This is a genomic window from Streptomyces sp. NPDC048584, assembly GCF_043199595.1.
GTDB lineage: Bacteria > Actinomycetota > Actinomycetes > Streptomycetales > Streptomycetaceae > Streptomyces > Streptomyces edwardsiae.
On record NZ_JBICWF010000014.1, the window covers coordinates 163,062 to 218,226 of the forward strand.

The window sequence follows — 55,165 nt, forward strand, 5'->3', positions numbered from 1 at the left end:
CGCGTTCACGGCGAGGAACGCGGCCACGATGCCCGCCGCGCACATCAGACCCGCGCCGATCTGGAAGGCGAGGACCGCGTCGGGCACCTTGCCGGAGCCGGTGAGCTCGGCGAAGATCAGCGGTCCGCTGATACCGCCCGCGGCGGTGCCGATGGCATAGAAGAAGGCGATGGCCATGGCCCGGGTCTCCATCGGGAAGATCTCCGAGACCGTGAGGTAGGCGCTGGACGCGCCGGCCGACGCGAAGAACAGGACCGCGCACCAGCAGGCCGTCATGGTGGTCGCGCTCAGCGAGCCCTGGTCGAACAGCCAGGCCGTGGCGAACAGCAGCACTCCCGAGACCAGATAGGTCCCGGAGATCATGATCCGCCGCCCCACCGTGTCGAACAGGTGGCCGAGCAGCAGGGGGCCGAGGAGATTGCCGATCGCGATGACGGCGAAGTAGTACCCGGTGCTCCCGGACGGGACGTCGAAGAACTGGGTGAGGATCGCGCCGTAGCCGAAGGTGATGGCGTTGTACAGGAACGCCTGGCCGACGAAGAGGGAGAAGCCGAGGACGGCCCGCTTGCGGTACTTGGCGAAGACGGTGTGGGCGATCTCGGTGAAGGTGGTGCGCGTGCGCTGGTGGATGACCATCTCCCCCTCGGCGGGGGGCAGCGGTTCGCCCTTCTCCGCCTCGATCGTCTTCTCGGCGTCACGGACGATCCGTTCGGCCTCCTCCTCCCGGCCGTGGATCAGCAGCCACCGTGGACTCTCCGGGACGTGCCGTCGTACGAGGAGGATCACCAGGGCGAGGACGGCGCCCAGGGCGAAGGTGAGCCGCCAGCCGACGTCCCTCGGGAAGATCGACGTGTTCAGCGCGACGATCGACAGCAGCGCACCGCCGACGGCGCCCAGCCAGTAGCTGCCGTTGACGACCAGGTCGACGCGTCCCCGGTAGTACGCCGGGATCAGCTCGTCGATGGCGGAGTTGATGGCCGCGTACTCACCACCGATACCGAAGCCCGTGAGGAAGCGGAAGAGGAAGAACCACCAGGTGTCGAAGGCCAGCGCGGTCAGCGCGGTGGCGGCGAGATAGACGGCGAGGGTGATCAGGAAAAGCTTCTTGCGGCCGTAGATGTCGGTCAGGCGCCCCCAGAACAGCGCGCCCGTGCAGGCACCCGTCACATACAACGCGGCGGCGATGCCGGTGATCTGACCGGAGGTGATGTCCAGACCGCTGCCGGGTTCCGCCAGCCGGCCGGCGATGTTGCCGACGATCGTGACTTCCATGCCGTCGAGGATCCAGACGGTGCCCAGACCGATGACGATGGACCAGTGCCAGCGCGACCACGGCAGCCGGTCGAGACGTGCGGAGAGGTCAGTGGTGATCGTGCGTCCGGCCGCGGACCGAGCGGTGCTCATAAGCCGTCCTCCCGCGGGAGCGAACCCCCGCTGGGTTTGCCCCGCGCATCCGTCCTGCGCTCACCAGGGTTCACCCGAACTTCCCGGGTTCCCCGTGCCCGTGACGGCATGTGGACTCACCTGACCGGTCGGCCCACTGTCGTCGTCGCGTGACGACGGGAGCCATGGACGCCGGTGGCGCCGGCCACGTCCCGGCCGTTCCGGGTCAGGTCGACGCGGTGGACGGTGCCGTCGGACGGTGGAGCGGATCCCGCTCTCGTCAGCTTCGCCACCCGAGATCTATCTCCGGACGAGAAGTGAGGTGATCACCGCGGACGCGGCACCGGTGAGACTCACGACGACCGTGACAAGGCATCTGCTCCGAAGGAGTCGATAGCGGTCTTCGTACTCGGTGCGCAACTCGGCGATCCTGCCGCAGATCCGCCTGATGGTCTCCTGTGAGAGTCGGAGCCGGTCGGCCGCGTAGACGCGTTCCACGTCTTCGCGTTGGGCGGTCGTCAGCCATGGAAGCTGCTCGGTGAAACGCCTGGCCTGCCGCCGAGCGTTCTCGACCTCAGCGGCCCACAGCAGGTGGCCCTCGAGCCGGGCGAGCCCGCGGGCGTTGTCCTCGCTGGAGTGCACGGCATCCCCCGAGTTCATTCGCGGCGTCACTGCCGTTCGTCCTTGGAGAGGGCCTTCTCACCGTGGCCGGTGTTCTGGAGTTCGTCGAGTGCGGTGATGTCCGGGTGATGCAGGTCGAACGCCGGGGATTCACTGCGGATCCGCGGCAGGGTGGTGAAGTTGTGCCGCGGCGGCGGGCAGGAGGTCGCCCACTCGAGGGAGCGGCCGTAGCCCCACGGGTCGTCCACCTCGATCTTCTTGCCGTACTTGGCCGTCTTCCAGATGTTGTAGAAGAACGGCAGGATCGACAGACCGAGCAGGAACGAGGCGATCGTGGAGACGGTGTTCAGCGCGGTGAACCCGTCGACGGCGAGGTAGTCGGCGTACCGGCGCGGCATGCCCTCGGCGCCCAGCCAGTGCTGGACGAGAAAGGTGCCGTGGAAGCCGGTGAACAGCGTCCAGAAGGTGATCTTGCCGAGGCGTTCGTCGAGCATCCTGCCGGTCATCTTGGGCCACCAGAAGTGGAATCCGGCGAACATCGCGAAGACCACCGTGCCGAAGACGACGTAGTGGAAGTGCGCCACCACGAAGTACGAGTCCGTGACGTGGAAGTCGAGTGGGGGCGAGGCGAGGATGACACCGGTGAGGCCGCCGAAGAGGAAGGTCACCAGGAAGCCCGCCGACCACAGCATCGGGGTCTCGAAGGAGAGACTGCCCTTCCACATGGTGCCGGTCCAGTTGAAGAACTTCACGCCGGTAGGGATGGCGATCAGGAAGGTCATGAAGGAGAAGAACGGCAGCAGCACACCGCCGGTGGCGTACATGTGGTGAGCCCACACGGTCACCGACAGACCCGCGATCGCGATGGTGGCGCCGATCAGGCCCATGTAGCCGAAGATCGGCTTGCGGGAGAAGACCGGGATGACCTCGGAGACGATGCCGAAGAACGGCAGCGCGATGATGTACACCTCGGGATGGCCGAAGAACCAGAACAGGTGCTGCCACAGCAGTGACCCACCGTTGGCCGCGTCGAAGACGTGCGCGCCGAACTTGCGGTCGGCCGCCAGCGCGAGCAGCGCGGCGGCCAGGACCGGGAAGGCGAGCAGGACCAGCACACCGGTCAGCAGCACGTTCCAGGTGAAGATCGGCATACGGAACATCGTCATGCCCGGAGCGCGCATACAGATGATCGTGGTGATGAAGTTGACCGAGCCGAGGATGGTGCCGAAGCCGGAGAGTGCCAGACCCAAGATCCACAGATCGCCGCCGGGGCCGGGTGAGCGGACCGCGTCCGACAACGGAGAGTAGGCGAACCAGCCGAAGTCCGCCGCCCCGTTGGGCGTGAGGAAGCCGGAGATCGCGATCAGCGAGCCGAACAGGAACAGCCAGTAGGAGAACATGTTCAGCCGCGGGAAGGCGACGTCGGGCGCGCCGATCTGCAGCGGCATGATCCAGTTGGCGAAGCCCACGAACAGCGGTGTCGCGAACATCAGCAGCATGATCGTGCCGTGCATCGTGAACGCCTGGTTGAACTGCTCGTTCGACACGATCTGCAGGCCCGGACGGGCCAGCTCGGCGCGCATCACCAGCGCCAGGATGCCGCCCAGCACGAAGAACGCGAACGAGGTGGCGAGATACAGGGTCCCGATCGTCTTGTGGTCCGTGGTCGTGATCCACTTCACCACGACGTTGCCGGGACGCCTGCGCCTCACCGGCAGCTCGTCCTCGTAGACCTCCTCGTCGAGCGAGCCCACCGCGCTCTCGTTCGCCATCGTCTCGCTCCTCCTGCGCTGGAACAACCCTCCACGGGCACCGCGCCGCAATCTATCCGAACTGGGACAATGTCGGACACTACGACGTGATGTGTCGGCTCGTACGCGAGCAGACACGTTCGGTGAGGGCGAGCGGCGACCCCTTGCCGGCGCAGGGCCGGTCCTGGGCATCGGCACCGCGCCGGACCGGGATTCCCCGGCCTCGCCGGACGCCGCCTCACGTGACCTTCGCGGTCGCAAGGTCGATACTGCCCATGTAGGGCTCCTGCCGGCACGCAGTCGACACGCCGAAGGAACCTGACGACGCGTTACCGAAGTCGGCGTCGAGTCGGCGGCAGTACCGCCGGAACCCGCTCACGACGGCCACGGACCACCAAGATCAAGAACGATCCATACCCGCTCTGAACAGCAAGAAAGCAGGCTGGTACCCCGCCTGCCACGCCCTCTAGGAGGCACCCATGAAGATGCTCATCAACGTCCCGGAGACCGTGGTCGCCGACGCGTTGCGCGGGATGGCCGCGGCCCATCCCGAGCTGGCGGTGGACGTGGAGAACCGGGTGATCGTACGCAAGGACGCGCCCGTCGCCGGGAAGGTGGGGCTGGTGTCCGGCGGGGGGTCCGGGCACGAACCGTTGCACGGCGGGTTCGTGGGGCCGGGGATGCTGTCGGCGGCCTGTCCCGGGGAGGTGTTCACCTCCCCGGTGCCCGACCAGATGGTGCGGGCGGCGGCGGCCGTGGACAGCGGGGCCGGGGTGCTGTTCATCGTGAAGAACTACACCGGTGACGTGCTCAACTTCGACATGGCCGCCGAGCTGGCCGAGGACGAGGGCATCCAGGTCGCGAAGGTGCTGGTGAACGACGATGTGGCGGTGACCGACAGTCTGTACACGGCCGGCCGGCGCGGCACCGGGGCGACGCTGTTCGTGGAGAAGATCGCGGGCGCGGCGGCGGACGAGGGACAGCCGCTGGAGCGGGTGGAGGCCGTCGCCCGGCAGGTCAACGAGAACTCCCGCAGTTTCGGTGTGGCGCTGAGCGCCTGCACCACGCCGGCCAAGGGCAGCCCCACCTTCGACCTTCCCGACGGGGAGCTGGAGCTGGGCGTCGGCATCCACGGCGAGCCGGGCCGGGAGCGGCGGCCGATGATGACGTCCGGTGAGATCGCCGAGGCCGCCCTCGACGCGATCCTGGACGACCTCAGCCCGCGCAGTCCCGTCCTGGTCCTGGTCAACGGCATGGGCGCGACGCCCCTGCTGGAGCTGTACGGCTTCAACGCCGAGGTGCAGCGGGTGCTCGGCGAGCGCGGGGTGCCGGTGGCCCGGGTCCTGGTCGGCAACTACGTCACCTCCCTCGACATGGCGGGCGCCTCGGTCACCCTCTGCCAGGTCGACGAGGAGCTGCTGCGGCTGTGGGACGCGCCGGTGCGGACTCCGGGGCTGCGCTGGGGTATGTGAGAAACGCCGAGGCCATGACCACACGAGGAGTTTCCTTGCTCGACGCCGACTTCTTCCACCGTTGGATGACGGTCACCGCCGCCTCCGTGGACCGTGAGGCGGAGCGGCTCACCGCGCTCGACTCACCGATCGGGGACGCCGATCACGGCAGTAACCTGCAGCGCGGGTTCCGGGCGGTGCGCGACGCGCTGGACAAGGAGCCGCCCGCCACTCCCGGGGCCGTGCTGGTCCAGGCCGGGCGGCTGCTCATCTCGACCGTGGGCGGTGCCTCAGGACCGCTCTACGGCACCCTGCTGCGCCGTACCGGCAAGGCGCTCGGGGACGCCGCCGAGGTGGACGAGGGGCAGCTGGCTCAGGCGCTGCGCGCCGGGGTGGACGCGGTACGGCAGCTCGGAGGTGCGGCGCCGGGCGACAAGACGATGATCGACGCGCTGGTGCCGGCGGTGGACGCGCTCGGCGACTCGTTCGCCGCCGCGCGGGACGCCGCCGAGGAGGGTGCCGTGGCGACGACGCCGCTGCGGGCGCGCAAGGGCAGGGCCAGCTATCTGGGCGAGCGCAGTGTCGGTCACCAGGATCCGGGGGCCACCTCGGCGGCGCTGCTGATCGCCGCGCTCATGGACGCGGAGGCCGACGGTGAGTGACGGGAAGACGGTCGGGATCGTGCTGGTGTCGCACAGCGCCGCGGTGGCCGCGTCGGTGGCGGAGCTCGCGCAGGGTCTGGCGGGCGCGGGCGGGACGGTCCCCGTGGCTCCGGCGGGCGGTACCGAAGGCGGTGGTCTCGGCACGAGCGCCGAGCTGATCGCCGCGGCGGCCGCGTCCGTGGACCGGGGGGCGGGGGTGGCCGTGCTGACCGATCTGGGCAGCGCCGTGCTCACCGTGAAGGCGCTGCTCGCCGAGGGTGACGAACTGCCCGAGCCCACCAGGCTGGTGGACGCGCCGTTCGTGGAGGGCGCGGTGGCCGCGGTGGTCACGGCCTCCACGGGCGCGGATCTGGCGGCGGTGGAGGCGGCGGCCGTGGAGGCGTACACGTACCGGAAGGTGTGAGGGGCGGGAGCTCGCGAGGCGGGACCGGCCCGGTTCCGCCTGCTTCCGCCGGCCGCCTCAGCCCGCGTCGTTCACGAACCGCCGGGCGAGGCGCTTGCCTTCCTTGACCACGGCAGCGTGGTCCTCGATGGGCGTCACCCTGCTGTTCTCGAACACGATGTAGGTGACACCCGACGGGGTGCCTCCGGCGCGCGGATCGGGGTCGACACCGAGCGAGGCGGCCAGGGCGTAGGAGCCTTCGCCGATGATGCCGGCGGGGCCGGTGTCGCCGACGACCGCGTACCGCACCCGGTCGCGGTACACGACCGCCGCGACCGATCCGCCGCGTACGCCGTGGGCCCAGTAGTTCCACCGCTCGCTGGGGGCGGGCACCACGACATAGGGCGTCCTCTCGGAACTCAGCGGACGGCCGTCGGACTGTGCGAAGGCCGTGGAGCCGGAGAAGTACGGGTCGGTGCGGGCGTTGCAGTGGCGGCCGGGACGGCCGTCGCAGTCGATGTCCATGTCGGCCTTCCAGAACACGGCGCCGCGCGTGCCGCACACCGGGACGGTGGCCCTGGCGCCCTGGTCCTTGCGGTAGCGGCCGTGGGAGACGGGGGTGCAGCCGCGCACCCCGGCCAGCAGGTCGGCGGCGGTGACGGGGGCGGCGCGCCGGGCCACCGGTGCGGTGCGGGGCGGGGGCTCGGGGACGGGGACGGGGAGCGCGGAGGGGGCCAGCAGGGCGGCTCCGGCCACGGCCAGGGTGAGCGAGGGGACTGGGGACACGGTCGAGGGGGCCTCTCGTCGGGGACGGGGACGCGCACCCACGGCACTTTGCACCATTTAGTACCGATTTCGTAACACTGCGGCCTCGACTTGGGCCGGACGGCGCACGCTCGCACCAGCGGTCGCCACAGGGGCCGGGGACCCGGGCTCCTGTCGGCCCGGGCCGTCCGGCCACCCGCACCGGCGCGGGATCTGCGACGACAGCGGTCCGCGCCACGACCCCGAACTCGCGTGTCCTGAAGGGCGGTTCGGGCCGTTCACGGCTTCAGCATACGTAACGCGGGCAAGCGCTCCGCCGGCACCCACCTCTTGATGTGGCCGCGTCAGCCGGTCATATTGGTACGGACCATCGTCGGGTGTTCTGGGCCGAGCCGGGAGGCAGAGTCGTGCGTGGCGTTCCCTCCGCCGTGTTCCCGCGTCGCCTTCTCGCGACCGCCGGGGCCCTGCTGCTGCTCGCCTCCTGCCGCTGGGGCGGCGCGGACGACGCCGGGGCCGGTGAACGCGTGCCCGGGGCGCCCACCGGTGTCACGGCCGAGGCGGGCAGCGCCACCAGCGTGCATGTCATGTGGAACACGGTCGCCGCCGAGGTGAGTCATTACGAGGTCCATCGGGGCACCACCAAAATCAGGGAAGTGCCCGGTTCCGAGCACATGGTGGATATCCCCAGGCTCCGGCCCGCGACCAGCTATGTGTTCACCATCCGGGCCCGGGACGCGGACGGGCGGCTCGGGCCGCGCAGCGAGGAGGTCCGGGCGACCACACCCGAGGCCGCCCCGGCGGACACCACCGCCCCCACTCCGCCCGGCACGCTGCGCGGCCGGGCGGCGGGGAGCCGGGCGGCCCAGTTGACCTGGTCCGCCGCGCGGGACGACCAGGGTGTGGTGTCGTACAACATCTTCCAGGGCGGAACGAAGATCCACAGTGTGGGCGGCGGCCAGACCGCCACGGTGGTGACGGGACTGCGGCCGGGCACCCGCTACTCCTTCACCGTCCGGGCCCGGGACGCGGCCGGCAACCTCTCCCCCGCCGGCGCCGCGGTCCGTCTCACCACCGGCGGCGACGCGCACGGCCGGGCCGCCGCGCCCACCGGCTTCCGGGCCACGGCCGAACGCTCCGACGGCGCCCACTACCTCGTGCTCACCTGGGTGCCGCCGCGCGTCGACGGCGTCGTCACCGAGTACGAGGTGCGGCTGGACGGCAAGGCCGCCACCTCGCTCGTCTACGGCGGTGACGCCCCGCGCGACCGGGCGACGTACCGCTTCTACGCCGGCCGGGAGAACGGGATCACCCACCGGGTGCGGATCCGGGCGAAGCTGCCGGACGGGACCTGGGGCGGCCTCTCCACGGAACGCACGGTGACGACGGGCCGCTGACGCGGTCCCACGAGGTCGACCACCAGGGGGAACGCGTCACCTGCCCGGCGGCGACCGGAGTGCGCGCCGGTGCGGCGGCCCGTTGGCTTGGCTCGTGGCAGCACGGGCGCTCCCCGACTCGGCGGCGCAAGGGATGTACCGCCGGCCGTGCCGCCGGAAGGCAGTCGACATGCGCATCTCGAAGCCACTGCTTCGCTCCGCTCCGGCCGCGGCTGCCGCCGCCGCCCTCGCACTGACCCTGGCCGGACCCGCCGTCGCGGCCGGGATCTCCGTCAGCACCACCGGGTCGACCGTCTCGGTCATCACCAGTGCGTGCACCCAGGTCAACGGCCAATGGGGCACCGCCTCACTGCTCGGCGGCGGCCAGGGAAGCTTCTCGCAGGGCCGTCAGGTGGCACTGTCGGGGAGTGCTTCGGGGCAGTCCGCCGCCTGGTCGAACGTCAGTCCGGGCACGTACACGGTGGTCGTGTTGTGCGCCAACGGCAGCACGGCGGGAACGCAGTCCGTCGTCGTCTCCACGACGCCCAGTCCCACGGTGACCCCCACGGCCTCGCCGACCCTCGGGGTGATGGGCGGCCTCGGCGGCGGTGCGACGGACTACGGCACGGTCACGCTGGTGGCGGGCGGCGCGCTGGTCGGCACGGGAATCGCCGCCACGGCCTGGTATCTGCTGCGCCGCCGCGACCGGCCGCAGCACCTGTAGGGGCGCGGGGCCCGACCTGATCCACATGGCACCCCAGACCGGCGCCGGCCGCCCTCGTATCCGACGCGCTCCGGGCGGGCGGCCGGCGTCGACTCCCCCGCCGGGGGTCACTCCCGCGCGGTGTCCGGCAGCCGGGCGAACTCGGACAGGGCGTGGTCGAGCCACTGGGTCCAGAAGGTCTCCAGGTCGATTCCGGCCCGCAGCACCAGATGCCGCAGCCGGTCCTCCGGTCCGTCCTTGCCGGGCGGGAAGTCACGCCGCTCGATCTCCCGGTACTCCGCCAACTGGCGTGCGTGCAGCTCCCGGTGGCGGCGCAGATCCTCCTCAAGGCCCTCGGTGCCGACCACGGCCGCCGCCCGCAGCCGCAGCAGCATCGCGTCGCGGTGCGGCTTGGGGTCCTGGGGAGCGGAGGTCCAGCGGGCCAGTTCCGCATTCCCGGCCGGCAGTACCTCGTACGCCTTCTTCTGCCCCCGGGCCGGCTGCTCGGAGGGGAGGGCCCGGATCAGGCCCTCCGCCTCGAGTCTGCCCAGTTCGCGATAGATCTGCTGGTGCGTCGCGGACCAGAAGTAGCCGATCGACCGGTCGAACCGGCGGGTCAGCTCCAGCCCCGACGACGGCCTTTCGAGCAGGGCGGTGAGGATCGCGTGCGGGAGTGACATGCCGTTCATCCTAGGGACGGGTGCTACAGGGCCGCCGCCAGCTCCGTGCCCTGCTTGACGGCCCGCTTGGCGTCCAGTTCGGCGGCCACGTCGGCGCCGCCGATCAGGTGGACGGAGCGTCCGGCGGCGACCAGTTCGTCGTACAGGTCGCGGCGTGGCTCCTGCCCGGTGCACAGGACGATCGTGTCGACCTCGAGGACGCTGCTCTCGCCGTCGACGGTGACATGCAGTCCGGCGTCGTCGATCCGGTCGTAGCGCACGCCCGGGACCATGGTGACGCCGCGGTGCTTGAGTTCGGTGCGGTGGATCCAGCCGGTGGTTCTGCCGAGACCGGCGCCGACCTTGGACGTCTTGCGCTGGAGCAGGTGGACGGTGCGCGGCGGGGCGGGACGCTCGGGTGCGGCGAGGCCGCCGGGCGCGCGGTAGTCGAGGTCGACGCCCCACTGGCGGAAGTAGGTCTCGGGGTTCTCGTGCGCCTTGTCGCCGCCGTCGGTGAGGTACTCGGCGACGTCGAAGCCGATGCCGCCCGCGCCGAGGATCGCCACCCGGTCGCCGACGGGGGCGCCGTCGCGGAGCACGTCGAGGTAGCCGAGGACGCTGCCGTGGTCGGCGCCGGGGATGTCGGGGACGCGCGGGGTGACGCCGGTGGCGACGACGACCTCGTCGTGTCCGGTCACGTCGTCGGCGGTGACGCGCGTGTCGAGGCGTATGTCGACGGCGAGTTCGGCGAGGCGGGTGCGGAAGTAGCGCAGGGTCTCGTCGAACTCCTGCTTGCCGGGGACCTTGCGGGCGACGTTGAGCTGGCCGCCGATCTCGCTCGCGGCGTCGAACAGGGTGACGTCGTGGCCGCGTTCGGCGGCGCTGACGGCGCAGGCGAGGCCGGCCGGGCCCGCGCCGACGACGGCTACGCGTTTGCGGTGGCGGGTCGGGGAGAGGACCAGCTCGGTCTCGTGGCAGGCGCGCGGGTTGACCAGGCAGGAGGTGATCTGCCCGCTGAAGGTGTGGTCGAGGCAGGCCTGGTTGCAGCCGATGCAGGTGTTGATCGCCTCCGGGCGGCCGTCGGCGGCCTTGGCGACGAAGTCGGGGTCGGCGAGCATGGGGCGGGCCATCGACACCATGTCCGCCGTGCCGTCGGCGAGCAGTTGCTCGGCGAGGTCGGGGGTGTTGATGCGGTTCGTCGTGACGAGCGGGACCGACACCTCGCCCATGAGGCGCTTGGTCACCCAGCTGTACGCGCCCCGGGGCACGGAGGTGGCGATGGTGGGGATGCGGGCCTCGTGCCACCCGATACCGGTGTTGATGATCGTCGCTCCGGCGGCCTCGACGGCCTTGGCGAGGGTGATCACCTCGTCCAGGGTGGAGCCGCCGGGCACCAGGTCGAGCATGGAGAGGCGGTAGACGACGATGAAGTCGTCGCCGACGGCCTCGCGCACCCGGCGGACGATCTCGACGGGGAAGCGCGTGCGGTTCTCGTAGGAGCCGCCCCAGCGGTCGGTGCGGTGGTTGGTCTGCCGGGCGATGAACTCGTTGATCAGATAGCCCTCGGAGCCCATGATCTCGACGCCGTCGTAGCCGGCCTCCCGGGCGAGGCGGGCGGCGCGCGCGTAGTCGTCGACGGTGCGCTCCACCTCGGCGTCGGTGAGCTCCCGGGGCGGGAAGGGGCTGATCGGTGCCTGGAGGGGGCTGGGGGCGACCAGGTCCTTGTGGTAGGCGTACCGGCCGAAGTGCAGGATCTGCATCGCGATGCGCCCGCCCTCGCGGTGCACGGCGGCGGTGATCACCTTGTGCCGGCCGGCCTCGGCCTCGGTGGTGAGCTTCGCGCCGCCCTCGTAGGGCCGCCCCTCGTCGTTGGGGGCGATGCCGCCGGTGACGATGAGGCCCACTCCGCCGCGGGCGCGGGCGGCGTAGAACTCGGCCATGCGGGTGAAGCCGCCCTCGGCCTCCTCCAGACCGACGTGCATGGAGCCCATGAGTACCCGGTTGGGCAGGGTGGTGAAGCCCAGGTCGAGGGGGCTCAGCAGGTGGGGGTAACGGCTCATCGGGCCCTCCGTGCGCGGTGTCGTGCCTGTATTTGTAGGGCACGCGCACCGGGTTATGCAACTAGTTGCATAAGAGACGGAGGGCACACGGGCGTCACCGGCTTTCGAGTCGTACGTGCAGCTCCTTCTCCTGGTCACCGGGGACCGTGGTCAGGTCGTGCACCGTGAACAGGGAGTCCAGGGTCGTCCGGAACCGGTCGATCGCCCAGTAGCCGCCGTGCACGTCGGCGTCGACCGACGCGGCGATCCGGGCGTCCGGACGGGCGCCCTCGCGCGCGTCGGCGACGTCGAAGGTGCCGAGCCAGACCGTCGGGCGGGTCTCGGAGAACTCCTCCGGTACGTCGTCGGCGCACCGGTCGGACGTGAAGCACGCGCACAGCGTGTCGAACACGATCCGGGCGTCGTCCTTGCTGCATCCGCTGATCTCGACCGAGACGGATTCCGGGTGCGGTCGCTCGCTGCCCATCGTGATCGCTCCTCTCATGGCCATGCCGCCCCCGCACCTCAGCAAAGCACCGGCCGCCGAAGAGCACTACCGCGCGCGGGCGCACCCACGCGGCATGCCCCGCGTGGGTGGGAGAAGCTGGAAGAAGACAAAGGGAACGGCGGACAGCCGTGCTCCCGCGCGGTGGAACGGAGGACGCGCCGGCAGGGCGACCGGGTACGGCGGGCCGTGGAAATCGGTGAAGACGGAGCGTGGGATGAGTGCAGCGGGGTCTCCCCCGGCCGACGGTGCCGGACCGGTGCGTCCCAGCGGGCTGCTCGATGTGCTGCGGGTGGCCTCGGTGGTCCTGGACGCCGAGGGACGGATCGTGCTGTGGAGCCCCCAGGCCGAGGAACTGTTCGGGTACGGCGCACAGGAGGCGCTGGGCCGGTACGCCGCCCGGATCATGGTGCACGAGCGGCATCTGGACCTTGTGTCGAAGCTGTTCGCCGAGGTCATGCGCACCGGACGGAGCTGGGCCGGGGTCTTCCCGATCCGCCGCAAGGACGGCGGCACCCGCCTGGTGGAGTTCCGCAACTCACGGCTGATGGACGACCGGGGGAAGGTGTACGCCCTCGGTCTCGCGGTGGACCAGTCGACCGTGCGGCGGCTGGAGCAGGACGTGGCCCTGTCGACCCGGGTCGTCGACCAGTCGCCCGTCGGGCTGGCCGTGCTGGACACCGAGCTGCGCTATGTGTCGGTCAATCCGGCGCTGGAGCGGATCAACGGCACACCGGCCGAGGACCATCTGGGCCGCACGGTCCGCCAGGTGCTGCCGCTGGTGGACGCCGAGGTGCTCGAGGCGGCCGCGCACCGGGTCCTGGCGACCGGCACGCCCTTCGTCGACCGGTCCACGACCGGACGTACCCCCGCCGATCCCGACAAGGAGCACGCCTGGTCGGTCTCGCTGTACCGGCTGGAGAACTCACTGGGTACGACGCTGGGCGTCGCCGTGTCGGTGGAGGACATCACCGAGCGGTACCGGGCGAACGCCGAGGCCGAGGCCGCCCGGCGGCGGCTCGCGGTGATCGCCGACGCCACGGCCCGGATCGGCACCACCCTGGACCTGGAGCGTACGGCCGGCGAGCTGGTCCACGTGGCCGTGCCGGAACTGGCCGACGAGGCCGCCGTGGACCTGCTGGACGCGGTCGTGCAGGGCCGGCGCAGCACCATCGGGCCCGCCGAGCCGGCGGTGATGCGGGCCCTGGCGGTGCGCGGGCCGGCCTCGGGCGAGGTGCTGGCGGCGGCCGATCCGCCGGGCCAGGTGACCCGGTACGCGCCGGACCGGCTGATCACCGAGTGCGTACGCACCGGGCTGCCGGTGATGGTGCCGAGGGCGAAGGGCGAGGACCTGGCCCGGATCGCCCGCAGCCCGGAGGCGGCCGCACTGCTGGCGCGGGCGGGCGTGCACTCGTATCTGGCCGTACCGCTGATCGCGCGCGGAGAGGTGCTGGGCACCGTCGATCTGACCCGCACGCGCAACCCCCGCCCCTTCGACGAGGACGATCTGCTGCTGGCGCGGGAGCTGGCCTCCCGCGCGGCGATGCAGATCGACAACGCCCGCTGGTACCAGAACGCCCGCGACACCGCCCTCACCCTGCAGCGCAGTCTGCTGCCGAGCCACCCGCCGGTGACGCGCGGCCTCGAGGTCGCCTCCCGCTACCAGCCGGCGGGCGCCACCAGTGAGGTCGGCGGTGACTGGTTCGACGTGATCCCGCTGGAGGACGGCCGGACGGCGCTGGTCGTGGGGGACGTGATGGGCAGCGGCATCGCCGCCGCGGCCACCATGGGGCGGCTGCGCACGGCGACCCGCACCCTCGCCTCCCTCGCCCTCGATCCGGCCGTCCTGCTGGAGCATCTGGACCGGATCACCGCCGACCTGGGCCAGTCGATCGCCACCTGTGTGTACGTCGTCCACGATGCCTGTGAGCGGAGGTGCACGATCGCCAACGCCGGGCATCTGCCGCCGGCCCGGCTGCGGCCCGGTCACGCACCCGAACTGCTCGAACTGCCCACCGGGGTGCCACTGGGCGTGGGCGGGGTCGGCTTCTCCACCACCGAGGTCGAGCTGGGGCCGGGTGACCGCCTGGTGCTCTACACGGACGGTCTCGTCGAGACGCGCCGGCATCCGCTGGACGAGCGCCTGGACCGGCTGCTGGCCCTGCTGGACCAGCCCGGCGACTCCCTGGAGGAGCTCTGCGACCTGCTGCTGCGCACCCTGCACGAACCCGACAACTCCGACGACGTGGCCCTGCTCATCGCCCGCGCGACACCCCCGGCCGACTGAGCGGTCCTACGAGGGTGCCGCGCCGATCACCACATGGGCCTGCCCCTCGTCGGAGGCGGCCAGCCGGGTGCGCAGTCCGGCGGCGGTGAAGGCGGCGACGGCGGCCGGGGCCTGGCGGCTGCCGGTCTCCACCAGGAGGCAGCCGCCGGGCGCGAGCCAGCCGGGGGCCTCGGCGGCTACCCTGCGCAGCACGTCGAGGCCGTCCGCGCCGCCGTCGAGCGCGACCAGCGGCTCGTGGTCGCGGGCCTCCGCGGGCAGCAGGCCGATCTCGGCGCTGGGCACGTACGGCACGTTGGCGGCGAGGATGCCGACACGGCCGCGCAGCCCGTCGGGAAGCGCCGTGAACAGGTCGCCGGTGTGAACCTGCCCGCCGAGCGCGGCGACGTTGCGGCGGGCGCAGCGCACGGCGGCCGGATCGATGTCGGCGGCGTGCAGTTCGACCGCGCCGAGCGCGGCGGCCAGGGCGGCGCCGACGGCGCCGGAGCCGCAGCACAGGTCGACGACCACACGGGCGGCGGGCGCCTGGGCGAGCGCCTGGTCGACGAGGAACTCGGTACGGCGGCGGGGGACGAAGACACCGGGTTCGACGATGATGCGCCGGCCGTGGAACTCGGCCCAGCCGACGACGAGTTCGAGGGGCAGTCCGGCCGCCCGGCGTTCGGTCATCGGGGCGATGTCCTGCGGGGCGGCAGCGGCGGAGAAGATCATCTCGGCTTCGTCCTCGGCGAAGACGCAGCCGGCGGCGCGGAGCGCGGCCACGACATCGTCACGGGACGGCGGGGGCGGGGCGGTGGAGGAAGAGGGGGACTGGGACGGCATGTGCGGCAAGAGCCTGGGCCTTTCGGGAGCCGAAGGGCGCTCTCGCGGTCACCTACAGCCGGTGGCCCGCGTCGCTTCGAGGTGAGAGCACCCGATCTGACACAGCGGTAATGGGTCTCACCTCCAGGACGTCCACCGGCCGGGACGGTCCGCGGCCGGAGGCACACAGTACCCGACGATCACCCGGGGCCGTACGGCGTTTTCGCGCCTCGGGCGACCGGGGACGCGCGGGCTGCCGTGACCGGTCCGGTGGCGCGCAGGCCGGGGTCACCGCGTACGGTTGAACACGGAAACACCTGAGCACCCGTCGCAACGGAATCACCGATCACGTGAACATCACCCGAGGCTTCACCGGCCGCCCTCGCGTGCACGACCCCGGGCTGCCGCCGGGTCAGTACGACGCGGGCGCCGACTGGCCCGTCCTGTCCGCCGAGGTCACCCCCGACCTCGCGCCCGCCGACTGGTCCTTCCGGATCGACGGGCTGGTGGCGGAGCCCCGCTCCTGGGACTGGGAGCAGGCGCACACGCTGCCTGCCTCGTCGTACGAGGGCGCCATCCACTGCGTGACGAGCTGGTCGAAGTTCGGGGTGCGGTTCGGCGGCGTTTCGCTGGACGCGTTCCTCCATGGGGTCCGGCCCCACGGGTCGGCAACACATGTGGTCGCGTATGCGCACACCGGTTACACCGCCAATCTGCCGCTCGCGGACGTGACCGGCGGCCGGGCGTGGATCGTCTGGGAGTACGACGGCCGGCCGCTGCCCGCCGAGCACGGTGGCCCGGCGCGGCTGATCGTGCCGCATCTGTACTTCTGGAAGAGCGTCAAGTGGATCGCGGGGCTGCGGCTCCTCGACCACGACGAGCCGGGTTTCTGGGAGGGCAACGGCTATCACGAGCGGGGCAATCCCTGGGAGGAGCAGCGGTACTCCGGTGACTGAGCAGATCTTGGGGCGCATGCCCCGGCGGATACCGGAGCGTTTCGCTCCGCCGACGCGCTTCGCGGTGCCCGGACGGATCGGCGTGAACGAGCGGACGGCGTCCGTATGGCGCACGGCGACACTGACCGGGATCCGTCCCGAGACCCCGCGCGCGACGACCTTCCGGTTCGCGGTGCCTGGCTGGCCGGGGCATGTTCCCGGGCAGCATCTGCTGCTGCGGCTGACGGCCGAGGACGGGTATGTGGCCCAGCGCCACTACTCGATCGCGTCGGCGCCGGACGACTCCGGGCACATCGAGCTGACCCTGGACCGGGTCGAGGGCGGCGAGGTCTCCGGCTGGTTCCACACGGTGGCCCGCCCGGGTGACCGGATCGAGATGCGCGGCCCGCTCAGCGGCTTCTTCGCCTGGCCGGGCGACCGGCCCGCACTGCTGCTGGGCGCGGGCTCCGGCGTGGTCCCGCTGATGTCGATGGTGCGGCACCACCGGGCCCGGGACATGCGGCTGCCGCTGCGTCTGCTGGTGTCGGCGCGTGGGCCCGAGGACCTGATCTACGCGCGCGAGTACGGCGCGGAGACCACCGCGGTGTTCACGCGGAGCGCCCCGGAGGGTGTGGCCGTGGGACGTATGGCGGCCGCTCATGTGGCGCCATTCCTGGCCAAGCAGCCTCCGGGTGGGTGGGAGGCCTATGTGTGCGGTTCCAACTCCTTCGCGGAGCACGCCTCCAGGCTGCTGGTGGCGGCCGGCCAGCCGGTGGAACGGATCCGGATCGAACGTTTCGGCTGACCGGGCCACGGCCGGGCGGCCCGGTCACCCGTTGCCGGAGCTCACGGAATCCCGGGCTGTAAGAAATCGCTTTCCATGCCTTTGACCTGGCGCTTCGTTCGTAGCCTCTGGCGGGCTCGCCGGTGATCCACGTACGGTGTCATCGCTTCGCACTGTCTCTCCACGAAGGCGGTTCCTGATGGCCCTGTTCGACCTCCCCCTCGACGAGCTGCGTGAGTACCGCAGCGCGTCCACCGCGCCCGAGGACTTCGACGCGTTCTGGTCCGGGACGCTCGAGGAGGCACGCTCGTACGACCTGGACGCCCGTTTCGAGCCGGTCGACACGGGGCTGACCACGGTGCGGGTCTTCGACGTGACGTTCGCCGGGTTCGGTGGTCACCCCGTCAAGGGCTGGCTGACGCTGCCCGCGGGCACGGAGGAGCCGCTGCCGCTGGTGGTGGAGTTCATCGGCTACGGCGGCGGCCGCGGGCTGCCGCACGAGCATCTGCTGTGGGCGTCCACGGGCCGGGCCCACTTCGTGATGGACACCAGGGGCCAGGGCAGTGCGTGGGGCGCCGGCGGCGGCACCGCCGACCCGGTGGGCGGCGCTCCCGCGTACCCGGGTTTCATGACGCGTGGCGTCGACGCCCCGGAGAACTACTACTACCGCCGGGTGTTCACGGACGCCGTACGGGCGGTGGAGGCGGCGCGCTCGCATCCGCTCACCGACGCGAGCCGCACGGTCGCCGTGGGCGCCAGCCAGGGCGGCGGCATCACCCTCGCCGTCGGCGGTCTGGTCCCGGACCTGGCGGGCGTCGCGCCCGACGTGCCGTTCCTGTGCGACTTCCCGCGCGCGACGACGCTCACCGACCGGAACCCGTACCGGGAGATCGGCAACTACCTCAAGACGCACCGCGGCCGCTTCACGGACGTGCTGGGCACGCTGTCGTACTTCGACGGGGTGCACTTCGCCGCCCGCGGCCGTGCCCCCGCCCTGTTCTCGACGGCTCTGGAGGACCAGACCTGCCCGCCCTCGACGGTGTTCGGGGCGTTCAACGCCTGGGCGCACGAGGACAAGGAGATCGAGGTGTACGACTTCAACGACCACGAGGGCGGCGGCCCGTTCCAGCAGGCGGCCAAGCTGCGCTGGATGCGTTCCCACGGCTAGGGGGTGTCGTTTGGATCAGGCCGGCTCCGGTCGGCGGCGCCCTGTTGTCGACCCGAGCGGGGTCTGGTGCGTGCGGCTGCCAGGCGGAGGAGGGCGTCAGGGCGGAGCCCTGGCAACAACGACAACGCGGCAGATGTGGGTGCCGGACCCCGTGACCCCGGCCAGATCCAAACGCCACCCCCTAGGGGGGAGCGTACGGTTCCGGCCGAACTGCCCGGCCGCCCTTCCCTGCTGGTGTAGACCAATGCTAGATGTGGTGGCGCAACGAGCCCGCACGGCTACGGACCGTCATCAACAGGAGGCGCGGCATGGCCCGCACCACCCCGCACCACCATCCGCCCACCGAAGGGGAGCCGCTCTACCGGAGGATCGCGACGGAGCTGCTCGGCGAACTGCGCGACGGGGTCATCCCGCCCGGTGAACGCCTCCCCGGCGAGCGGCGGCTGGCCGAGCACTTCGAGGTCAGCCGGGAGACCGTACGGCAGGCGCTGCAGGTGCTGCGCCGTGACGGACTCCTCGCCACGGACCGGCGGGGCAGCCACGCCACGCTGCCCGGCCGGCCGGTGGAGGCGCCGGCCTGGTCCGGTTTCCCGCTGGGCGCCCGGTGTGCCGGCCGGGGCGCGGTGGCCAGGGCCACCGTGGCCTGGGAGGCTCCGCCGTCCGGGCACGCCGAGGCCCTGGGTGTGGCCCCCGCCCGGCCGACGCTGGTGCACCGGTACTGGTCGGCGTCGGCCGACGGGCGGGAGCTGCGGGCGGCGGTGACCTCGTTCTCCGCCGTGGCGCTCGCGGAGGTCGAGGAGCTGGGCCGCTACCGCGACCGCGCCGACGGCACCGGCGCGGCGGAGCTGCGGCGGGCCTACGACTGGATGCGCCGGGCGGGTCTGACCCTGCATCACCGGGACACGATCACGCGGATCGCGGGGGCGCCGTCGGTGCGGGTGGTCCGGCGGGTGCACGACCAGCACGCCCGCCCGCTGGAGATCACCGAGCTGGTGATGGACGCCCAGGAGGACGTCCTGGTCTACGAGTTCACGGTGCCGGCCGCGGTCTGACCGGCCACTTCCCGTACGACGCGGGCCTGGCGGCCGGTGGCCAGGAGCCGCCGGTCCGCCGACCACACCGCGCTGTCGTCGACCGCCCAGCCGCCGCCCGCGTGCTCGGTGCGGATGCGTACAAGCGTGCAACCCTCCAGGACTCCTTCGTCGAGGGCGTCGGTGAAGTGGACGGTCAGTTCGGCGGTGGGCACCGGGCGCGGGGCGCGCCAGCGGGCGTACAGGGCGGGCGGTAGGACGTCGGCCAGGGTGGTGACCGCGGCGGCGTCCAGGGTCCGGCCGTCGCGGAACCGCACCCAGGCGACGAGTTCGGCGCGCGGGCCGCCGGAGAGGGGGCGGTCGGCGGTGGCCGGGCGTATGTCCAGCTGCCGGGCGAAGGGGGCGAGTTCGGCCGGCAGTTCCAGCGCGGGACAGTCGTCCGGGCCGGGCACGTCCGGGGCGGGGAGGCCCTCGTGCGCGGGGCCGGTGCGCGCCGGGCCGAACAGCGCCGAGCCCATGACGACCGGCTCGCCGTCCTGGTGGCCGGTGAACAGACACGTGGCGGTACGCCGGCCCGCCATGGGCCCGGTGCCCGAGAAGCGCAGCGGGCCGGCGCCGACCGGGGAGAGGAAGTGCGTGGTCAGTGTGCGCACCGGCCGGTCCCCGCCCGTGAACCTGTCCCGTACGGCGGTCAGCGCGGCTCCGGCGACCCAGCCGCCGTGCGCCCCTTCCCAGGACCGCCACAGTGGATCGACATGGGTCTCGTCAGACGAAGTCATGGTCACGCGACCCACCCTAGCCAGGCAGGTTGGAAAATCCAACGGACCAGAGGGATGGGGTTGGGAATTCCAACCCGCTAGGCTCCCGCCCGCGCGGCGACGACCAGCCGGACCTTCGGGCTGCCGTCCCGGCGCCGTCCGAACCCGGGCAGCGCCTGGAACTCCACCAGGAACCCGGCCCGGGCGAGTTCGCGCCGTATGTCGCCGAAGCGGAAGGTGCGGTAGTACATGACGAACGGCGGGCGCCGGACGGTGTTGCGCACCCGCATCACGGCGTCGAATCCCAGCAGCATCCCGTAGGTGAGGGAGCCCGGCCGGGGCGGTGCCACCACGGGGAAGACGAAGCGTCCGCCCGGCCGCAGCACCGCGTGGACACCCGCGAACAGGCCCGGCAGCTCACGCGGCAGGAAGTGCCCGAAGGCGCCGAAGCTGACCACGAGGTCGAAGACCGGCCCGAACGGCAGCGCCCGCGCGTCCGCCCGCACCCAGTGCACCGGTGGCCCCGGCGGCCGGACCCGGTTCCGCGCGACGGTCAGCATGCCCGCGCTGAAGTCCACGCCGGTGACGCTCGCCCGGCACACCTGACCCAGCACCTCGACGCCCGCGCCGGTGCCGCAGCACAGATCGAGACCGGCGTCGAACGGCCCCGTCCGCCGCAGTGCGGAAACGGAGGCGTCGAGCACCGAGTCGGGCGTACGGAACGGGGTGTGGTCGAACTTCGGTGCGAGGAGGTCGTATCCGTGCTCCACGGACGACAGCGCCTGGACGGCGAGTTCACACAGGCGGGGGCCTTCGGGGCTGAACATCGGATCAGCCTAGAGCAGAGCCTCGCCCCATAGTGGCTCCGCACACCATCCAGCGGGTGGTACAGTGCAATCAGCATACGTAGCACGCCCCCATTCGGGCGTCGATGCCAGTTCTTTCTCGCCTCTCGCGAGTGTTCTCCTCGGTTCGCCGAGCCGCCGTCGTGTCCGACCGGCATACGGCCTTCCCCGCATCACCTCATCGGCAGGGTCCGTTCCCGCCGTGACCGAGGTGCTGTTCTCCGCCCCGCGGAGGCGCGTGTCCGCCCTCCCCCCGCGGTCCCTTCTCCCCCTCGCATGTTCCCGCCCGTCGTCCGCGAAAGGACCGGCTCCATGACCACCACCACACTCGAACACCCTCCCGTACGGCAGCAGCCCCAGCTCGTCTCCGGAGTCCTCGACGTCGACGCGGCCGGGAAGGGGTGGCTGCGCGCCGAACACTGCCTGCCCTCCCCCGCCGACCCCGCGGTCTCCCCCGCCCTGCTGCGCCGCCACGGCCTGCGCAAGGGCGACCTCGTGGAGGGCGTGTACGGCGACCGGCGCGCGCTCACCGGCATCACCCGCGTCGAGGGCCGTACGCCCGACGCGTCGCGGACCCGGCGGCACTTCCATGATCTGACACCGCTTCACCCCCACCGGCGGCTGCGCCTGGAGCACCCGGCGTCCGGACTTGCCGGGCGGGTCGTCGATCTGCTCGCTCCCGTCGGCAAGGGACAGCGCGGACTGCTCGTGGCGCCGCCCAAGACCGGCAAGACCGTCCTCCTCCAGCAGCTCGCGGCGGCCGTCGCCGGCAACCACCCCGAGTGCCGGCTCATGGTGGTGCTGCTCGACGAACGTCCCGAGGAGGTCACCGACATGCGGCGCTCGGTCCGCGGCGAGGTGTACGCCTCGACCTTCGACCGGCCGGCCAAGCAGCACATCGCCCTCGCCGAACTGGTCATCGAACGGGCCAAGCGGCTCGTCGAGGCGGGCGAGGACGTCGTCGTGCTCCTCGACTCGCTGACCCGGCTGTGCCGGGCGTACAACAACGCGGCCGCGTCCAGTGGCCGCACCCTCAGCGGTGGTGTCGACGCCACCGCACTGCTCGGGCCCAAGCGGTTCTTCGGCGCCGCCCGGCAGGCCGAGGAGGGCGGCTCCCTCACCATCCTCGCGTCGGCCCTGGTGGAGACCGGTTCCCGGGCCGACGAGTTCTACTTCGAGGAGCTCAAGAGCACCGGCAACATGGAGTTCCGGCTGCACCGCGAGGCCGCCGCGCGGCGACTGTTCCCCGCCGCCGACATCACGGGGTCGGGCACCCGCCGTGAGGAACTGCTGCTCGACCTGGCGGAGTTGACCGCCGCGCGGGGACTGCGCCGGGTACTGCGCTCACGGGACGGGCTGTCCGATCTGGAGACCCTGCTGGCCCGCATGCGCGAGACACCCGACAACGCCGCGTTCCTGCGGCGCGTCCAGCCGACCCTGCCGGGTGCCTGACAGGACGCCGGCATGTGGCATCCGGGTGCACGCGAGCGGCGTCCGGCCGGGGCAGCGCGGTGTTCCGGGACTCCATTCCTACGTTTGCGGTATGACTATCGGATTTACTTCCCGAGCTGTCGTGTCGACCTGTGCGCTGTGCACGGCGAGTCTGCTGGTGTCGGCGCCCACCGTGGCGATCGCCGGCGTCGATCCCGGGCCACGGACGACGGCCGGGGCACTGCTGTACCGGCCCGGCACACAGGTCCGCCCGCGCCCGGGGGCACCCGAGGTCCCCGATCCGTCGGCGCTTTCGTGGCTGGTCGCCGACGCGGGCACCGGCGACGTACTGGCGGCGCACGACGCGCACCGCCCGCTGCCACCGGCCAGCACCCTCAAGACACTGTTCGCGCTCACCGTGCTGCCGACCCTGCCGGCCGGTATCCGGCACCGGGTCCGCGAGCGGGAACTGGCGGGCATCGGGCCCGGCAGCAGTCTCGTCGGGGTCGCGGAGGACCGTACGTACCGGGTGTCCGACCTGTGGAACGGGGTGTTCCTCAGCTCCGGCAACGACGCCGTGCGGGTGCTGGCGGCGCTCAGCGGGGGCTGGCGGGCCACGGCCGAGCGGATGCAGACCAAGGCCCGCGCGCTGGGCGCCCGCGACACCCGGGTGAAGTCACCCGACGGCTATGACGCGCCCGGCCAGGTGTCGTCGGCTTTCGACCTGGCGGTGTTCGGCCGGGCAGGCCTGCGCAACCACGACTTCGCCCGGTACTGCGGCCGGCGGGAGGCGCTGTTCCCCGCCCGGGACGGGGGCACGTACGACATCGTGAACACCAACCGGCTGCTCACCGGCCAGGACGGGGTCGAGCCGTACGACGGTCTGCTCGGCATCAAGAACGGCTACACCAGCAACGCCGGCAACACTCTCGTCACGGCCGCACACCGCGACGGCCACACCCTGGTGGTGACGGTCATGAACCCCCGGTCGGGCGGCGGCCACGCGGTCTACGAGGAGGCCCGCGCCCTCCTGGACTGGGGCTTCGAGGCCACCGGCCGGGTGGACCCGGTAGGCACCCTGAACCTCCCACACGCCGGCCAGCTGGGCGGCCCACAAGCGGACACGGCCACGATCCCGTCGGCCCGTGCCGGAGACTCCCCAAGCCACCACCCCAGTTGGCCCATCGCCGCAGCGGCCCTGGCAGGCGCGGCAAGCGTGTCCCTCTACCTGCGCCTGAGATGGGGCCCGGCACTCACGCATCAGGGGGAGAGGAGCGCATCTCATTCCTGAGGGGAACCGCGCAGCATCACACCAGCGCCGGCCCGGCCACCGAAGACAGCTCGGGAACGACCCGCACCTCCCCCACCGGCAGCCCACCCCCCAGCACCACCTCACCCCCGAACTCCTTGAGCAGGGACGCGTCCACCCCCGCCCGCGCCAGCGCCCCCGCCGTGACCGGCACCCGCGCCCGCCCCGCCCCGTCCGAGATCTTCACGGCGACCGCCCGCCCATCCGGCAGCGCGGCGACCTGCACACCCTCGAACCCGTCCTTGACGAGCAGCCCCGGCACGGCCCGCATCAGCGCGGCCACATCCCGCCCGGCCCCGGAGGCCATCTCCGCGTATCCCCGCATCGCGTCGGCGACACGAGCCTCCGGCGTACCGGACGCGGCCCCCGCGATCCGCGCACCGGCTCGGGCGAGACCGTGCAGGGACACGGCGAACAGGGGCGCCCCGCAACCGTCCACGGTGACCGTGGCGAGCCGCTGACCGGTGAGATCCTCGACGATCTCGGCGATCGCCTGCTGAAGGGGATGCGAGGGGTCGGGATAGTCGTCGAGGGACCACCCGTTCAACCGCGCGGTGTACAGCATCGCGGCGTGCTTCCCGGAGCAGTTCTGGGCGAGCCGCGACGGCGGCCGCCCCTCACGCACCCAGGCATCCCGTACGACCGGGTCGAACGGCAGGTCGGGGACGTTGCGGAGGTCGTCCTCGGTCAGTCCGGCGAGTTCGAGGATGCGCCGGGTGCCCGCGAGGTGACGTTCCTCCCCGGAGTGGCTGGCCGCGGCGAGCGACAGCAGCTCGCCGTCGAGCGGAAGGCCCGCGCGGACCATCGCCACCGCCTGGACGGGCTTGAGCGCGGAGCGCGGATAGCAGGCGGCCTCGATGTCGCCGAGCCGGAAGCCGACCTCGCCGTCGGGGCCGAGGACGGCGACGGAGCCGTAGTGGACGCCCTCGACGACCCCGCCGCGTATCAGGTGGGCGACGGGGGCGTGGAGGGGCTCGCGGATCGGGGGGACGTCCACGTGGTGGGTGCTGTACATCACACTGCCTGGGGGGAGTCGTGGTTCGGTGTGCGGCCGGGGCGCATGATCGCGGTCAGGGTCGTCTCGACCCGGTCGAGGTGGTGGGTCATGGCGTCGACCGCGTCCGGTGCGGAGCCGTCGATCAGGGCCTCGACGATCGCCCGGTGCTCGCGGTCGGACTGTTCGCGGCGGCCGCCGAGTTCGTTGAGGAAGGCGGACTGGCGGGCCAGCGCGTCCCGGATCTCCTCGATCACCCTGCGGAACACGGGGTTCTGGGCGGCCTCGGCGACCGCGAGGTGGAAGACGGTGTCCATGGCGACCCAGGCCGTGGTGTCGGTCTCGCGCCCCATCCGGTCGAGCAGATGGGTGAGCCGGTCCAGGTTCTCCGGGGTGCGGCGCTCGGCGGCGTACCCGGCGACGGGGATCTCGATGTGCCGGCGCACCTCCAGGAGATGGCCGGCCGAGTAGTCGCCGAAGGTCGGGTCCTCGACGGCGTCGGCGACGACGAAGGTGCCCCTGCCGGTCCTGGACACGGTCAGACCCATGGTCTGCAGGGCGCGCAGGGCCTCGCGGAGCACGGGCCGGGACACCTCGAGGGTGCGGCACATCTCCGCCTCGGAGGGCAGCTTGTCGCCGATCGCGTAGTCGCCGCGCTCTATGGCGCCGCGGAGGTGGGAGAGCACCGCTTCCATCGCGCTGACGCGCCGCGGAGCCACACCACCTGTCTGGCTGTCTGACAGGTTCACGAGGCGATGGTGCGGCGGCGGCCGGGGCACTGTCAAGCGGAGGGGTGGGGTCAGCCACACCCCCGGCTCGGGGGCCGCCGTCACCCCTGCCCGGGGGTCAGCGCCATTCCGCGGGGCCGACATCGTTCACATACTCAAGTACATGGCCTATCCCACGGTACTCACCACCGACTCTCCCGCACCCGCAGATGAAAAGGGAAGCGATTTCTCCGTATTGTCACGCCGTATAGCGGAAGCGGGTCTGCTGCGGCGCCGCCCGCTGTATTACACGGTGCGTTTCGGTGCCGTGGGGCTCGCGCTCGCCGGCTCCGTCGCGGCCTTTCTCGTCCTGGGGGACAGCTGGGGTCAGCTGTTCGTCGCCGTCGCCCTGGCCGTGGTGTTCGGGCAACTCGGTCTGGCCGCACACGATCTGGCGCACCGCCAGGTGTTCTCCCGGCGGCGCCCCAGTGAGATCGGCGGTCTGCTGGTGGCCGATGTGCTGCTGGGCATGAGCTACGGCTGGTGGATGAACAAGCACACCCGCCATCACGCGAACCCCAATCATGAGCGGAAGGATCCGGATGTCGCCCCCGACATCATCGTGTGGTCGCGGCGTCAGGCGAAGCAGGCGAAGGGCCCGGCACGATTCATCGGAAAGCACCAGGCGGCTCTCTTCTTTCCGCTGCTGACGCTGGAGGGACTCAATCTGAGTGTCAGCAGTTTCAAGGCGCTGCGCAGCCCGTCGATGAAGCGGCCGGTGCTGGAGGGAATTCTGCTCGTCGCCCATTTCGCCGTGTATTTCGGCGGTCTGTTCCTGGTCCTCTCCCCCGGTAAGGCGCTCGCGTTCATCGCCGTCCACCAGGGACTGTTCGGGATCTATCTGGGTTCCGTGTTCGCCCCCAACCACAAGGGCATGCCGATGATCGAGGAGGGCACGGAGCTGGACTTCCTGCGCCGTCAGGTGCTCACGTCCCGCAATGTCGACGGCGGGGTGTTCATCGACGCCTTCATGGGCGGGCTGAACTACCAGATCGAGCACCACCTCTTCCCGAGCATGCCGACACCGGCGCTGGGCCGGGCCCAGGTCATCACCGAGCGGTACTGCGCCGAGCTGGGCGTCCCGTACTGCCGGACGGGACTGCTCGCCTCGCACCGCGAGGCGCTGCGTCACCTGAGGCAGGTCGGGGAGCCGCTGCGCGGCATGTCCTAGTCAGCCCCACACCGCGCCGGCCACGGCAGCGCCGGCGAAGGCGGCGCCCAGGGCGGCCGCCGTGCTCGCCACGACGTTCACGGCGGCGTAGCCGCGGGCGCCCGTCCCGGCCAGGCGGAGGGTCTCGTAGGAGAAGGTGGAGTACGTGGTCAGGGCGCCGCACAGGCCCGTGCCGAGGAACAGCTGAAGGCCGGGGCCCGCCGCGCCCGCGGTCACGGCGCCGGTGAGCAGGCCGAGGATCAGGCTGCCGGAGACGTTGACCGTGAGGGTCCCCCAGGGGAACACCGAGTCGTGACGGGACTGCACGGCGCGGTCGGTGAGATAGCGCAGGGGGGCGCCGACCATGGCGCCCAGCACCACATACAGCCAGCTCACCGTGGTGCCTCGCCGGTGCCCGTGCCGTCGTCGCGGCGGACATGGCGTACGGCCTCGCAGTGGTCGAGGAGGACCAGGCCCTCGGTGACGAGCGCGTCGAGTTCCGGCAGGAAGGCCCGTACGCGCTCCTCGGTGTCCACGACGACGACCGCCACGGGGAGGTCTTCGCTCAGGGAGAGCAGCCGGGAGGTGTGGACGACGGAGGAGCCGCCGTAGCCCTCGACGCCGCGGAAGACGCTGGCCCCCGCGAGCCCGGCCGCGTGGGCGCGGTGGACGATCTCGGAGTAGAGGGGCCGGTGGTGCCAGGTGTCGTTCTCGCCGACGTACACGGTCAGACGAACGACGCTGCCGGTCAGCCGGGTCATGGCTGCCTCCTGATCAGAACACGGCGGGTCGCCGAGGCGGCCGCCCATACGGCGGCGAGTGCCGCGAGCGGTGTCACCGCGAGGTACGCGAGTCCGGCGCCCACCTCGCCGGCGTCGAGCAGGTCGCGGATGCCGACGGCGTAGGTGGAGAAGGTGGTGAAGCCGCCGAGGACACCGGTGCCGAAGAACGGGCGGACCAGCGGGTGGGCGGCGCGGGCCTCGGTGATGACCACCATGAACACGCCGATGACGGCACAGCCGACGACATTGATCCAGAGGATCGTCCAGGGGAATCCGTGCGCCGGGTCCGGCCACCACAGGGAGGCCGCGTACCGTGCCGTCGCTCCCGCTCCCCCGCCCACCGCGACCACGCCGACCACGGGGGCCTGGGTACGGAGGGCTGTGCGGGCCCGTGGGCCCGCCGTTTCCGGGGCTGTCACCGTCGTACGTCTCTCCACTCGCTCGGGATCAGCCTAACGTCCCTGGTCGCACCACCACCCCTTCTCGAACAGATGTGCGACCTCGGCGATCCGTACCTCGTCGCACCGGTAGCGGTCGCGGTCGGTACGCAGCAGACCGAGGGCGGTGAGCAGCCGGAGGTGGGTGAGGGCGGCCGGGCCCGGCAGGGCGAGGCGTGCGGCGACGGTCTGCGCGGTGAGGCCGGCGGGCTCCGCTTCCCTCAGCAGTGTCAGGATGCGCAGTCGTGTCCCGTCGACGGGGGTCCTCAGCATGGCGTACACCTCCGCGCCGGGCCGCGCGCTCCGGAGCCCTTCCACTCTGCCCGAGTGAAACGCCCCGTGTCCCGTTCCGAAGGCAGCTTGTCCGGGACTCAACGGGCGTGTGGTACAGGGCTGTTCGGCCCCGCCGCCGGGGTCACCGGGGCGGGGCCGGGCGGTTCAGCGGTGGCGGAACCACGCTGTCGCGGGCAGGACGCGGTCGTCGTAGCCGAACAGTGCCTGGTTCTCCCAGCCGTTGCCGGAGGACGGATCGGCGGGGTCCCAGCCGTTGCCGGCGCGGGCGGTCCAGGTCGCCTCCCAGTAGAAGACGCCGAGGCCGCGGCCGTTCGGAACGGCTTCCACGATGCTCGTCACATCGTTCATCCAGCGGGTCTGGCCACTGGTGGACGCCGGGTAGCCGGGGACGAGTTCACCGCTGACGTCGATGATGTTCTCGAGGCCGTCCTCGCTGTCGAGCCGGAACGGGTAGGCCGTCTCGGCGACGAAGACGGGCTTGCCGTAGCGGGCGGCCGTGTCGTCGAGGGTGGTCTGGAAGTCGTGCAGTGTGCCGTGCCAGTAGCCGTAGTAGGACAGGCCGACGGCGTCGAACCTCACGCCGTGGGAGACCGCGTTGTCGAACCACCAGCGGGTGCCCTCGAGGTCACCGCCCTCGGCGAGATGCAGCGCGGCGACCGTGGACGGGCTGACCGCCTTGACCGCGTCGTAGCCGGAGTTGAGCAGTCCGGCGAGCTGGGTCCAGTTGTCGGTGGAGCCCTCGTTCCACAGCATGCCGCCGTTGATCTCGTTGCCCACCTGCACCATGTCGGCGGTGGTGCCCTGTGCCTTCAGGGCGTTCAGGACGTCGTACGTGTGGTCGTAGACGTCCTTCTTCAGCTGTCCGTAGCCGTGTCCGGCCCAGGCGGCGGGCTTGTTCTGCTTGCCGGGGTCGGCCCAGGCGTCGGAGTAGTGGAAGTCGACCAGGAGTTTCATGCCCTGGGCCTTGATCCGCTTGGCCAGGGCGAGGACGTGCGCCTTGTCGTTGTAGCCGTCGGCCGGGTTCACCCAGACCTTGAGGCGGGCGTGGTTCATGCCGGTGGACTTGAGGATCGCGACCGGGTCACCGGCGGTTCCGGACGCGGTCCGGTACGTGCCGCCCTTCGCCTCGCTCTTGGGCAGTGAGGAGATGTCGGCGCCCTTGACCGCGACGCCCGGGGTGGTGCCGCGGGTGAAGGTCAGATCGTCGACGTTGATCCAGTTGCCCGCGTGGGCATCGCTGTCGACGCTGATGGTGCATTGGCCGCCGGTGACCCGGACGGGTACGACGATCCGTATCCAGCCGGAGTCGGAGACCGGCAGATCGGTGCGCTGTTCGGCGCCGCCGCAGTTCTTCAGGGCGAGGTGGGCGGCGTTCTGGCCGCCGCCGGAGCGGACCCAGGCGGTGAGCCGGTAGTCGCCGCTCGTCAGTCCGGACAGGTACTGGTACGTCTCGACCTTGTAGGCGGCGGACGACCAGTGGGAGAGGCGGTGACTGCCGCTGCGGCCACCGGACTCCGTGTACGAGGCCGCCGTGTCGCCGTACTCGGACCAGCCTGCCGGGGTCGCGGCGCCCGCACCGTCGTTCTCGAAGCCGCCGTTGGTGAGGGTGCTCGCCGCCGTCGCGGTCTGGGCGGGCAGGGCGGTGAGGGCGAGCCCGGCCACGAGCGGCGTGAGCAGGGCGTGAAGTGTGCGTCTGGGATGGAACGTGGGCGTTCGTCGTCCCTTCGACGTGGGGAGAGGGCGCCCGCACCCGGGAGGGGGTGAGGGCCCCCTCCGCCCGCGGCCGGTGTGCTCACGCGGGCGGAGGGGAGTCGCGGCTCAGCCGTCGAGCCGTACGATCCGGACGGCTCCGGCCGGGACCGCGAGGCGGCCCGCGGCGGGTTCGCCGGTCAGCAGCTCGGTGCCGGGGGTGTCCAGCGGCACCTTGGCGTCGGCGGCGGTGTGGTTGATCGCGAACAGGAAGGTGCCCGACTCGCCGGTACGGCGCACCACTTCGACGTCACGGGGCAGATCGCCGCGCGGGTCGATCCCGGTGTCCTCTACGACCCGGCCGAGCAGGGTGGCCAGGCCCTCGGCGCCGAGCCGGGTGGAGACGTACCAGGCGGTGCCCTCGCCGAGCCGGTGCCGGGTGACTGCCGGGCGTCCCTCGGTCAGGCCGTCCGCGTACGTCCACACCGTCTCGGCGCCGCGCGGCACCACGAACTCCGTCCACACGTCGGCGTCGAGCCCGCTGTCGCCGGGGCCGGTGAGCCGGACCCGCTCGCCCCCCAGCAGGGGGGAGAACTCCTCCACGGTCAGGCCGAGTACGTCACGCAGGGCGCCCGGGTAGGGGCCCTCGTGCACCGCGTCGTGCTCGTCGACGATGCCGGAGAAGTACGACACGACGAGGGTGCCGCCGTTCTCGACGTACTCCCGGAGGTTGTCCCCCGCCGCCTGTGTCATCAGGTACAGGGCTGGTACGACGACAAGGGGATACCTCGACAAGTCGGCCTCGGGGTGGGCGAAGTCGACGGTGAGATGGTGGTCGTAGAGGGCCTCGTACCAGGCGTCGGCGCGTTCGCGGGCGTCGTGGTCCTCGCTGGGGCGCCAGTCGAGGTTCTGCGCCCACCAGGACTGCCAGTCCCACAGCACGGCGACGCAGGCCTCGGTGCGGCTGCCCTGGATCGGCGCCAACGCGCGTACGGCGGAGCCCAGTTCGGTCACCTCCTGGAAGACGCGGGTGTCGGTGCCGCCGTGCGGCAGCATCGCGGAGTGGAACTTCTCGGCGCCGCGCCGGGACTGGCGCCACTGGAAGAACATCGCGCCCTCGGAGCCGCGGGCCACGTGCGCCAGCGAGTTGCGGGCCATCTGGCCGGGGGCCTTGGCGGGGTTGCGGGGCTGCCAGTTGACGCCCGAGGTGGAGTGCTCGAGCAGCAGCCAGGGGGCGCCGCCGGCGACGGAACGGGCGAGGTCGGCGGCCATGGCGAGGTTGACGTGCGTGCGGCGGCCGTCGGTGATCAGATAGTGGTCGTTGGTGACGAGGTCCACCTCACGGCCCCAGGCCCAGTAGTCGACGGAGTCGCACTGGCTGAGGGCGGTCATGAAGTTGGTGGTGACCGGGACACCGGGCGAGAGCCGGTGCAGGATGTCCCGCTCGGCGGTGAAGTTCTCCCGCATGGTGGCGTCGGCGAACCGGCGGTAGTCCAGCGCCTGGGCCGGATTGCCGACCGTCGGGGTGCGGCGCGGCGGGTTGATCTCGTCGAAGCCGGCATAGCGCTGGCCCCAGAAGGCGGTGCCCCAGGCCTCGTTGACCGCCTCGACGGTGCCGTACTCCCGCCGCAGCCAGCGGCGGAAGTGGCCGGCGCAGGAGTCGCAGTAGCAGGCGGAGACGGGAACGCCGTACTCGTTGTGGACGTGCCACAGGGCGAGCGCGGGATGGTCGCCGTAGCGCTCGGCGAGCTGGGTGGTGATGTTCGCGGCGGCCGCGCGGTAGTCGGTGTTGCTGTGGCAGATGGCGCCGCGTGAGCCGAACTCCAGGCGTACGCCGTCCTCGGTGACGGGCAGCGCGTCGGGGTGGGCGCGGTAGAACCAGGCGGGCGGCGACACCGAGGGCGTGCCGAGGTCGACGCGGACACCGGCCCCGTGCAGCAGGCCGAGGTTGCGGTCGAGCCAGCCGAAGTCGTACACGCCGGGCGAGGGCTCCAGCAGGGCCCAGGAGAAGATCCCGACGCTCACCATGGTGACGCCGGCCTCCCGCATCAGCCGTACGTCCTCGTCCCAGACGGTCTCCGGCCACTGCTCGGGGTTGTAGTCCCCGCCGAAGGCGAGCCCGGTGAGGCCCCTGGGGGTGGTCTCCGGCATGGAATCTCTCCCGATGTGTTCGATCTCCTGGGAACGTGCACACACCCTTCCGGCGGTGCGAGGCCAACATAACCGCACAGCAACAACCATTGACAAGTGTCCGAGATGTTTCTCTACTGTGAACGCTCACAGAAGCATGGCTGGTTCTCGCAGCAGGCGAGGGCCCCAGGTCAGGGGAGAGTTCCATGCCGTACACGAAGCGCCGTCGCCTCGTGAGTTCCGCCGTCGCGGTCGCGCTCGGCACCACCGCACTCGCCGCCTGCGGCTCGTCGTCCGACGACGACGCGGCGCAGTCGGGGCCGGTCTCACTGACGTACTGGACCTGGACCCCCGGCATGGACAAGGTCGTCGACCTGTGGAACAAGGGGCCGGGCAAGAAGGAGCAGATCACCGTCACGGTGAAGAAGCAGGCGGCCGGTGACACGCTGGTCACCAAGATCCTCACCGCCCACAAGGCCGGCAAGGCGCCCGATCTGGTGCAGGCCGAGTACCAGGCGCTGCCGACGCTGGTCAGCAATGACGCGCTCGCCGACATCGGTGACGACGTGGGCGACGCGAAGAGCAGGTTCGCCGACGGCGTCTGGCAGCAGACCACGCTCGGCACGGACGCCGTCTACGCGGTCCCGCAGGACATCGGGCCGATGATGTTCTACTACCGCGAGGACCTGTTCAAGAAGTACGGGCTCTCCGTCCCGGCCACCTGGGAGGAGTTCGCCGAGACGGCCCGCGCGCTGAAGAAGAAGGCCCCGGACAAGGATCTGACCACCTTCTCCGCCAACGACTCCGGCCTGTTCGCGGGTCTCGCCCAGCAGGCCGGCGCGCGGTGGTGGACCACCTCCGGCGACAAGTGGAAGGTCGGCATCGACGACGCGGCGACGAAGCGGGTGGCCGAGTTCTGGGGCGGTCTGGTGGAGGAGGGCGCCATCGACAACCAGCCGATGTACACGCCGGCCTGGAACAAGGCGCTGAACACCGGCGAGCAGATCGCGTGGGTGAGCGCGGTGTGGGCGCCCGGCACGCTGACCACGGCCGCGCCGGACACCAAGGGCAGGTGGGCCATGGCCCCGCTCCCCCAGTGGGGTGACGGCGCGAGCCGTACGGGCAGCTGGGGCGGGTCCTCGACCGGTGTCACCACCGACTCCGAGAACAAGGAGGCCGCCGCGAAGTTCGCCACCTGGCTGAACACCGACGGCGACGCCCTGAACGCGCTGGCGAAGGAGGGCGGCATCTACCCGGCCTCCACGTCGGCCCAGCTCAGCGGCGCCTTCACCACCGCGCCGGAGTACTTCTCCAACCAGCCCGACTTCTACCGCAAGGCCGCCGACATCGCGGAGACCACCGCGCCGTCCGCCTGGGGCCCGAACGTCAACGTCGCCTACACGACGTTCAGGGACGCCTTCGGCGCGGCCGCGAAGAACAAGTCGGGCTTCACCGCCGCCCTGACCACCATGCAGGAGGACACGGTCGCGGACCTGAAAAAGCAGGGCTTCGGGGTCGCGGAGTGAGGTCCACGCCCCGCCGGACGTCGTACGGGGTCAAGGGGGCCCCGTACGCGTTCCTGATACCCGCCGGTCTGTTGTTCCTCCTGTTCTTCGCGCTGCCCATCGGGTACGCCGTCTGGCTCAGCTTCCGCAAGGTGCGGGTCTCCGGGCTCGGCCTCGGCGCCGGCGCCCGCGAGGAGGTCTGGGCCGGTCTGCAGAACTACACCGGCGCGCTGTCCGACAGCGAGCTGCTGAACGGTGCGCTGCGGGTGCTCGGTTACGGCTGCATCGTGGTACCGGTGATGCTGGGCCTGGCCCTGGTGTTCGCGCTGATGCTCGACTCCGAGCGAGTGCGGCTGGCGCCCGTCACCCGGCTCGCGATCTTCCTGCCGTACGCGATCCCCGGTGTGGTGGCGGCCCTGCTGTGGGGCTTCCTGTATCTGCCGGACGTGAGCCCGTTCTCCTTCGTGCTCGACAGGTTCGGTCTGCCGCAGCCGGATCTGCTCGACGGCGGGCCGCTGTATCTGGCGCTGTCGAACATCGCCGTCTGGGGCGGCACCGGCTTCAACATGATCGTCATCTACACCGCGCTGCGGGCCATCCCCGCCGAGGTGTACGAGGCGGCCAGGCTGGACGGGGCCACGCCGCTGCAGACCGCGCTGCGGATCAAGATCCCGATGGTGGCGCCCTCGCTGGTGCTGACCTTCTTCTTCTCGATCATCGCGACGCTCCAGGTGTTCAGCGAACCGACCACGCTCAAGCCGCTCACCAACTCCGTGTCCACCACCTGGAGTCCGCTGATGAAGGTGTACCAGGACGCCTTCGGCAACGGCGACATCTACGCGGCCGCCGCACAGGCCACCCTGATAGCGCTCGCCACGCTGGTGCTGTCCTTCGGGTTCCTGCGGGCCGCCAACCGACGCAGCAAGCAGGAGGCGGCCCGATGAGTTCTGTGGCCCTGCGCAAGGCCGGGCCCGCGGCCGGCACCACCCGGGGCCCGGCGCGCCCCCGCGGGATCGCGCTGGTCCCGACCCTGACCCTGCTGCTCGGCGCGGTCTACTGTCTGCTGCCGGTCGCCTGGGTGGTCATCGCGTCCACCAAGTCCGGCTCGGAGCTGTTCTCCACCTTCACGTTCTGGCCGGGCACAGGCTTCGCCGACAACCTCTCCGACCTCAGCGCCTACCGCGACGGCGTCTACTGGCAGTGGATGGGCAACTCCGCCCTGTACGCCGGGCTGGGCGCGCTGCTGTCGACGTGTGTGTCGGCGGTCAGCGGCTACGCGCTGGCGGTCTACCGCTTCCGGGGCCGCGAGTCGCTGTTCAACGTGCTGCTCGCGGGGGTGCTGATGCCGCCGGTGATCCTCGCCATCCCCCAGTATCTGCTGCTGGCGAAGGCAGATCTCACGGACTCCCATCTGTCCGTGCTGCTGCCGCAGATCCTCTCCCCGTACGGCGTCTACCTCGCGCGGATCTACGCCGCGGCCGCGGTGCCGTCGGACGTGGTGGAGGCGGGGCGGATGGACGGCGCGGGCGAGTGGCGGATCTTCTCCCGGGTGGCGCTGCCGATGATGGTGCCGGGACTGGTGACGGTGTTCCTGTTCCAGTTCGTGGCGATCTGGAACAACTTCCTGCTGCCGTACATCATGCTCAGCGACGACGAGAAGTTCCCGATCACCCTCGGTCTGTACACGCTGCTGGAACAGGGCGCGAACACGCCGGCGCTGTACACCCTGGTGATCACGGGGGCGTTCCTCGCGGTGTTCCCGCTGGTCGCGCTGTTCCTGGTCATCCAGCGGTTCTGGAGTCTGGATCTGCTCTCCGGGGCCGTAAAGTCATGACCATGAGCAACACGGGGGGCAGGCGCAAGCCGCCGACGATCCACGACGTGGCGCGCGAGGCCGGTGTCTCGCGCGGCACCGTCTCGCGGGTGCTCAACGGCGGCCACTACGTCAGCCCCGCCGCGGCGGAGTCCGTGAACGCCGCCATCCGCAAGACGGGGTACGTGGTGAACCGGCACGCCCGTTCACTGATCACCGGCCGTTCGGACTCGGTGGGTTTTCTGCTCACCGAGCCCCAGGAGCGGTTCTTCGAGGACCCCAACTTCAATGTGCTGCTGCGGGGTTGCACGCAGGCGCTGGCCGCTCATGACGTGCCGTTGCTGCTGATGCTGGCCGGCACGGACGACGAACGGCGGCGTATCACGCGGTACATCACCGCCGGGCACGTCGACGGGGTGCTGCTGGTGTCCAGTCACTCGGGTGACCCGGTGGCGGAGGAGCTGCGGGCGGCCGGGGTGCCGCTGGTGGCGTGCGGGAAGCCGATCGGGCTGGGTTCGAAGGTGAGTTATGTGGCCGCCGACGACCGGGACGGCGCGCGGGACATGGTGCGGCATCTGCTGGCGCTGGGGCGGCGGCGGATCGGCGTGGTGACCGGCCCGCTGGACACGCCGGGCGGTGTGGAGCGTCTCGCCGGGTACCGGGAGGTGCTCGCCGAGGCGGGTGTGGAGGCCGACGAGCGGCTGGTGGTCTCCGGGGACTACAGCAGGGCCAGCGGTGAGGCGGGCGCGGAGCGGCTGCTGGCGCGGGTCCCGGACATGGACGCGGTGTTCGTCGCCTCCGATCTGATGGCCCAGGGTGTGCTCACCGCGCTGCAGCGGTCGGGGCGACGGGTGCCCGAGGACGTGGCGGTCGGTGGTTTCGACGACTCCCCGGCGGCGGTCGCCGCGAGTCCGGAGCTCACCACGATCCGCCAGCCGTGGGATCGCATCAGTACGGAGATGGTGCGGGTGCTGCTGGCCCAGATCGGCGGCGAGGACCCGGCTGCGGTGATCCTGCCGACGGAGCTGGTGAAGCGGGACTCGACGTAGAGAGCCCCCGGCGGACGAAGCCCCCGGACGGCGCAGGCGGTCAGGATCGGAGAAGCCGGGTGGCCCTCCCCCGGCCTAACGTGAGGTCATCGGCGCACACCGGGCGCCGGCCCCGCTTCGAGGAGGAGTACGCCATGACCCACGCGCTGAAGACCATCGTCTACCCCGTGAAGGACGTCGGCCCGGCGAAGGAGCTGTTCCGGGCGCTGCTCGGGACGGAGCCGTACGCGGACGAGCCGTACTACGTCGGGTTCCGGACCGGCACCCATGAGATCGGTCTGGACCCGCACGGTCACGGCAAGGGCATGACCGGGCCGGTGCCCTACTGGACCGTGCCCGACATCCGGGCGGCCCTCGCCCGGCTGCTGGAGGCGGGTGCGAAGCCGCTGCAGGACGTCCAGGACGTCGGCGGCGGCACGCTGATCGCCGCCGTGCAGGACCCGGACGGCAACCTCGTCGGCCTGTTCCAGGAAGGTGCCGCCTGACCTGCCGCCGAGGGTGGTCCTTGCGCGGTCATTGAATCTCGAACAAGTGTTACGGTTCGGGTATGGGAGCGAAGACCGGGGCGCGGCTCGATGAACGGTGGCGGGACATCCTCGCGGTGCACGCGCGCACCCTGGGCGAGATCGACCGCGCACTGCATCCGTACGGTCTCGGCGCCTCCGACTTCGAGGTGCTCGACCTGCTCGCGACCGCGACGCCCGGGGACGGGGAGCAGTGCCGGGTGCAGAACCTGGTGGGCCGTCTCCACCTCAGCCAGAGCGCGCTGTCCCGCCTGATCGCCCGCCTGGAGAAGGACGGCCTGGTCGAGCGCAGCCTGTGCCTGGAGGACCGGCGCGGCGTCTATGTGCGGCTCACCGGCAAGGGCCGCGAGCTGCACGGCGAGGTGCTCCCGCTGCAGCGCGCGGCGCTGGCCCGCACGCTGGGCGGGTAGGGCCTGTCCGGCGGATCAGGCCGGAGGAAGCCGGCGGTGCCTTTGCAGCCCAGGTGAGCGGGGTCTGGTGCGTGCGGCCGCAAGGCGGAGGAGGGCGACAGGGCGGAGCCCTGGCAACCGACGACAACGCCGCAGATGCGCGTGGCAGACCCCGCGTCTCCGGCATGATCCGCCGGACAGGCCCTAGGTCACGGACGGGCGAGGAGTGTGCGCACCCCCTCCGAGGTGAGCGTCAGACGGTGCTCGGAGCTGCCGTCGATGGTGAGGGACAGGTCCTCGGCCGGCCACTGGGCGGCGAGCGCGCCGAGCGGGACCAGCCGGTAGCGGGAGACGAACGGCAGCAGTCCGGCCATCTCCAGTTCGGAGGTGAACACGGGCACCACCTGGTTGCCGCCCGGCTGCTCCAGCACCGGCAGGGCGACCGCGCCGGGGTCGGCGGCCTCCTCGTCGCCCGCGTCGTCCGGCACCGGGATCAGCACATCACTGTTGGCGAGGGCGTCCAGCGCCGTCGTGTCCTGCGTGTTCTCCGACAGGGCGTCCAGGGCCCGCTGCGCGGGCGTGGTGGGGGCGTTGTTCTCGTGCGCGGGTGTGTCCATGGCAGATTCCCTGGTAGCGGCGGTCGTACGGGCCCACCCGGGACAGGATCCGGCCCGGGCAAGGTGCTGCACGCGTACCCGTTCGCCTCTCGCGCAACCCCTCGATTCACGGCGTTCACCTGCCGTTCGGCACCCCCTGGGGCCCCGACAGCCCGCATGGCTATCATATGAGCACCCTCTAGCTCGAAAGATGATCCTGTGACTGCCAACGAAGACTCGTTCACCCATTGGAAACACCGCGAGGAGATCGCGGAGTCGATGATCCCGATCATCGGGAAGCTGCACCGGGAGCGGGACGTGACCGTCCTGCTGCACAGCCGTTCCCTGGTGAACAAGTCAGTGGTCAGCATCCTCAAGACCCACCGATTCGCCCGGCAGATCGCCGGCGAGGAGCTCTCGGTCACCGAGACGCTGCCGTTCCTCCAGGCGCTCACCGCACTCGACCTCGGCCCGTCCCAGATCGACATCGGCCTGCTCGCCGAGGCCCACCGGGCCGACGCCCGGGGTCTGTCGGTGGCCGAGTTCACCGCCGAGGCCGTCGCCGGCGCGACCGGCGCCGACAAGATCGACCGCCGTGAGCCGCGCGACGTCGTCCTGTACGGCTTCGGCCGCATCGGGCGGCTGCTGGCCCGGCTGCTCATCGAGAAGTCGGGGTCGGGCAACGGGCTGCGGCTGCGCGCGATCGTGGTCCGCCGGGGCGGCGAGCAGGACATCGTCAAGCGCGCCTCGCTGCTGCGCCGCGACTCCGTGCACGGCCAGTTCCAGGGCACCATCACCGTCGACGAGGCGAACAGTGCGATCGTCGCCAACGGCAACACCATCAAGGTGATCTACGCGGGCGACCCGACGGAGATCGACTACACGGCGTACGGCATCAAGAACGCCATCCTCATCGACAACACCGGCATCTGGCGCGACCGCGAGGGGCTCTCGCTGCATCTGCGCCCCGGTATCGACAAGGTGGTGCTGACCGCGCCCGGCAAGGGCGACGTGCCCAACATCGTGCACGGCGTCAACCACGACACCCTCAAGCCGGACGAGCGGATCCTGTCCTGCGCGTCCTGCACCACCAACGCGATCGTGCCGCCGCTGAAGGCGATGGCGGACGAGTACGGGGTGCTGCGCGGGCATGTGGAGACGGTGCACTCGTTCACCAACGACCAGAATCTGCTGGACAATTACCACAAGTCGGAGCGCCGGGGCCGGTCGGCGCCGCTGAACATGGTGATCACCGAGACGGGTGCCGCGTCCGCTGTCGCCAAGGCGCTGCCCGACCTCGACGCGACCATCACCGGCAGTTCGATCCGCGTTCCCGTGCCGAACGTCTCGATCGCCATCCTCAACCTCCAACTGGGCCGCGCGGCCGACCGCCAGGAGGTCCTGGAGCATCTGCGGAACGTGTCGCTGACCTCGCCGCTGAAGCGCCAGATCGACTTCATCAGCGCGCCCGACGCGGTCTCCAGCGACTTCGTCGGCTCCCGCCACGCGTCGATCGTCGACGCGGGCGCGCTGAAGGTCGAGGGCGACAACGCGATCCTCTACCTCTGGTACGACAACGAGTTCGGCTACTCCTGCCAGGTCGTCCGCGTCGTCCAGTACGTTTCCGGGGTGGAGTACCCGACCTACCCGGCTCCGGCGGTCTGACCACCACCGGAAGGCGGCAAGCGGAACGCGGACAGAACGAGGGTGCGGGGCCGGTGAGATGTCCGGCCCCGCCCCGGTCTGCCCGCGCTACCGACGGTAAGGGGCAGATCGATAACGATCATCCCCGTCCGGGTTGCCTCGGCACGCGAAGTTCCTAGTCTTCCCGCATGGCTCTCTTCAGCAGTCGCACCAGCCGACGTCCCCGGATAGCACCCGCCCTCGACGATGCCGAACTCACCCGCGTACTAGGAAAGTTGAGCAAGCGGAACGGGGGCGGCAAGACGGCGGACGTGACCCTTGTGTCCGCGCTGCTGGAGGAGACCGGCGACGACTGGGACCGGCGCGGGCACCGGATGTCCGTACTGGCCGAGGCGACCGCCGACGTGGGGGTCGCGACGACGTGGCTGAGCCGGGAGCCGGCGAGTCCGGACGCCCTGCTGTTCCACTCCTGGGCCGGACTGGCCCGCGGTCTGCGGGACGGACACCTGGAGGACGCCGGGCGGTTGATCGGCCAGTGCCACGAGGCCGCCGAGCGAAGACCTGATGATCCGCTTCCGTGGGTCGTCCTGCTCGGGGTGTCCCGGATCGAGCGCTACGGCCAGAACGACGTCAACGCCATCTGGCGGGAGGCCACCGGGCGCGACCGCTGGCACCGCGAGGCGTATCTGCAGATGCTCGCGTATCTGTCCCCGGAGGAGGGCGGCTCCAGCGCGGCCGTGCTCGACTTCGTCGACGTGGTGCGCACCCGGATACCGGCCAACGCGCCCTGTGCCGCCGTTGAGTTGACCGCCGCCGTGCGGCAGTACCAGGGGCTGCTCGCACAGGGCGGGGTGCGGGCCATGACGGCCGGTCAGCTGTGGGAGGGCGGCCAGATCGCGGCCGCGCTGGAGCAGGCGGCCTCGCTGTGGGCGAAGCCGGGCTTCTTCCAGCACGCGGCGGCACAGGCCGACCTGAACGTGCTGGCCTACGCGCTGTGCGCGGCCGGCCGCGCCGCCGACGCACACCCGGTCTTCCAGACCCTCCAGGGCATGGCCACCTCCTGGCCCTGGGACGCCGACGGCCCCGCCCTCCAACGCTACGAACAACACCAGTCCAAATCCGAACGAGGCCGCGGCATCGGCACCCCGTAACCACGACCAGCCGCCCCGACCGCAGCCCCGGCCGCGGGCAGCCCCGTAACCGCAGGCAGCCCCGACCACGGGCAGCACCGTAGCCGCGGGCAGCCCCGGCCGCGGGCAGCCCCGTAGCCGCGGGCAGTCGTGCCGCTGGGGCGGCACGGGTGGGCGCGACGGCACCCCGTTGACGCCGGGCTGCGTCTCCCACCCCCGCCCAGCCCTCACACCGGCCCACACCCCCACGGGCGGCGGCCGCACGCCCCGCCGACCGCGCCCCCAGTGCCTCAAAGGCCTGGGAGGTACCCCCAGGGGGGACGGGCGGGCGGCGGCGGCCCCCGCCCGAGCGCACCCGAGCGTGCGGGAGGCACCCCCGGCGGAGCGCACCGCAGCCCACCCCCGCCCCCAGCAGGCACCGGCCACCCCTCAGTCCCGGGACAGAATCCTCGTCACCGCCTCCCGCAGGACCTTCCCCGGGTCCGCGGACTCGCCCTCGTGGCGCCACGCCACGAACCCGTCGGGGCGGACCAGCACCGCCCCCGACGGGGTGATCCCGTGAGCGGCGGCCCACTCGGGCCCGGGCTCCGGGACCAGGTCGGCCCCGGCCCCGCCCCCGACCCGGTACGAGTCCAGCGGAACCGACAGCGCCGCCGCCACCTCGGCCCCCGCCGCATGCCACCCCCCGCCCTCCGAGCTCAGCAGCACCAGCGCCCGCTCGTACAGATCGAGCGTGGAGATCCGTGAACCACCCCGCCTCATCCACAGGTGCGGAGCCCGGCTCCCGGGCTCCCCGTTCAGCACGACCCCGTCCGGCACGACCGCCGTCCCCGGATCCGCCCCCACCACCGCCCCCCGCGGATACCGGTACGCCAACGCCACATTGAGAATCCCGCCCTTCCGCCCCCCGGGCCCGCCCCCGGCTCCCTCCGCGGGCGTGTACCCGGGGTGGCTGTGCTCCACGGACCGCGTGGACGCCCGCGCACTCGTCGCCTCCGCGACAGGCCGCCGCTCCGCGTCGTACGACGCGAGGAGCCCGGGCCCGGCCCACCCTCCCAGCACGGCCGCCAGCTTCCACGCGAGGTTGTGCGCGTCCTGGATCCCGGTGTTGGACCCGAACGCCCCCGTGGGCGACATCTCGTGCGCCGAGTCCCCCGCCAGGAACACCCGCTGGTCGGCGTACCGTTCGGCGACCCGCTCGGCCGCGTGCCAGGCGGCCCGCCCGGTGATCGTCACATCGAGGTCGGGTACGCCGACGGCCCGCCGGATGTGCGCGGCGCACCGCTCGTCGGTGAACTCCTCGATCGTCTCGCCGTGTTCGGGGTGCCAGGGCGCGTGGAACACCCATTTCTCCCGGTTGTCGACCGGCAGCAGCGCCCCGTCGGCGTCCGGGCTGGTGAGGTAGCAGACGATGAACCGCCGGTCGCCGACCACGTCCGCGAGATCGCGGGAGGTGAAGGTGACACTGACGTTGTGGAACAGGTCCCCGGGGCCGTTCTGCCCGATACCGAGCCGCTCCCGTACGGGACTGCGCGGACCGTCGGCGGCGACGAGATAGTCCGCCCGGACGGTGGTGTGCTCGCCGGTCTCCCTGCTCTTGAGCCGAGCGGTCACCCCTTCACGGTCCTGGTCGAAGGAGAGCATCTCGGTGCCGAACCGCAGATCGCCGCCGAGCTCCCGGGCACTTCTCAGCAGCACCGGTTCGAGGTCGTTCTGGCTGCACAGGCACCAGCCGGCCGGACTGAACCGGGCCAGCCCGCCGCCGGGGTCGATCTCCCGGAACAGCCACTCCCCCGCGTCGCCCACCAGGGAAGGCGTCTGCAGGATGCCGTGGTTGTCCGCGAGGACGGAGGCGGCGTCCGCGATCCGCCCGTCCACCCCGGCGGTCCGGAACAGCTCCATCGTGCGTACGTTGTTGCCGCGCCCCCGCGGATGGATCGACGTGCCGGCGTGACGCTCGACGAGTGTGTGCGGCACGCCGAGCCGCCCCAGGAACAGGGACGTCGACAGGCCCACCAGGGATCCGCCGACAATGAGGACGGGTGTGCGGTGAACCGCCTCCCCGGCCGAGTCCGATCGGTTCATTGAAACTCCTCCAGCATCACCCTCGACGGGCTGAGGAACAGGACGCACATTCCATGCCCGGTGCGGGCCCGTTCGCGTCCCCGCGGCACCCGGATGGCGCGCGGTTCACCCAGGTGCCCCGTGTCGCTCGCGCACCCCGGAGACCGGATCGACCATCGACTCATGGCGACCGGCGTCCCACCGGACACGGCGGTCGTTCCTGACCTTCAAGAAGAGGAGAGGTGCGCCGGATGACCATGTCGGGACGCATATCGCAGTCCGCTTTCGACGGCTCCAGGCTGCGGGTGATCCTGCTGCTCGACCTGTACGAAGGAGCCCAGGAGCAGTTCCTCGACGCATACGAGCACATGCGCAACCAGGTGGCGTCCGTCCCCGGTCACCTCAGTGACCAGTTGTGCCAGTCGATCGAGAACCCCTCACAGTGGCTCATCACCAGCGAGTGGGAGAGCGCCCCGCCGTTCCTGGCGTGGGTGAACAGCGAGGAGCACGTCGAGACCGTCCGGCCGATGCACAGCTGCGTCCGGGACACCCGGTCGATGCGCTACAGCATCCTCCGCGAGACCCACCCCGGACGGCCGCTGAGCGCCGAGGCCGCGACCGGGGGGCTCCAGTCGGCGGCCCGTGTCGGCGACGGTGTGGCCCGCCACGCCCTCACCTTCACCGTGAAGCCGGGCTCCGAGTCCAAGGTCGCCGAACTGCTGTCCGGCTATCAGTCGCCCAAGGCGCAGGTCGACGACACCACGCGGCTGCGCCGCACCTCCCTGTTCATGCACGGCAACCGTGTCGTACGGGCGGTCGAGGTGGAGGGCGACCTGCTGGCCGCGCTGCGCCATGTCGCCCGGCAGCCGGAGATCAGGGCGGTCGAGGAGGCCCTCAACCCCTATCTGGAGCAGGACCGGGACCTCTCCGACCCCGACTCCGCCCGGGTGTTCTTCACCCGGGCCGCGCTGCCCGCCGTGCATCACGTGGTGGCGGGCGGGCCCGAGCCGGCCGCCGTACGCCGGCACGCGCTGTACTACCCGGCCGTCGAGGGCCGCGGTATGGAACTGGCCCGGTTCCTCGCCCACCAGGACGAGGCGGCGACCGACGACCCGGACAGTCCGGTGCACGCCAGCACCGTGTTCCAGCGGGACGACACCGTCGTACGGCTCGTCGACGTCACCGGCCAACTGGACCTGGACCCGCTCGCCGCCCTCGGCATCAAGGGCGCGGGGAAGGCGGCCGAACTGGAGCGGCTCCTGGACGGTGCCGCGATCGGTGTCGAGGGCTCCCTGGACTCGGAGCGCAATCTCAACCGGCTTCTGGCGCACGCCGACATGCTGCCCGTCACCGACCGCAGCGCGGCGGACGCCTGACGGTTCACCGCGGTGACGTCCGCGGCCGTGCCCGCGCGGACGTCACCGCAACACCCGGAGGTATCAACCATGTCCCAGCAGCATCCACGCATCGTGGACCTGAGCGAGACGGAACCCAACCGACGGCGCGGGGGTGACCTCAGAACCCTGCTCACCCCGGCCACCGTGGGTTCCACCAGCGGCTTCATGGGCCTGGCGATCATCAAGCCCGGCGAGCGCATCGGCGAGCACTACCACCCGTACTCCGAGGAGTTCGTGTACGTCGTCAGCGGCGCGCTCGAAGTGGACCTGGACGGAGAGCCGTTCGCGCTCCGCGCCGACCAGGGGCTGATGATCCCTGTCGACATGCGGCACCGCTTCCGCAACGTCGGTGAGCGGGAGGCCCGGATGGTGTTCCATCTGGGGCCGCTCGCCCCGCACCCGAGCCTCGGCCACGTCGACACGGAGGAGACCGAAGGCGTCGCCGCGGGCCCCCAGTTGGCGGTCGGCGGGCCGGAGCACGGCCGGGTCACCGAGCCCAGCGAGGCCATAAAATGACCCGCCGGGTGGCCGTCACCGGTATAGGTGTGGTCGCTCCCGGCGGCATCGGGGCGACGGCTTTCTGGGATCTTCTGGCGGCCGGCCGCACCGCGACCCGCGGCATCTCCCTGTTCGACCCGGCGGGGCTGCGTTCCCGGATCGCCGCCGAGTGCGACTTCGACCCCTTCGAGCACGGCCTGGACCCGGAACTGTGCCAACGCGCGGACCGTTACGTCCAGTTCGCCGTGGTCGCGGCCACGGAGGCGGTCCGGCACTCCGGGCTCGACATCGCCGCCGGGAACCCCTGGCGCACGGCGGTCTCGCTGGGCAGCGCGGTGGGCGGCACCACCCGGCTGGAACAGGACTACGTCCGGGTCAGCGAGGGTGGCCGGCGCTGGGACGTGGACCACGAGAAGGCCGAGCCTCAGCTGCACACCGCGTTCCAGCCGAGCACGCTGGCCTCGGTCGTCGCCGAGCGGTTCGGCGCCCGGGGTCCGGTGCAGACGGTCTCCACCGGCTGCACCTCCGGCCTCGACGCGGTCGGTTACGCCTTCCACACCGTTGCGGAGGGCCGCGCCGACGTGTGCGTCGCGGGGGCGTCGGACTCGCCGATCTCACCGATCACGATGGCCTGCTTCGACGCCATCAAGGCGACCTCGCCCAACAACGACGACCCGGAGCACGCCTCCCGGCCCTTCGACGCCCACCGCGACGGCTTCGTGATGGGCGAGGGCGCGGCCGTACTCGTCCTGGAGGAGTACGAGCACGCGCGGGCGCGCGGCGCGGAGATCCTCTGCGAGATCAGCGGCTACGCCACGTACGGCAACGCCTACCACATGACCGGTCTGACCAGTGAGGGACTGGAGATGGCCCGGGCGATCGACACCACGCTCGACCAGGCCCGTATCGACCCCACACGGATCGACTACGTCAACGCGCACGGCTCCGGCACCCGGCAGAACGACCGGCACGAGACGGCCGCCGTGAAGCGGTCGCTGGGCGCGCACGCCCATGAGACGCCGATGAGCTCCATCAAGTCGATGGTGGGGCACTCGCTGGGCGCGATCGGCGCGATCGAGGTCGTCGCCTGCGTGCTCGCGCTGCGGCACCAGGTGGTGCCGCCGACGGCGAACTACGAGACCCCCGACCCGGAGTGCGACCTGGACTACGTGCCGCGCACCGCCCGCCCGCGGAAGCTGGACAACGTGCTCTCCGTGGGCAGCGGGTTCGGCGGCTTCCAGTCCGCGGTGCTGCTGACCGGGCCGGGCGGGAGGACACGATGAGCAACCGTCACCCCCGGCGCGCGGCCGTCACCGGCATCGGTGTGATCGCGCCCAACGGACTGCGCACCGAAGCGTACTGGAAGTCGGTCAACGAAGGTCTCACCGTACTGGACCTGATCGGCCGCGAGGGCTGCGGGCATCTGCCGCTGCGGGTGGCCGGCGAGGTGCGGGCCTTCGACCCGTCGGGCCTCATCGAGGACCGGTTCCTCGTCCAGACCGACCGGTTCAGCCACTTCGCGATGGCGGCGGCCGCGCTCGCCCTCGACGACGCCGGACTCGGCGGCGATCCCGCCGAGCCGTTCTCCATCGGTGTGGTCACCGCCGCCGGTTCCGGAGGCGGCGAGTTCGGCCAGCGCGAGCTGCAGAAACTGTGGGGCAAGGGCTCCAAGTACGTCGGCCCGTACCAGTCGATCGCCTGGTTCTACGCCGCCAGCACCGGCCAGATCTCCATCCGGGGCGGCCTCAAGGGGCCCTGCGGGGTGGTGGCGAGCGACGAGGCCGGCGGTCTGGACTCCCTCGCGCACGCGGCACGGGCCGTGCACCGCGGTACCGACGTCATGGTCGTGGGTGCCGCCGAGGCGCCGCTGGCCCCGTACTCGATGGTGTGCCAGCTCGGTTACCCCGAGCTCAGCACCCTCGACGACCCCGACCGTGCCTACCGTCCGTTCACCGAGAAGGCGTGCGGTTTCGTGCCCGCCGAGGGTGGCGCGCTGCTCGTCGTCGAGGACGAGGACCGGGCGCGTGAGCGCGGCGTGCCGGTACGGGCCGTCGTGGCCGGCCATGCCGCCACGTTCACCGGGGCGTCCCGCTGGGCGGAGTCCCGGGAGGGGCTGGCCCGTGCGATCCGTGGCGCCCTCGACGAGGCGGGCTGCGCCCCGGAGGAGATCGACGTCGTGTTCGCCGACGCCCTGGGCGTGCCCGAGGCGGACCGCGCGGAGGCGCTGGCGCTCGCCGACGCGCTCGGCGCGCACGGCACCCGGGTCCCGGTGACGGCGCCCAAGACCGGCATCGGCCGCGCCTACTGCGCGGCTCCCGTGCTGGACACGGTGGCGGCGGTGCTCGCCATGGAACACGGCTCGGTGCCCCCGACACCGAACGTGTTCGACGTCTGCCATGACCTCGACCTGGTGACGGCGCACGCCCGCCCGGCCGAACTGCGTACCGCCCTCGTCCTCAGCAGGGGACTGATGGGCTCCAACGCGGCGCTGGTCGTGCGCCGCGGTGACGATTCCGCCCGTTAGGACCGGGCGGGGAAGGAGCAGGCACCCATGATCACCACCGAGGTGACCTTCGACGAGCTGGCCGCGCTGATGAAGCAGGCCGCCGGCATCACCGTCGACCCCAAGGAGCTCAGGGAGTCGGCGGGGTCCCCCTTCGACGTCTTCGGTCTCGACTCGCTCGGCCTGCTCGGCATCGTCGGCGAGCTGGAGAACCGGTACGGCCAGTCGCTTCCCCCCGACTCGGAGCGCTGCCGGACGCCACGCGAGTTCCTGAACCTGATCAACAGCACCCTCACGGCTGGAGCCTGAAAGTGGCAGGACACACCGAGAACAGCATCACCATCGACGCTCCCTTCGACCTCGTGTGGGAGATGACCAACGACCTGGACAACTGGCCCCGGCTGTTCAGCGAGTACGCGTCCGTGGAGGTCCTCTCCCGTGAGGGCGCCACGACGACGTTCCGGCTCACCATGCACCCGGACGACAACGGGAAGGTGTGGAGCTGGGTGTCGGAGCGCACCCCGGACCGCGAGAAGCGGACCGTCAGGGCCCGCCGGGTCGAGACGGGTCCGTTCGCCCACATGGACATCGTGTGGGAGTACGCGGAGCTGCCGGGCGGTGTGCAGATGCGCTGGACGCAGGACTTCGCGATGAAGCCCGACGCCCCGGTCGACGACGACTGGATGACGGACAACATCAACCGCAACTCCCGTACGCAGATGGCCCTGATCCGGGACCGGATCGAGCAGGTCGCCCGCGACAGCGAGAGCGCGTCCGTCGCGTCCACCCGCTGAACGCCCGTCCGGGAAGACCGGGAGGTCCCGAAGTCCAGGCGGTCCACGCAGTCAAGGCAGTCCCAGGAAGGACACAGCCGATGCATCACGCCCTCATCGTCGCCCGGATGAAGCCCGGTTCGGCGCCGGACATCGCCGAGGTGTTCGCCGACTCCGACCGGGGTGAACTCCCCCATCTGGTCGGGGTCGGCCGGCGCAGCCTCTTCCAGTTCGGTGACGACGTGTACCTGCACCTCATCGAGTCCGAGCGGGACCCTGCGCCGGCGATCGCGAAGCTCGCCTCGCACCCCGAGTTCCGCGGCGTCAGCGAGCGGCTCGAGGCGTACGTCAGCCCGTACGACCCCGCCACGTGGCGTGGCCCCAAGGACGCCATGGCGCGGTGCTTCTACCGCTGGGAGAGCGGGCCCCGCTCCTGAGCGCGGCACACCCCGAGGCCGCCGGTTCCGCGTCAGTCGCGGAGCCGGCGGCCTCGGGGTTCTCGCGGCCCGCGGATCAGTCGGGGACGGTGCATTCGAAGGCGTGCAGATAGGCGTTGACGGGGCGGATGTCGCCGATGACGAGGCCCGCGGCGGTCAGCCGGTCGACCATGCTCTGCCGGGTGTGCTTGGCGCCGCCGACGTTGAGGAGCAGCAGCAGGTCCATGGCGGTGGTGAACCGCATGGACGGGGTGTCGTCGACGAGGTTCTCGATGACGACGACACAGGCGCCGGGCCGGGCCGCCGCGCGGACGTTGGCCAGCACCCTGCGGGTGCTGTCGTCGTCCCACTCCAGGACGTTCTTGATGATGTACACGTCCGCCTGGACGGGGACGTCCTCGCGACAGTCCCCGGCCACGACCTCGACGCGGCCGGCGAGGGCGCCGCCCGCGCGAAGCCGGGGGTCGGCGTTCTCGACGACACCGGGCAGATCGAGCAGGGTGCCGTGCAGATGGGGGTGCTTCTCCAGGAGGCTGGCCAGGACATGGCCCTGGCCGCCGCCGATGTCGATCACGGAGGAGGCGCCTTCCAGGTCGAGCAGCAGGGCGACGTCGCGTGCGGACTGCTCGCTCGAGGTCGTCATGGCCCGGTTGAACACATGGGCGGACTCGGAGGCGGACTCGTTGAGGTAGGTGAAGAACTCCTGGTCGTACACGTCCTCGAAGACGTTGCGGCCGGAGCGGACCGCCTCGTCGAGCTGGGGCCAGACGTTCCAGGTCCACGGTTCGGTGCACCACAGGGCGATGTAGCGCAGGCTGTGCGGGTCGTCCTCGCGCAGCAGCCGGGACATCTCGGTGTGTTCGAAGGTGCCGTCGGGGTGCTCGGCGAAGACGCCCTGGCAGGACAGGGCCCGCAGGAGCCGCCGCAGGGTGTGCGGCTGGGCCTTCACCGATGCCGCCAGGTCGTCGACGGTCATGGGCGTGTCGTCCAGCGCGTCGGGCACGCCCAGGCGGACGGCCGCGCGTACGGCGGCGGCGCAGGCCGCCCCGAAAACGAGCTCCCGCAGCCGCATGGGCGGCGGGGGAGCCGGATCAACGGTGGTCATCCGTTGCCTCGCTTCTTGCTGTCGTGCGGTCGGTGGGGGGAGGAGCGGTGGTACGGGGGTCAGCACATGCCCGCGGGCTCGGAGAGCGTGCAGGCGTTGCCGTTGAACGTGTTGGTCCTGGCGGTGTCCCGGTTGGCCAGGTCGGCGGGGCTGTTGCCGGTGAGGAGGTTGTCCCGGATCTCGTTGCGCTCGCTGGGGACGCCGACGAGGCTCTTGAAGAGGACGATGCCGCCGGAGAGTGGGGACGTGCCCCTGTTGCCCTCGACCCGGTTGTAGGCGACGAGTGTCTCCTCTGCGCCGGTCAGGACGATGCCGGAGCCCTGGAGGAAGGGCAGCCGGGGGGTCTTGGCGCAGTACTTGTTGTTGTCGTGGATGTGGTTGCGGGTGACGCTCAGATGGCCGGCGCGGGGTGTGGACTCGTCGCCGACGACGAACACGGCGGCGCAGTTGCCGGTGGCCTCGTTGCGGTCGACGGTCAGGTTGCGCAGCCGGCGCACGGTGACGCCGACCCGGTTGCCGTCGGTCCGGTTGTGGCGGATCACGGTCTTCCGCGCGTCCCGGGCGCCTTCCTCGCTGTCGACGGTGTTGGCGACGAACAGTCCCGCGTCGCCGTTCTTCCGGGCGAGGTTGTGGGTGAGCGCGCTGCGTGTGGAGCGTTCCTCCGCGATGCCCCACTGGCCGTTCTGCTCCGCCACCACGCGCCTGACCGCCAGCCGGTCGGTGCCGGTGGCCCACAGCCCGTTCTTCGCGAACCCACGGACCGTCAGGGACCGTACGGTGACGTCCTTCAGCGGCTTCTTGTCGGTGCCGGTCACACAGATGCCGTTGCCGGCCTTGGCGCAGGCGCTCGACCCGGGCTTCGCAGCGGGCATCAGGACGGTGGCGGCGGCACTGTGGCCGCGCAGGGTCACGCCCGGCTTCCTGACGGTGACACTCTGCTTGTAGGTGCCGGGCGCGAGCAGGACGGTGTCCCCCGCCTTCGCGGCGTCCAGCGCCTTCTGGACCGACTGGCCGGGCTGCACCCGGTGCACGGTCGGGTGGTGGGCCGACGGGGCTGCACCGAGCCCCGCGGCCACGGCGGCTGCCGTACAGGCGAGGAGGGCGATGTGTCGTTTGTTCATGAGCCGAAGCTATGAGCGGGGGTTGGGGCCCGCCACCGGTGATCGCCCAGGCGGGCTGAGCCACCCGTCCGCCGGGTGATCACCCGGTCGGCTCATCCCTCGTGGACGACGGCGGCCACCCGCGCGGCCGCCGTCGTCCATCACCGGGTTCCGGTTCAGCCGACCGGAGTCACCGGGTCCTTGCCCGCCGGTGACGTGCCGTCGGATTCCAGGGCGGCGCCGGCGGACTCCTCGGCGAGGCGTTCCATGCCGCTGGTGGTCTTCAGCGGCTTCTCCTTGAGGAACACGACGGCGACGAGGGCGAGCACCGCGAACGGCGTGGCGACGAGGAACAGGTCGGCGGTGGCGACGGCGTAGGCGTGCTCGACGATGCCCCGCATCGGCTCGGGCAGCGTGGACATGTCCGGGACGCTGCTCTCCGTGGAGCCCTCGCCGCCCGGCACGGTGATGCCGGCGTCCTCGAGGCCCTTGGTCGTCTCGCCGGCGACCCGGTTGGCCAGGATCGCGCCGAGGACGCTGACGCCGATGGTGCCGCCCATGCTGCGGAAGAAGGACAGCACGGAGGTCGCGGCGCCGAGGTCGGCGGCGGCCACGTCGTTCTGCGCGGCAAGGACCAGGTTCTGCATCAGCATGCCGACGCCGGTGCCGAGGACCGCCATGTAGACACTGAGCAGGCCGAAGTGCGTCTCGGCGTCGATCGTGGACAGCAGCGCGAGACCGACGGCCATGACGACCCCGCCCGCCACCAGGTACCGCTTCCACTTGCCGGTCTTGCTGATCACCTGTCCGGCGACGGTGGACGACACCAGCAGGCCGAGGATCATGGGCAGGCTCATCAGACCTGCGACGGTCGGCGACTTGCCCAGGGAGATCTGGAAGTACTGCGAGAGGAAGACGGTTCCGCCGAACATGGCGACACCGACCAGGAGGCTGGCGACGGTGGTCAGGGTGACCGTGCGGTTCCTGAAGATGTCGAGCGGGATGACCGGCTCGGGCGTACGGGCCTCGACGAAGACCGCGGCGGCCAGCACCGCTACGCCACCGCCGGCGAGGGCGGCGGTCTGCCAGGAGACCCAGTCGAACTCGGTGCCCGCCAGGGACACCCAGATGAGCAGCGCGCAGACACCGGCGACGATCAGGAAGGCGCCGAGCCAGTCGATGCGCACCTCGCGCCGGGTGGTCGGCAGCCGCAGGGTGCGCTGCAGCAGGGCGATGGCGAGCAGCGCGAACGGCACGCCGATGAAGAAGCACCAGCGCCAGCCCAGCCAGGAGGTGTCGACCAGCACACCGCCGACCAGCGGTCCGGCCACGGTGCCCACGGCGAAGACGGCGCCGAACATGCCGGCGTACTTGCCCAGCTGACGGGGCGGGATGACGGACGCCATCACCACCTGCGCGAGGGCGGTCAGACCACCGGCGCCGATGCCCTGGACGACCCGGCTGAAGATCAGCAGGCCGACGCCGTGGGAGAAGCCGGCCAGCAGCGAGCCGACGACGAACATGCCCAGCGACAGCTGGAGCAGGAGCTTCTTGTTGAAGAGGTCGGACAGCTTGCCCCACAGGGGCACCGTCGCGGTCATCGCCAGCAGTTCGGAGGTGACGACCCAGGTGTACGAGGACTGGCTGGCGTCCAGGTCGGCGATGATCGTCGGCAGGGCGTTGGCCACGACGGTGCCGGCCAGGATCGCGACGAACATGCCGGCCATCAGGCCGGACATGGCCTGGAGTATCTGCCGTTGGGTCATGGAGGTGGGGGGCGCGTCGGCGGGCGCCACGGGTGAGCTCACGGGATCTCTTTCAGGTGAGGGTCGTACGGTCGCACGCGCGGGACGGGCACCGGGAAACTGCGCACTCGTGGGCGTGGAACGGTCAGTGGGGCGACAGCCGGGACGGGCTTACGCGGGGGGTGCCGGAAGTCCGGCGGCGAGGAGGTCGAACACCTCCTGGAACACCTCGAGGTAGGCGGCTTCCTCCTGCCGGGCGTACCAGTGCTCGACGCTGGTCCGCACCGCGGTGCCCGCCACCGCGGCCAGCAGCCGCGGGTACAGGTCGAGCGCACCGCGCCGTTCCTCGTCGGTCGCGCCGGCGGGCGGGGGCTCGGACGTCGTCGGCCCGCCGGCGCGGATGCGCGCGGCGATGGCCTCGGCCAGTCCGGTCTCGTCCGCCATGTGCTCGCCCAGCGTGCGGACCAGCAGATGCGGTGAGGCGTGCAGCACCTGGGCGTGCAGCCGCCACAGTTCGTGCTGCTGCTCCGCCTCGGCGAGTTCGGCCGCCATGGCCTCGCGCAGGGCCCGCAGCGGGGAGAGTGCGGCCGGCGCGTCGAGTACGGCCTGCCGTATCCGCTCGCCCGCCTCCGCGTCGATCACCACGAAGGCGTCGTCGCGGGTGTCGAAGTAGTTGAAGAAGGTCCGTACGGACACCCCGGCCGCCGCGCTGATCGCCTCGACGGTGACCTTCTCGGCCCCGTGTTCGGCGGCGAGCCGTACGGCGGCCTCGGCGAGGGCGGCACGCGTCGCACGCTTCTTCCGCTCCCGCAGCCCGCCCTGTGGGGCACCCTTCTCCGACATGCCTTGCATGGTATGCAAAGATGCACGTCATGCAAAATTACCGCCCGGTACCGGATTCGGCCCGGCGGGCGGCCGCGCGGGCGGCGCGCGCCACGGGCAGATAGCGCAGACGCTCGGGCAGCGGCGGCACCACGGTGCGTACGACGGCGCCGAGCCGGCGCAGCCGGCGTTCCTGCCGGGGTGTCCAGGTCACACCCAGGCGGTCGCGGGCGGCGGGCGGGAGCAGGCCGGCGGTGAGGAAGACCTGCAACCGGGTGAAGAGCGGGCACAGCAGGGGCCAGAGACGGCGCGGCAGCGGGCCGGGCGGCGGCGGAAGCGGCCGGTGCGGGTCGAGCAGTTCGCCGGCCACGACCGTCCGTTCCAGTTCATGGGTGACCGTGGAGTCGAAGTAGCGCCAGTACGCCTCGGGCGTCGGCGGCATGTCGCGGTCGTCGATGCCGAGGATGCGGCCGAGGTGCAGCAGTTCGCCGTAGAGCCTGCGTTCGTCCTCCGGTGTGAAGGGGCGGTCGAGGTAGCGGGCGGCGCGCAGGAAGACGGGGTAGGCGGTGGCGTGCACCCAGGCGTAGTGGGCGGGGGTCAGGGCGTTGTAGGGGCGGCCGTGGCGGTCGGTGCCGCTGATGTGCCGGTGCAGTGCCCGGAGCCGGCGGCCCTCCTCGATCGCGCGGTCGCCGCCGTAGACCCACAGCTGGAGCGATTCCAGGGAGCGGGCGGCGCGGCCCCAGGGGTCGGTGCGGAAGACCGAGTGGTCGTCGACGCCCGCGCCGACGGCAGGGTGGGCGACCTGGAGGACGGTGGCGGCGGGCAGCGACAGCAGCAGCCGTACGTCTCCCGCGATGTCCCACAGGACGGTCCCGGGGGCGAGCGGTTCCGGTGCGGTCCGGGGGGTCATGTCAGCGCGCTCCCTCCGTGGAAGGCGACGTCTCCATTCTCCGCCGGCGGGGCCCGCGCACACATCGCGCGCGACCACCGCGGGCGTGCTCTGGATTTCGAAGATCCGACTCCCGTTCAATGGGACCGTCCGTCGTCACCGGGCGCGGACCGGCGCCGGACCCCTGCCGGCCCGTCGGCCGTCGAAGGAGACGACATGCCCGTGCGCACCCGAGTCGCCGTCATCGGAGCGGGCCCGGCCGGCCTGCTGCTGTCCCATCTGCTCGGCCGCCACGGCATCGAGTCGGTCGTCGTCGACTCCCGGAGTCGGGCGGAGATCGAGACGACCATCCGGGCCGGCATCCTCGAACAGGGCACCGTCGAGATCCTGAGCGGGTCCGGGGCCTCGGACCGTGTTCTCACCGCCGGGCACCGGCACGAGGGCATCGAGCTGCGCTTCGACGGCGAGGGCCACCGGATCGACTTCACGGGCAGTGTCGGCCGGGCGGTGTGGCTCTATCCGCAGCACGAGGTGCTCAAGGACCTGATCGCCGCGCGCCTCACGGCCGGCCAGGATCTGCGCTTCGGGGTGACCGCCGAGCGTGTGGAGGGCGCGGAGACGGACCGGCCGCGCGTCCTGGCGAGGGACGCCGGGGGCAACGCCGTCGAGATCGAGGCCGATGTCGTCGTCGGCGCGGACGGCTCCCGCGGCGTGGTCCGCGAGACGGTCACGGGCGCGTACGGCGGCTCCTTCCGGGAGTATCCGTTCGCCTGGTTCGGCATCCTGTGCGAGGCGCCGCCCAGCGCCGAGGAGCTGATCTACAGCAACTCGCCGGACGGCTTCGCGCTGATCAGCCGGCGCGGTCCGGGTGTACAGCGCATGTACTTCCAGTGCGACCCGGGGACCGACGCCGAGGCGTACACCGAGGAGCGGCTCTGGGAGATCCTGCGGTCCCGCGTCCCCGGCGTCACCCTCAACGAGGGCCCGGTCTTCCAGCGGGACGTGCTCCGTTTCCGCAGCTTCGTGGCGCACGAGATGCGCCGGGGCCGGGTCGTGCTCGTCGGCGACGCGGCCCACACGGTGCCGCCCACCGGCGCCAAGGGCATGAACCTCGCGGTCGCCGACGTCGTCGTCCTCACCGAGGCGCTGCGCGCCCTGCTGCTCGACGGGGACGAGTCGCTGTTCGGCGCGTTCTCCGACACGGCCCGGCAGCGCGTCTGGAAGGCGCAGCACTTCTCCTGGTGGATGACGAGCATGCTGCACCGGCAGCCCGGGGCGAGCGACTTCGACCATCTGCGC

53 protein-coding genes and 1 pseudogene (2 of these 54 only partly in view) are annotated in these 55,165 nt (G+C 71.5%); 29 read left to right on the forward strand and 25 right to left on the reverse strand.

Annotated elements, in window-relative coordinates:
• The 3 genes from ACGFR9_RS28170 to ctaD form a co-directional block, all read right to left on the reverse strand.
• Window positions 1-1,404 carry the 5' portion of an MFS transporter gene (locus tag ACGFR9_RS28170; protein WP_393213626.1) on the reverse strand. Its footprint begins 69 nt before the window's first position, so the window shows 1,404 of its 1,473 coding nt (coding positions 1-1,404); the start codon lies at window positions 1,402-1,404; its stop codon lies off the left edge, out of view.
• Between the two features lie 279 nt (window positions 1,405-1,683).
• A complete protein-coding gene (locus tag ACGFR9_RS28175) occupies window positions 1,684-2,043 on the reverse strand; it encodes a hypothetical protein (RefSeq protein WP_393213785.1) in 360 nt (119 codons plus the stop codon).
• An 8-nt stretch (window positions 2,044-2,051) separates the two neighbouring features.
• On the reverse strand, window positions 2,052-3,776 hold the full coding sequence (gene ctaD, locus ACGFR9_RS28180; protein WP_393213629.1) for a cytochrome c oxidase subunit I: 1,725 nt from the start codon (window positions 3,774-3,776) through the stop codon (window positions 2,052-2,054).
• A 458-nt stretch (window positions 3,777-4,234) separates the two neighbouring features.
• On the opposite strand from ctaD, the gene dhaK reads away from it, so the two are divergent.
• From dhaK to ACGFR9_RS28195, 3 genes are read left to right on the forward strand one after another with little or no spacing between them, the layout of a single operon-like run.
• The gene (dhaK, locus tag ACGFR9_RS28185) at window positions 4,235-5,227 is read left to right on the forward strand and encodes a dihydroxyacetone kinase subunit DhaK (RefSeq protein WP_393213632.1); all 993 of its coding nucleotides are present in this window, start codon (window positions 4,235-4,237) and stop codon (window positions 5,225-5,227) included.
• Window positions 5,228-5,262: 35 nt separating this feature from the next.
• Entirely contained in the window at window positions 5,263-5,868 is a 606-nt protein-coding gene (dhaL, locus tag ACGFR9_RS28190) for a dihydroxyacetone kinase subunit DhaL (RefSeq protein WP_393213635.1), read from the forward strand.
• Window positions 5,861-6,271: a PTS-dependent dihydroxyacetone kinase phosphotransferase subunit DhaM gene (locus tag ACGFR9_RS28195; RefSeq protein WP_393213638.1), complete on the forward strand. Its 411-nt coding sequence runs from the start codon at window positions 5,861-5,863 to the stop codon at window positions 6,269-6,271. The genes dhaL and ACGFR9_RS28195 overlap by 8 nt, the downstream gene beginning before the upstream one ends.
• 57 nt (window positions 6,272-6,328) lie before the next feature.
• Here the strand turns inward: ACGFR9_RS28195 and ACGFR9_RS28200 are convergent, their stop codons facing one another.
• On the reverse strand, window positions 6,329-7,036 hold the full coding sequence (locus ACGFR9_RS28200; protein WP_393213640.1) for a glycoside hydrolase family 75 protein: 708 nt from the start codon (window positions 7,034-7,036) through the stop codon (window positions 6,329-6,331).
• 386 nt (window positions 7,037-7,422) lie between these two features.
• Here ACGFR9_RS28200 and ACGFR9_RS28205 point away from each other — a divergent pair, with 386 nt between their 5' ends.
• Window positions 7,423-8,409, forward strand: a complete 987-nt coding sequence (locus ACGFR9_RS28205) for a fibronectin type III domain-containing protein (protein WP_393213643.1) — start codon at window positions 7,423-7,425, stop codon at window positions 8,407-8,409.
• Between the two features lie 169 nt (window positions 8,410-8,578).
• A complete protein-coding gene (locus ACGFR9_RS28210) occupies window positions 8,579-9,112 on the forward strand; it encodes a hypothetical protein (RefSeq protein WP_393213645.1) in 534 nt (177 codons plus the stop codon).
• Between the two features lie 107 nt (window positions 9,113-9,219).
• On the opposite strand, the gene ACGFR9_RS28215 is transcribed toward ACGFR9_RS28210, so the two are convergent.
• The 3 genes from ACGFR9_RS28215 to ACGFR9_RS28225 all read right to left on the reverse strand — a co-directional run bounded on the left by ACGFR9_RS28215 (window position 9,220) and on the right by ACGFR9_RS28225 (window position 12,276).
• The gene (locus ACGFR9_RS28215; protein WP_393213647.1) at window positions 9,220-9,771 is read right to left on the reverse strand and encodes a PadR family transcriptional regulator; all 552 of its coding nucleotides are present in this window, start codon (window positions 9,769-9,771) and stop codon (window positions 9,220-9,222) included.
• Window positions 9,772-9,794: 23 nt separating this feature from the next.
• Window positions 9,795-11,810 (reverse strand): FAD-dependent oxidoreductase, encoded by a 2,016-nt coding sequence (locus ACGFR9_RS28220; RefSeq protein ID WP_393213649.1) that lies wholly within the window; start codon window positions 11,808-11,810, stop codon window positions 9,795-9,797.
• A gap of 94 nt (window positions 11,811-11,904) precedes the next feature.
• Window positions 11,905-12,276, reverse strand: a complete 372-nt coding sequence (locus tag ACGFR9_RS28225) for a hypothetical protein (protein WP_030223081.1) — start codon at window positions 12,274-12,276, stop codon at window positions 11,905-11,907.
• A 235-nt stretch (window positions 12,277-12,511) separates the two neighbouring features.
• Here ACGFR9_RS28225 and ACGFR9_RS28230 point away from each other — a divergent pair, with 235 nt between their 5' ends.
• Entirely contained in the window at window positions 12,512-14,581 is a 2,070-nt protein-coding gene (locus tag ACGFR9_RS28230) for a SpoIIE family protein phosphatase (protein ID WP_393213651.1), read from the forward strand.
• Between the two features lie 6 nt (window positions 14,582-14,587).
• Here the strand turns inward: ACGFR9_RS28230 and ACGFR9_RS28235 are convergent, their stop codons facing one another.
• The gene (locus ACGFR9_RS28235; protein ID WP_393213654.1) at window positions 14,588-15,400 is read right to left on the reverse strand and encodes a putative protein N(5)-glutamine methyltransferase; all 813 of its coding nucleotides are present in this window, start codon (window positions 15,398-15,400) and stop codon (window positions 14,588-14,590) included.
• 329 nt (window positions 15,401-15,729) lie between these two features.
• Between ACGFR9_RS28235 and ACGFR9_RS28240 the strand changes: the two genes are divergently transcribed.
• The 4 genes from ACGFR9_RS28240 (at window position 15,730) to ACGFR9_RS28255 (ending at window position 19,318) form a co-directional block, all read left to right on the forward strand.
• The gene (locus ACGFR9_RS28240; RefSeq protein WP_393213657.1) at window positions 15,730-16,335 is read left to right on the forward strand and encodes a sulfite oxidase-like oxidoreductase; all 606 of its coding nucleotides are present in this window, start codon (window positions 15,730-15,732) and stop codon (window positions 16,333-16,335) included.
• A 28-nt stretch (window positions 16,336-16,363) separates the two neighbouring features.
• Window positions 16,364-17,119: a ferredoxin reductase gene (locus ACGFR9_RS28245; protein ID WP_393213788.1), complete on the forward strand. Its 756-nt coding sequence runs from the start codon at window positions 16,364-16,366 to the stop codon at window positions 17,117-17,119.
• Between the two features lie 178 nt (window positions 17,120-17,297).
• Complete coding sequence (locus ACGFR9_RS28250) at window positions 17,298-18,266, forward strand: acetylxylan esterase (protein ID WP_393213660.1); 969 nt, start codon at window positions 17,298-17,300, stop codon at window positions 18,264-18,266.
• 308 nt (window positions 18,267-18,574) lie between these two features.
• Window positions 18,575-19,318, forward strand: a complete 744-nt coding sequence (locus ACGFR9_RS28255) for a GntR family transcriptional regulator (RefSeq protein ID WP_393213663.1) — start codon at window positions 18,575-18,577, stop codon at window positions 19,316-19,318.
• On the opposite strand, the gene ACGFR9_RS28260 is transcribed toward ACGFR9_RS28255, so the two are convergent.
• Both ACGFR9_RS28260 and ACGFR9_RS28265 read right to left on the reverse strand, forming a co-directional pair.
• Window positions 19,288-20,076, reverse strand: a complete 789-nt coding sequence (locus tag ACGFR9_RS28260) for an acyl-CoA thioesterase (RefSeq protein WP_393213791.1) — start codon at window positions 20,074-20,076, stop codon at window positions 19,288-19,290. The two genes, ACGFR9_RS28255 and ACGFR9_RS28260, sit on opposite strands and share 31 nt — an antisense overlap.
• 77 nt (window positions 20,077-20,153) lie before the next feature.
• Window positions 20,154-20,882 (reverse strand): class I SAM-dependent methyltransferase, encoded by a 729-nt coding sequence (locus ACGFR9_RS28265; RefSeq protein WP_393213666.1) that lies wholly within the window; start codon window positions 20,880-20,882, stop codon window positions 20,154-20,156.
• Between the two features lie 220 nt (window positions 20,883-21,102).
• On the opposite strand from ACGFR9_RS28265, the pseudogene rho reads away from it, so the two are divergent.
• Window positions 21,103-22,352: pseudogene (rho, locus tag ACGFR9_RS28270) on the forward strand (transcription termination factor Rho).
• A gap of 91 nt (window positions 22,353-22,443) precedes the next feature.
• Complete coding sequence (locus ACGFR9_RS28275) at window positions 22,444-23,622, forward strand: D-alanyl-D-alanine carboxypeptidase family protein (protein ID WP_393213669.1); 1,179 nt, start codon at window positions 22,444-22,446, stop codon at window positions 23,620-23,622.
• 16 nt (window positions 23,623-23,638) lie between these two features.
• Here the strand turns inward: ACGFR9_RS28275 and ACGFR9_RS28280 are convergent, their stop codons facing one another.
• Window positions 23,639-24,655, reverse strand: coding sequence for an asparaginase (locus ACGFR9_RS28280; protein WP_393213671.1), 1,017 nt, complete (start codon window positions 24,653-24,655; stop codon window positions 23,639-23,641).
• Window positions 24,655-25,329 (reverse strand): FadR/GntR family transcriptional regulator, encoded by a 675-nt coding sequence (locus ACGFR9_RS28285; protein WP_393213794.1) that lies wholly within the window; start codon window positions 25,327-25,329, stop codon window positions 24,655-24,657. The genes ACGFR9_RS28280 and ACGFR9_RS28285 overlap by 1 nt, the downstream gene beginning before the upstream one ends.
• 196 nt (window positions 25,330-25,525) lie before the next feature.
• On the opposite strand from ACGFR9_RS28285, the gene ACGFR9_RS28290 reads away from it, so the two are divergent.
• Entirely contained in the window at window positions 25,526-26,572 is a 1,047-nt protein-coding gene (locus ACGFR9_RS28290) for a fatty acid desaturase family protein (protein ID WP_393213674.1), read from the forward strand.
• Here the strand turns inward: ACGFR9_RS28290 and crcB (ACGFR9_RS28295) are convergent, their stop codons facing one another.
• From crcB (ACGFR9_RS28295) to ACGFR9_RS28320, 6 genes are all read right to left on the reverse strand, one after another.
• Window positions 26,573-26,947, reverse strand: coding sequence for a fluoride efflux transporter CrcB (gene crcB / locus ACGFR9_RS28295; RefSeq protein WP_393213677.1), 375 nt, complete (start codon window positions 26,945-26,947; stop codon window positions 26,573-26,575).
• Window positions 26,944-27,312, reverse strand: a complete 369-nt coding sequence (locus ACGFR9_RS28300) for a DUF190 domain-containing protein (RefSeq protein WP_393213680.1) — start codon at window positions 27,310-27,312, stop codon at window positions 26,944-26,946. The genes crcB (ACGFR9_RS28295) and ACGFR9_RS28300 overlap by 4 nt, the downstream gene beginning before the upstream one ends.
• Window positions 27,309-27,752, reverse strand: coding sequence for a fluoride efflux transporter CrcB (gene crcB, locus ACGFR9_RS28305; protein ID WP_393213682.1), 444 nt, complete (start codon window positions 27,750-27,752; stop codon window positions 27,309-27,311). Before crcB (ACGFR9_RS28305) ends, ACGFR9_RS28300 begins: the two co-directional genes overlap by 4 nt.
• 33 nt (window positions 27,753-27,785) lie before the next feature.
• Window positions 27,786-28,043, reverse strand: coding sequence for a helix-turn-helix domain-containing protein (locus ACGFR9_RS28310; RefSeq protein ID WP_393213685.1), 258 nt, complete (start codon window positions 28,041-28,043; stop codon window positions 27,786-27,788).
• Between the two features lie 165 nt (window positions 28,044-28,208).
• Entirely contained in the window at window positions 28,209-29,726 is a 1,518-nt protein-coding gene (locus ACGFR9_RS28315; RefSeq protein ID WP_393213688.1) for an arabinogalactan endo-beta-1,4-galactanase, read from the reverse strand.
• 156 nt (window positions 29,727-29,882) lie between these two features.
• On the reverse strand, window positions 29,883-31,904 hold the full coding sequence (locus tag ACGFR9_RS28320) for a beta-galactosidase (protein WP_393213691.1): 2,022 nt from the start codon (window positions 31,902-31,904) through the stop codon (window positions 29,883-29,885).
• A 185-nt stretch (window positions 31,905-32,089) separates the two neighbouring features.
• Here ACGFR9_RS28320 and ACGFR9_RS28325 point away from each other — a divergent pair, with 185 nt between their 5' ends.
• The 6 genes from ACGFR9_RS28325 to ACGFR9_RS28350 all read left to right on the forward strand — a co-directional run bounded on the left by ACGFR9_RS28325 (window position 32,090) and on the right by ACGFR9_RS28350 (window position 37,184).
• Window positions 32,090-33,409, forward strand: coding sequence for an ABC transporter substrate-binding protein (locus ACGFR9_RS28325; protein ID WP_393213694.1), 1,320 nt, complete (start codon window positions 32,090-32,092; stop codon window positions 33,407-33,409).
• On the forward strand, window positions 33,406-34,332 hold the full coding sequence (locus ACGFR9_RS28330; RefSeq protein ID WP_393213697.1) for a carbohydrate ABC transporter permease: 927 nt from the start codon (window positions 33,406-33,408) through the stop codon (window positions 34,330-34,332). The genes ACGFR9_RS28325 and ACGFR9_RS28330 overlap by 4 nt, the downstream gene beginning before the upstream one ends.
• Entirely contained in the window at window positions 34,329-35,222 is an 894-nt protein-coding gene (locus tag ACGFR9_RS28335; RefSeq protein WP_393213700.1) for a carbohydrate ABC transporter permease, read from the forward strand. The genes ACGFR9_RS28330 and ACGFR9_RS28335 overlap by 4 nt, the downstream gene beginning before the upstream one ends.
• Window positions 35,219-36,250 (forward strand): LacI family DNA-binding transcriptional regulator, encoded by a 1,032-nt coding sequence (locus ACGFR9_RS28340; protein WP_393213703.1) that lies wholly within the window; start codon window positions 35,219-35,221, stop codon window positions 36,248-36,250. Before ACGFR9_RS28335 ends, ACGFR9_RS28340 begins: the two co-directional genes overlap by 4 nt.
• Before the next feature lie 134 nt (window positions 36,251-36,384).
• On the forward strand, window positions 36,385-36,735 hold the full coding sequence (locus ACGFR9_RS28345) for a VOC family protein (RefSeq protein WP_393213706.1): 351 nt from the start codon (window positions 36,385-36,387) through the stop codon (window positions 36,733-36,735).
• A gap of 62 nt (window positions 36,736-36,797) precedes the next feature.
• Entirely contained in the window at window positions 36,798-37,184 is a 387-nt protein-coding gene (locus tag ACGFR9_RS28350) for a MarR family winged helix-turn-helix transcriptional regulator (protein WP_393213709.1), read from the forward strand.
• Window positions 37,185-37,372: 188 nt separating this feature from the next.
• On the opposite strand, the gene ACGFR9_RS28355 is transcribed toward ACGFR9_RS28350, so the two are convergent.
• Window positions 37,373-37,780, reverse strand: a complete 408-nt coding sequence (locus ACGFR9_RS28355; RefSeq protein ID WP_030223145.1) for an SseB family protein — start codon at window positions 37,778-37,780, stop codon at window positions 37,373-37,375.
• 198 nt (window positions 37,781-37,978) lie between these two features.
• Here ACGFR9_RS28355 and ACGFR9_RS28360 point away from each other — a divergent pair, with 198 nt between their 5' ends.
• Window positions 37,979-39,424, forward strand: coding sequence for a glyceraldehyde-3-phosphate dehydrogenase (locus tag ACGFR9_RS28360; RefSeq protein ID WP_393213713.1), 1,446 nt, complete (start codon window positions 37,979-37,981; stop codon window positions 39,422-39,424).
• 254 nt (window positions 39,425-39,678) lie between these two features.
• Window positions 39,679-40,554 carry a hypothetical protein gene (locus ACGFR9_RS28365; RefSeq protein ID WP_393213716.1) on the forward strand — a complete coding sequence of 292 codons (876 nt, stop codon included), beginning with the start codon at window positions 39,679-39,681 and terminating at the stop codon, window positions 40,552-40,554.
• A gap of 408 nt (window positions 40,555-40,962) precedes the next feature.
• Here the strand turns inward: ACGFR9_RS28365 and ACGFR9_RS28370 are convergent, their stop codons facing one another.
• Window positions 40,963-42,618: an FAD-dependent oxidoreductase gene (locus ACGFR9_RS28370; RefSeq protein ID WP_393213719.1), complete on the reverse strand. Its 1,656-nt coding sequence runs from the start codon at window positions 42,616-42,618 to the stop codon at window positions 40,963-40,965.
• Window positions 42,619-42,848: 230 nt separating this feature from the next.
• On the opposite strand from ACGFR9_RS28370, the gene ACGFR9_RS28375 reads away from it, so the two are divergent.
• The 7 genes from ACGFR9_RS28375 to ACGFR9_RS28405 all read left to right on the forward strand — a co-directional run bounded on the left by ACGFR9_RS28375 (window position 42,849) and on the right by ACGFR9_RS28405 (window position 48,205).
• Window positions 42,849-43,973: a SchA/CurD-like domain-containing protein gene (locus ACGFR9_RS28375; protein WP_393213721.1), complete on the forward strand. Its 1,125-nt coding sequence runs from the start codon at window positions 42,849-42,851 to the stop codon at window positions 43,971-43,973.
• Window positions 43,974-44,042: 69 nt separating this feature from the next.
• Window positions 44,043-44,510: a cupin domain-containing protein gene (locus ACGFR9_RS28380; protein ID WP_393213724.1), complete on the forward strand. Its 468-nt coding sequence runs from the start codon at window positions 44,043-44,045 to the stop codon at window positions 44,508-44,510.
• A complete protein-coding gene (locus tag ACGFR9_RS28385) occupies window positions 44,507-45,775 on the forward strand; it encodes a beta-ketoacyl-[acyl-carrier-protein] synthase family protein (protein WP_393213727.1) in 1,269 nt (422 codons plus the stop codon). Before ACGFR9_RS28380 ends, ACGFR9_RS28385 begins: the two co-directional genes overlap by 4 nt.
• Window positions 45,772-47,016, forward strand: a complete 1,245-nt coding sequence (locus tag ACGFR9_RS28390; protein ID WP_393213730.1) for a ketosynthase chain-length factor — start codon at window positions 45,772-45,774, stop codon at window positions 47,014-47,016. Before ACGFR9_RS28385 ends, ACGFR9_RS28390 begins: the two co-directional genes overlap by 4 nt.
• A 27-nt stretch (window positions 47,017-47,043) precedes the next feature.
• Complete coding sequence (locus tag ACGFR9_RS28395) at window positions 47,044-47,304, forward strand: acyl carrier protein (protein ID WP_311645028.1); 261 nt, start codon at window positions 47,044-47,046, stop codon at window positions 47,302-47,304.
• A 2-nt stretch (window positions 47,305-47,306) separates the two neighbouring features.
• Window positions 47,307-47,789, forward strand: a complete 483-nt coding sequence (locus ACGFR9_RS28400) for an SRPBCC family protein (RefSeq protein ID WP_030223168.1) — start codon at window positions 47,307-47,309, stop codon at window positions 47,787-47,789.
• Window positions 47,790-47,869: 80 nt separating this feature from the next.
• Entirely contained in the window at window positions 47,870-48,205 is a 336-nt protein-coding gene (locus ACGFR9_RS28405) for a TcmI family type II polyketide cyclase (protein ID WP_030223170.1), read from the forward strand.
• Window positions 48,206-48,281: 76 nt separating this feature from the next.
• Here ACGFR9_RS28405 and ACGFR9_RS28410 read toward each other — a convergent pair whose 3' ends face one another.
• The 5 genes from ACGFR9_RS28410 to ACGFR9_RS28430 all read right to left on the reverse strand — a co-directional run bounded on the left by ACGFR9_RS28410 (window position 48,282) and on the right by ACGFR9_RS28430 (window position 53,887).
• On the reverse strand, window positions 48,282-49,310 hold the full coding sequence (locus ACGFR9_RS28410; protein WP_393213734.1) for a methyltransferase: 1,029 nt from the start codon (window positions 49,308-49,310) through the stop codon (window positions 48,282-48,284).
• A 59-nt stretch (window positions 49,311-49,369) separates the two neighbouring features.
• On the reverse strand, window positions 49,370-50,431 hold the full coding sequence (locus ACGFR9_RS28415) for a nitrous oxide reductase family maturation protein NosD (protein ID WP_393213737.1): 1,062 nt from the start codon (window positions 50,429-50,431) through the stop codon (window positions 49,370-49,372).
• Window positions 50,432-50,586: 155 nt separating this feature from the next.
• Window positions 50,587-52,176, reverse strand: coding sequence for an MDR family MFS transporter (locus ACGFR9_RS28420; protein WP_393213797.1), 1,590 nt, complete (start codon window positions 52,174-52,176; stop codon window positions 50,587-50,589).
• Between the two features lie 150 nt (window positions 52,177-52,326).
• Complete coding sequence (locus tag ACGFR9_RS28425; protein WP_393213739.1) at window positions 52,327-53,007, reverse strand: TetR/AcrR family transcriptional regulator; 681 nt, start codon at window positions 53,005-53,007, stop codon at window positions 52,327-52,329.
• Between the two features lie 28 nt (window positions 53,008-53,035).
• Window positions 53,036-53,887 carry an oxygenase MpaB family protein gene (locus ACGFR9_RS28430; protein WP_393213742.1) on the reverse strand — a complete coding sequence of 284 codons (852 nt, stop codon included), beginning with the start codon at window positions 53,885-53,887 and terminating at the stop codon, window positions 53,036-53,038.
• 195 nt (window positions 53,888-54,082) lie between these two features.
• On the opposite strand from ACGFR9_RS28430, the gene ACGFR9_RS28435 reads away from it, so the two are divergent.
• A protein-coding gene (locus ACGFR9_RS28435; RefSeq protein WP_393213745.1) for a 4-hydroxybenzoate 3-monooxygenase crosses the window boundary here: on the forward strand, window positions 54,083-55,165 show its 5' portion. It continues 90 nt past the right edge of the window; 1,083 of the gene's 1,173 nt are visible here — the first part of the coding sequence; the start codon lies at window positions 54,083-54,085; the stop codon falls past the right edge of the window.

Coding starts and splice junctions, on each gene's coding strand:
- ACGFR9_RS28340 (WP_393213703.1), top strand. CDS start 35,219: ATGACCATGAGCAACACGGGGGGCAGGCGCAAGCCGCCGACGATCCAC.
- ACGFR9_RS28430 (WP_393213742.1), bottom strand. CDS start 53,887: ATGACCCCCCGGACCGCACCGGAACCGCTCGCCCCCGGGACCGTCCTG.
- ACGFR9_RS28370 (WP_393213719.1), bottom strand. CDS start 42,618: ATGAACCGATCGGACTCGGCCGGGGAGGCGGTTCACCGCACACCCGTC.
- ACGFR9_RS28345 (WP_393213706.1), top strand. CDS start 36,385: ATGACCCACGCGCTGAAGACCATCGTCTACCCCGTGAAGGACGTCGGC.
- ACGFR9_RS28335 (WP_393213700.1), top strand. CDS start 34,329: ATGAGTTCTGTGGCCCTGCGCAAGGCCGGGCCCGCGGCCGGCACCACC.
- ACGFR9_RS28210 (WP_393213645.1), top strand. CDS start 8,579: ATGCGCATCTCGAAGCCACTGCTTCGCTCCGCTCCGGCCGCGGCTGCC.
- ACGFR9_RS28265 (WP_393213666.1), bottom strand. CDS start 20,882: ATGTTCAGCCCCGAAGGCCCCCGCCTGTGTGAACTCGCCGTCCAGGCG.
- ACGFR9_RS28375 (WP_393213721.1), top strand. CDS start 42,849: ATGACCATGTCGGGACGCATATCGCAGTCCGCTTTCGACGGCTCCAGG.
- dhaK (WP_393213632.1), top strand. CDS start 4,235: ATGAAGATGCTCATCAACGTCCCGGAGACCGTGGTCGCCGACGCGTTG.
- ACGFR9_RS28290 (WP_393213674.1), top strand. CDS start 25,526: ATGGCCTATCCCACGGTACTCACCACCGACTCTCCCGCACCCGCAGAT.
- ACGFR9_RS28325 (WP_393213694.1), top strand. CDS start 32,090: ATGCCGTACACGAAGCGCCGTCGCCTCGTGAGTTCCGCCGTCGCGGTC.
- ACGFR9_RS28350 (WP_393213709.1), top strand. CDS start 36,798: ATGGGAGCGAAGACCGGGGCGCGGCTCGATGAACGGTGGCGGGACATC.
- ACGFR9_RS28235 (WP_393213654.1), bottom strand. CDS start 15,400: ATGCCGTCCCAGTCCCCCTCTTCCTCCACCGCCCCGCCCCCGCCGTCC.
- ACGFR9_RS28310 (WP_393213685.1), bottom strand. CDS start 28,043: ATGCTGAGGACCCCCGTCGACGGGACACGACTGCGCATCCTGACACTG.
- ACGFR9_RS28215 (WP_393213647.1), bottom strand. CDS start 9,771: ATGTCACTCCCGCACGCGATCCTCACCGCCCTGCTCGAAAGGCCGTCG.
- ACGFR9_RS28285 (WP_393213794.1), bottom strand. CDS start 25,329: ATGGAAGCGGTGCTCTCCCACCTCCGCGGCGCCATAGAGCGCGGCGAC.
- ACGFR9_RS28410 (WP_393213734.1), bottom strand. CDS start 49,310: ATGACCACCGTTGATCCGGCTCCCCCGCCGCCCATGCGGCTGCGGGAG.
- ACGFR9_RS28225 (WP_030223081.1), bottom strand. CDS start 12,276: ATGGGCAGCGAGCGACCGCACCCGGAATCCGTCTCGGTCGAGATCAGC.
- ACGFR9_RS28425 (WP_393213739.1), bottom strand. CDS start 53,007: ATGCAAGGCATGTCGGAGAAGGGTGCCCCACAGGGCGGGCTGCGGGAG.
- ctaD (WP_393213629.1), bottom strand. CDS start 3,776: ATGGCGAACGAGAGCGCGGTGGGCTCGCTCGACGAGGAGGTCTACGAG.
- ACGFR9_RS28300 (WP_393213680.1), bottom strand. CDS start 27,312: ATGACCCGGCTGACCGGCAGCGTCGTTCGTCTGACCGTGTACGTCGGC.
- ACGFR9_RS28230 (WP_393213651.1), top strand. CDS start 12,512: ATGAGTGCAGCGGGGTCTCCCCCGGCCGACGGTGCCGGACCGGTGCGT.
- ACGFR9_RS28220 (WP_393213649.1), bottom strand. CDS start 11,810: ATGAGCCGTTACCCCCACCTGCTGAGCCCCCTCGACCTGGGCTTCACC.
- ACGFR9_RS28390 (WP_393213730.1), top strand. CDS start 45,772: ATGAGCAACCGTCACCCCCGGCGCGCGGCCGTCACCGGCATCGGTGTG.
- ACGFR9_RS28280 (WP_393213671.1), bottom strand. CDS start 24,655: ATGTACAGCACCCACCACGTGGACGTCCCCCCGATCCGCGAGCCCCTC.
- ACGFR9_RS28405 (WP_030223170.1), top strand. CDS start 47,870: ATGCATCACGCCCTCATCGTCGCCCGGATGAAGCCCGGTTCGGCGCCG.
- ACGFR9_RS28415 (WP_393213737.1), bottom strand. CDS start 50,431: ATGAACAAACGACACATCGCCCTCCTCGCCTGTACGGCAGCCGCCGTG.
- ACGFR9_RS28255 (WP_393213663.1), top strand. CDS start 18,575: ATGGCCCGCACCACCCCGCACCACCATCCGCCCACCGAAGGGGAGCCG.
- ACGFR9_RS28320 (WP_393213691.1), bottom strand. CDS start 31,904: ATGCCGGAGACCACCCCCAGGGGCCTCACCGGGCTCGCCTTCGGCGGG.
- ACGFR9_RS28385 (WP_393213727.1), top strand. CDS start 44,507: ATGACCCGCCGGGTGGCCGTCACCGGTATAGGTGTGGTCGCTCCCGGC.
- ACGFR9_RS28250 (WP_393213660.1), top strand. CDS start 17,298: ATGGCCCTGTTCGACCTCCCCCTCGACGAGCTGCGTGAGTACCGCAGC.
- ACGFR9_RS28355 (WP_030223145.1), bottom strand. CDS start 37,780: ATGGACACACCCGCGCACGAGAACAACGCCCCCACCACGCCCGCGCAG.
- ACGFR9_RS28380 (WP_393213724.1), top strand. CDS start 44,043: ATGTCCCAGCAGCATCCACGCATCGTGGACCTGAGCGAGACGGAACCC.
- ACGFR9_RS28175 (WP_393213785.1), bottom strand. CDS start 2,043: ATGAACTCGGGGGATGCCGTGCACTCCAGCGAGGACAACGCCCGCGGG.
- ACGFR9_RS28275 (WP_393213669.1), top strand. CDS start 22,444: ATGACTATCGGATTTACTTCCCGAGCTGTCGTGTCGACCTGTGCGCTG.
- ACGFR9_RS28395 (WP_311645028.1), top strand. CDS start 47,044: ATGATCACCACCGAGGTGACCTTCGACGAGCTGGCCGCGCTGATGAAG.
- ACGFR9_RS28420 (WP_393213797.1), bottom strand. CDS start 52,176: ATGACCCAACGGCAGATACTCCAGGCCATGTCCGGCCTGATGGCCGGC.
- ACGFR9_RS28260 (WP_393213791.1), bottom strand. CDS start 20,076: ATGACTTCGTCTGACGAGACCCATGTCGATCCACTGTGGCGGTCCTGG.